This window comes from Streptomyces sp. NPDC031554 (assembly GCF_055580685.1).
On record NZ_JBVIKX010000014.1, the window covers coordinates 112,564 to 167,727 of the forward strand.

Consider the following 55,164-nt stretch of genomic DNA (forward strand, 5'->3'; position numbering starts at 1 on the left):
GGAGACCGTGCCGCCCACGGCCACGGTGGACAGGAGCTTGACGGTGTCGTCGTGACCGGCGGGGCAGTCGGCGGGCGCGGCGGACTCCGCCATGGGGCGGCTCAGTTCGAAGGTGTCGCCGCAGGTCCGGCAGCGGTACTCGTAGCGGGGCATGCGGACAGATTAATCGCTGTACGGGAGGAACCGGTTCCCCTTGTTTCGGCGTTGTTCACTTCTGTCGATTTCTTCTGTGGAGAACCTGCGAAGAGCGCTGGTAATTTGAGAGCGCCGCGATGAACCGCGAGGTTGGGGGATTCAGGGTTCGCCGACACCGTGACGGCAACCATGTCGGACCCTCGTACGTCTGTACGTCTGCCTACGCGAGCAACACCTAGTGCGGAGGGAGACATCGTGACCCAGGCGGGGCAGGGGGAGGAGCCCCCGGAGCCGGCCGACGCCACCATGCAGCTGAAGGTTCCCGCCTCTTTCAAGGCGGACGAGACCATGCAGTTGCGGGTGCCACCGGAAGGCATACCGGGCAGCGCGGACGGCCCGGACATATCCGATCCGTCCGGCACGTCCTCTCCGTCGGGAGAACGGCGGAAAGGCAGGAAAGCCCCCCGCCCCTCCGCGCGTTCCCGGTTCGCCGCCGCCGTCGGTCCCCGGCTGGCGCCCCTGGTCGCCTTCCTCGCCCCGCACGTGACGCGCCTGGCGGCCTTCCTCGCCCCGTACGCGCGCCGGATGCGCCCGCAGTACCCGCGGCCCGGCCGCACCGGCTGGCGCCGCTGGATACCCTCCTGGCGGCAGTCGCTCGCAGGCGTCCTCGCCTCCCTGGGCCTGAGCACCCTCTTCCTGGTCGTCGCCTACGCCGCCACCGACGTCCCGGACAACCTCAACACCTACGCCACCCAGCAGGACAACGTGTACTTCTGGGCCGACGGGACCCCCATGGCCCGCACCGGCTGGGTGCAGCGGCAGGCGATGCCGCTGAAGGACATCCCCGAGGACGTCCGCTGGGCGGTCCTGGCCGCGGAGAACGAGAGCTTCTACAGCGACCCCGGCATCTCCTTCAAGGGCCTCAGCCGCGCCCTGTTCCGCACCGTCGGCCAGGGCGACACCCAGGGCGGTTCCACGATCACCCAGCAGTACGTCAAGAACGTCTACCTCAACCAGGAGCAGACGGTCCGGCGCAAGTTCACCGAAGCGATGATCGCCCTCAAGCTCGACAACCAGATGAGCAAGGACGACATCCTGGAGGGCTACCTCAACACCAGCTGGTTCGGCCGCGGCACCTACGGCATCCAGCGCGCCGCCCAGGCCTACTACGGCAAGGACGTCAGCGAGCTGAACGCCAGCGAGGCGGCCTTCCTCGCCGCCCTGCTCAAGGGCGCCGGCCTCTACGACCCCACCCTGAACAGCGCCAACCGCGCCCGTGCCGTCGAGCGCTGGACGTGGACCCTGGACCGGATGGTCGCCATCGGCAAGCTCTCCGGGGCCGAGCGGGCCACGTACACGAAGTTCCCCGAGCCGCTCAAGAGCAATCCGCTCTACGACACCGGTGAACAGAGCGACTACCTCGTCGAACTCGCCTCCCAGTACGCCAAGAAGGCCGCGAGGATCGACGACAAGGACTTCGACCTGGGCGGCTACCAGATCTACACGACCTTCGAGAAGGACCGCGAGACCCAGCTCACGCAAGCCGTCACCAAGGCCCGCCAGAAGGCGCTGAAGGACGACCCGAAGAACGCCAGGACCGCCCACTACGGCGCCGCCTCGGTGGCCGCCGACGGCCGGATCCTCGCCGTCTACGGCGGCCCCGACCACCGCACCCAGGGCTACAACGAGTCCAACGCCACCACCGTCCCGGCCGGTTCCGCCTTCCTGCCCTTCGTCTACGCCGCCGGTCTGGAGCACGGCGTCCACAAGACGCGGGACGGCGAGGTCACCCCGGTCACCGGGGAGACCGTCTACGACGGCGACGACGACGTGCCGGTGACCACGCCGGAGGGGCCGTACTGGGACCGCAGCGGCAAGAAGGTCTCGGCCCGCAACGACGACGACAAGTCCTACGGGCAGATCTCCCTGCACCGGGCGCTGGCCCTGTCGGTGAACACGCCGTTCATGCAACTCGGCATGGACACCGGCCTGGACAAGGTGCGCGACACCGCGAAGGCGGCCGGACTGCTGCCCTCCAGCCTCGGTGCCCAGGTGCCCGCGTTCTCCCAGGGCAGCTCCACCCCCAGCGCCATCCGCATGGCCAGCGGCTACTCCACCTTCGCCGCGGCCGGCAAGCACACCGAGCCGTACTCCGTGCGGCAGGTCACCCACAACGGCACGAAGGTCGCGCTGACCCTCCCCAAGCCGGTCCGCGCGATCGGCGCCGACACGGCCGAGGAGGTCACCTCCGCCCTCACCGAGGCCTTCCGCACCGCCCACCCCGGCGCGGCACCCGAGAGCGCGCAGGTGGCCGGGAAGGCCGGCACCACCCAGGACGACAAGGCCGCCTGGTACGTCGGCACGCACAAGGCCGTCTCCACCGCGGTCGTCGTCTACCGCATCGACCTGGCGAAGAGTCTCGAACCGCTGCCGCTGGAGGGCATCGACGGCACGGCGGACGACCGCGTCCCCTACGGCATCTGGTCCAGAGCCATGAGCCCGCTCGGCTGACCCCAGGCCGCACCGCAGCCCCCGAACCCCTCGAGAATGAGCCGCACATGACGCCACCGTCGGGCCGCCGTCGCAAGGCCCGGGCAACGAACCGCCCCGCCGCCGCCCATCCGGGCTTCCTGAGCCTGGCGGCCTTCCTCGTGGTCGCCTCGCTGGTGGCGGGCTACCTGGTGCTGAGCCGTACGGACAACACCGCGCCGACCGCCTCCGCCGGCAAGGGGGGCAAGGCGACGGCGTCCTCGGGAGAGGAACCGGAGTGGGACGGCAAGACCGAGGTCCTGGGGGACGGATCCACCTCGTACACCGGCCCGCAGAAGGGCACTCTCCAGCCCGTGCCGCTCAAGCCCGGTGAGAAACCGCCCCAGTTCGTCGTCTTCTCCTGGGACGGCGCCCTGGCCGGCGACGACGGGCTGTTCACCCACTACCGGGAGCTGGCGCGCGAGTACGACGCGCACATGACCTTCTTCCTCACGGGCATCTACCTGCTGCCCAAGGGCAAGGCCGACCTCTACAGCCCGCCGCAGCACCCCAAGGGGTCCGCGGCGATCAGCTTCCCCACCGACGAACACGTCCGCACCACCCTGGAGGACCTCGCCGAGGCCTGGAAGGAGGGCAACGAGATAGGAACCCACTTCAACGGCCACTTCTGTGGGGCCAAGGGCGGCGGCGACTGGAGCGTCGAGGAGTGGAGGAGCGAGATCGACCAGTTCTTCGACTTCGCCGAGAAGTGGAAGACGAACACCGGCTACACCGACATGGACCCGCTGCCCTTCGACTTCAAGAAGGAGGTGGCCGGCGGCCGCGCCCCCTGCCTGGAGGGCCAGGCCAACCTGCTGAAGGCCGCCAAGGGCTACGGCTGGCGCTACGACGCCAGTTCGGCCGGCGACTTCCAGATCTGGCCCACGAAGAAGAACGGCATCTGGGACTTCCCGCTCCAGATGCTCCCGTACGAGGGCGGCAAGTACCAGGGCCTGTCCATGGACTTCAACTTCCTCTACAACCAGTCCGAGGGCGAGACCGAGGGCGATCCCGCCCAGTACCCGAAGTGGCAGCAGGAGACCCTCGACACCTACATGGCCGGCTTCAACCGCGTCTACTACGGCAGCCGGGCCCCGCTGTTCATCGGCAACCACTTCGAGGAGTGGAACGGCGGCATCTACATGAAGGCGGTCGACGAGGTCATCAAGACCGTGTGCGTGAAGAAGGACGTCAAGTGCGTGTCCTTCAAGGAGTTGGCCGACTGGATGGACGTCCAGACGCCCGCCACCCTGGAGCGGCTGCGCACCCTCGACCCCGCCCAGTCGCCGGACTGGTCGACCGTCGTCCAGTGAGCGGCCCGACACGGGACGTCGTCGCGCAGTGACGGTCCTATAACTCCCGCACCCGGACTGCCGCCCCCTCTTCACACGAGCCACACATGGCATGCGAAGATGCGCTACCCCGGCATCCAGCCGCCGGGGCAAGAGGGGAAGCATCAGTGAAGTCAAGGAAATTGAGCCGTACGCGGCGTCGCGCCGCGATACTCGGGGCGGCCGCCACCTCCGTCGTCGCGGGAGTGGCCCTGCTGCCCAACTGGAGCGCCGGCGCAGCGGTCGTCGACGACCCCAAGGTGGACGCCCGGACCAAGGCCACCTTCCAGCGCCTCGCCGACGCGGTCTTCACCGACCGCACCGAAGCCCTGGTCGACGGGAAGCGGAACAAGCACGGAAAGCCGTTGACCGACGGTTTCTCCGGTGACGTGAAGCTGTCGTCGAAGCAGAACCGCGCCCAGGACGCCGCGCTGTCCTCGCTGGACCAGCGCAAGGAGCGGCTCGCCCAGCTCGGCGAGAAGTACAGCAAGGGCAGCACCACCGTCACGCTGGACGCCACCAACGTGAAGGGCCGCAAGGCCAAGGTCGCGGTCACCGAGACCACGACCCTCACCTACGAGAAGGTCCGCGGCGACGAGCCGAAGGCCACCGGGTTCCAGGCCCACCACGAGCTGACGTTCACCGCCGACCGGCACGGCGACTGGCAGCTCACCGGCATCCGCGACACCGACGAGGGCCTCGCGGTGAACCAGACCGCCAAGCCGCCCGTCGCGCCCACGGTGGCCGCCACCACCAGCACCACGCCGTCGGCCCCCAAGGCGTCGACCTCCTACCCCGGTCCGGCGAAGGCGAAGAACTTCACCGCCAGCGGCCTCGACTACAAGGCCATGGCCGCCTACGCCAAGCAGTACTGGTCGAACTACAACCCCGCCTACCCCAACTTCAACGGGCAGGGCGCGGGCGGGGACTGCACCAACTTCGTCAGCCAGGCCCTGAAGGCGGGCGGCTGGAAGCACATCCCCGGCTACGTGTACGACTACACCAAGTGGTTCGGCAACGCCGACATCCAGTCCGACTCGTTCGTCGGCGTCAACGAGTGGTCCTGGTTCGCCCAGAACTCCCAGCGGACGACCTCCCTCGCCAACGTCTACCAGCTGGACGTCGGCGACGTCCTCCAGGTCGACTTCGACAAGGACGGTTCCAAGGACCACACCATGATCGTCACGTCCCGCAGCCAGGGCGTGCCGTACGTGACGTACCACTCCACCAACACCTACAGCAGGTCGGTGGCGAGCATCATCGCGTCGTACCCGACCGCCTCGTACTACGCCTACCGCACCTGACGGGACGCGGCACCCGGTCGATCCGGTCAGGGCCCCGGCGGGCCCTGACCGCGCCGGGACGCCCGCGGGGAGGCCTCCCCGGACGCCTCCCGGGACGTGATCCGGGGCGCCCCGGGGGACTCCCCCGGGAACTGCTCCCGCCGTTCCTGGTGACGGTCCCGTTCCTCGGCCATGTCGGGGTGACGGGCCCGCCAGTACGGGTTGTCGTGCGGCAGGGCCGAACCGACCCTGCCGTACATCCCGAACACCAGCAGCAGGATGCCGATCACGAAGCTGAGCATGCAGTTCTGGATCTCGAACGCCAGGAAGTTGTAGTCCGTCTCCAGCAGCCCCATGTTCAAAAAGCCGCTGGCCACGAAGAGCACGCCGAGGACCATGTTCAGCGTGGAGGCGAAGTTCCCGCCGATCACCATGCCGACCAGGAGCAGCAGGCCCACGGCGACCGACAGCCAGCTGAGCGCGCCGTTGGTGTTCAGGCTCCAGACGGTGTCCCCGCCGGTGTCGAAGAAGCCGATCCGGTCGATGATCCCGAAGATCCCGAAGACCAGCAGTCCGCCGCCCATCAGGCCGGCGCCGATCCGGTAGACCCTGTTCAGGCGGTGGTCGACGGGCAGGTGGTCGTCCAGCCTGATCCGTTGTCGAGTCCCCGAATGCGTGAGGTGGGTGGCCATCTCCGCCTCCCTCCGGAAGCGTCGCGCGAGCCGAGTCGTCCGCCCCTCCAATATCCGCCCGACGCGCGCCGACGGCAACGCCGGCCGCGGTGGGCGGCCCGCGCTCAGTGCCCGGCGCCGCGCTCCTCGCGGATCCGGGTCACCACGGAGGCCACGGCGTGCCGGACGGCCTCCGTCTCCGTCAGGAAGTGCCAGTAGTCCGGGTGGCGGCCCTCCAGCGTGGCGATCGCCCGCTCCAGCCGGGCCACCGCCTCGTCCAGCGGCCGCGCGTCCCGCGGGTCGGGGGTGTGGCGCCCGGCCATCGCCAGCCGCTGCGCGTCGCGGATCGCGAAGCGGGTCCGCTCGATCTCCTGCCGCGGGTCCTTCTGCACGGCGTTCAGCCTGGTCAGCCGGTCGCCGGCGGCCGAGACGGCCTCGTCGGTGGAGTTCAGCAGCGCCCGCGCCGTCGACAGCAGCGCGGTGGCGTCCGGCCAGCGCTGGGCGTCCCGCGCCCGCTGCGCCTCGGCGAGCTTCGCCTCCGCCCGCCGCACGTGCTCCACGGACCGGTCGGGGACGTGCTGGAGGTCCTGCCAGCAGGCCGCCGTGAAACGCCGGCGCAGCTCGCTCAGGATCGGCTCGACCTGCTCCGACCGGGTCGTCAGCGCCTGCGCGCGCGTGCGCAGCGACACCAGCCGGTGGTCGATCTCGGCGGCCCTCTCCGGCAGCCGCTCGGCCTCCGCCCGGACCGCCCCGGCCTCGCGGGAGACCCGCTCGGCGCGCTCCAGGGTGTCCGGTACGCCGTGCCGCCCCGCGCCCTGGTTCAGCCTGGTCAGCTCCGGGGCGAGCGCGGCCAGCCGGGCGGCGAGGTCGTCCGCCGCCAGTCCCGTCCCCCGGACGGCGTCCAGCGCGTTCGACGCGGCCAGCAGGCCCTGGCGGGCCCGCTCCACGGCGGGCGCGAGCCGGGCCAGCTGGGCCTCCGCCGTGCCCAGCAGCGGTCCGAGACCGTCGGTGAAACGGTCCAGCTCGCCCTTGACCCGGACCAGTTCGTCCTTCGCGCGGCTCAGTTCGCCGCGCGCCCGCGCGGCGACGGAGGCCTCCAGGTCGTCCCGGTCCAGGTCGTGGGCGTCGACGGCCTGGATGTACTGGTGGCTGGCCTCGTCGATGCGCCGGCCCAGCGCGTCGAAGTCGGCCACCGCGCGCCGGGCGGCCGGCGAGGCGTCGACCGCCGTGATCGTCTCGATCGAGATCCGCAGGTCCCGCTGGGCGGTGTCCAGTTCGTAGAACGCGGCCGCCGCGGCGTCCTTGGCGGCCTGGGCCTCCGCCCGCTGGCTCTCCGCCCGGCCGCCGAACCACCGGCGGGTGCCGCCCCCGGCGAACGCGGCGGGCAGCAGGAGGACGGCGGCGAGGGGGAGGACGGCGAGTGCGAGGGCGTCGCCGAGCGCCCTCGGACGCGCGTGCGGCACCGACGGCGGGTACGGCTGCGCTGGTGTCGCCGTCACATCCCTCTCCCGTGCTGTGATCCGCCCTGCCCGGAGTCATTCTCCCACCGGTTGATGACGAACACACGGGCCGGTCAGTTCGCGTTCCGCACGGTGACTTTCCCGTCGCCGCTGCGCGCGGACACCACGTGCCCGCTGGAGTCGTCGCGGGGCACGGACACGTCGACCGAACCGTCCCCGGTGCGGGCCGTCACCTTGTAGACGGCCCGCGGCAGCTCGATCGTCACCGATCCGTCGTCGGTGGCGGACTCCACCCGGTCCGGCACGGCCGCCAGGTCGAGGTGGACCGAACCGTCCTGCGTGTGCGCGCTGATCCGGCGCGAGGAGACCTGGGCCCGCACCGCCCCGTCGTCGGAACGCAGGTCCAGCGGCCCGCTGGAGTCGGTGACCCGCACCGAGCCGTCGGCCGTGCGGATGCTCAGGGCGTCGCGGAAGCCCCGCGCGCGGACGCTGCCGTCGTCCTCCTCGACCTTCACGGCGACCCCGCGCGGCACCTCGATGCGGTGCTTGGCCGAGCAGTCGGCGACCACGCCCGAGCAGTGCGTCCGCAGCACCAGTCGGTCGTCCTTCATCGACCAGGAGACCTCCGGTTCGTCGCCCACGAGGACCGAGGCGTCGAACCAGCGGGTGACCTGGACCGTGCCCCGCCGGTGCTCGTCCGAGGCGACGATCTCCAGGGCCGAGTCGTCGGAGTCCACGGTGAGGGTGGTGCCCTCCAGGGCGAAGGCCCGGTGTTCGGGATGCGCGTCGTCCCCGGCGGAGGAGCAGGCGCCGGCGGTGGCGGCGAGCGCGAGGGCGGCCCCCGCGGCGAGCGCCGTACGGATGCGGACGGTGGAACGGGCCATGATGATCTCCCCCTGCGACGGGCACCGGCCCGCGTGGACGCCACTGTTCTCGACCCGTACGACGCTAGGCGGCGGCGTTCCGCCCGGGGATCCGGCGGCCTCCCGGATCCGGGGTGGGGCTAACCCCCGGGCGCCGCCGCGCCCTTCGCCCGCACCCCTCGCCTCCCGGTACGGGTTTGCGGGGCACGGCCCCGGGCGATGTAGGCTGTCCACTCGTCCTGGGTGCGTAGCTCAGGGGTAGAGCGCCTGCCTTACAAGCAGGATGTCGGCGGTTCGAAACCGTCCGCGCCCACCAGGCAGTGCGAGAGGGCCCCCGGGATCTTCCCGGGGGCCCTCTCGCACGTCCGGGCGCGCCGCGCCCCGGCGCCGGCTCAGGCCCTTTCGTCGGGCGGCGCCTCGTGGGCGCGCTTGAGGCGTGTGCGGGCCTCCACGCGGTCGGCGGCGGTCACCTCCGCCCAGAAGCGGTGACCGGAGACGAACACGGCCAGCTCGTGCTCGCGCCGGCGCAGTTTCTCCACCTCCGCCTGTTCGTCGGCCGTCCAGCCGGGGGAGGCGGGGCGCTCCACCTTGCGCCAGCCGCTGTCGTCGCTGAAGCCGTCCAGCGGCTCGACCGACCAGGGCAGCCGCTTCAGCAGGGCCGACAGGTCGGCCCGGACCTGATGGAGCTCCTCCTGACCGGCGCGCAGGTCACTGGGAAAGTCGTAGGTCGTAGCCACGCCGCAATAGTACGCCTGTTCGAATTTGGGTCGCGAGTTTCTCAGGGGGGTTCATTCGTTCGAATGAACACGGGGGAGTGCTGTCGGACCCTGGCCCTACGGTGGCGGCATGGACGTCACCGATGTGGAGCGGGTGCGGCCGGTGCCCTGGGCGCAGGACGACTTCTGGCTGCTGGAGCGCAACAACAGCCCCGAGATGACCTGCCACTTGGGCGGTCCCGAGTCGGCTGAACAGCTGACCGCCCGTCACCGTCGCCACCTGGAACTGGACTCGGGGCGGATGTACCGGGTCGTGCTGGACGGCGGTGGGGAGACCGTCGGGTCGATCGGCTACCGGGAGCGGCTCTGGCGGGGGGAGCCGGTCCGGGAGACGGGATGGGGGGTGCTGCCCGAGTTCCAGGGGCGGGGACTCGCCGCGCGGGCGGCCCGCGCGGTCGTCGAGGTCACCCGCCGGGCCGCGCGGGACACCGGGGGGCACCGGACCCTGCACGCCTTCCCGGGCGCGGACCACCCCGCCTCCGACGGGGTGTGCCGCAGCGCGGGGTTCACCTAGCTGGGCCAGTGCCTCTTCGCGTACCCGAAGGGGCACTGGAACACGTCCGACGACTGGTGCGTCGACCTCCGTCAGTAGCCCGCTTCCCGCAACTCCCCGACCAGGCGCGCCGCCACCGGTACCGGCACCCCGTGCCGCTCGGCCGCGCGGAGCAACGCCCCGCCGATCGCGTCCAGTTCCAGGGGGCGGCCGGCTTCCGCGTCACGCTGCATGGACGACCTGGTGGCCGGCGGGAAGGCGTCGTAGCGGGCGAGTGCCGCCGCCGGGTCGGCGGGGGCGCCGCAGGCGCGGCTCACCGCGGCCGTCTCCGCGACCAGGGCGGCCAGGTCCTCGCGATGGCGCGTCCTGACCTCGCCGAGGGGCAGCGCGTGACGTGTCGTCAGAAGGGCGAGGGGGGCGAGGAACGCCATCTTCGCCCACAGCGCGGCCGTCTCGTCCGGCAGGACCCGGGTCGTCGGGCCGGCCTCCGCCAGCGCCCGCGCGAGGCCGTCGAGGCGCGGGCGGGGGACCCGGTCACCGGCGAGGTCGATCTCCGCGAAGGGACTGGTGTGCTCGATCACGCCCGGGGCGACACGCGTGGACTCGACGCGGACGACGGCCGGGGCGACGGCCTCGGGGCCGTACCGGGCGCGCAGGGACGCCGGGTGTTCGACGCCGTTCAGGAACGGCACGAGGAGGGCATCGCCGACGGCGGAGGCCGGGACGCGCTCCAACGCCGCGTCGAGGGCGGTCTGCTTGACGGTGATCAGGACGGCGTCGACGGGGGCGCGGAGCGCGGTGTCCGCCGCGACGGGGGCGGTGAAGTCGCCGAACGGCGCGCTGCGCACCCGCACGCCGTGGGTGCGCAGACGGCCGGCCGTGTCCTCGCCGGACAGGCAGACCACGCGGTGGCCGGCGCGGGACAGGAGTCCGGCGAGGAGGCCGCCGATGCCGCCGGGACCGAGGACCGCCAGGGTGAGCTTGTGCGTCATGGTGCCGCTGTTCCTCTCGTCGGTCGGCCCCGGACCGGTGGCCGCCTCGGAGGTGATCATGGCAGGGGCCGGGAAACGGGGGAAGGGGGCGACGGACCGGGCCGCGCGGGGCGAGACTGGGGGCATGTGCCGCAGCATCAAGACGCTTCGTCCGCCCGCGCTGCCCGAGGAGGCCACGGAGGACGAGATCCGGGCCGCCGCCCTCCAGTACGTGCGGAAGGTGTCCGGCTTCAGGACGCCGGCCGCGCACAACCGGGAGGTGTTCGAGCGGGCGGTGGAGGCCGTGACCGAGGCCACGGCGGAGCTGCTGGCCGGACTGGAGGTGCGCGGAGCCGCATCACGCGGAGCCGCGCCACACGGAGCCGCGCCGGGCGCGGGCTGACGCCGCGGTCCGGCCGCGCCGTCGCCGACGGGCTGCGGCCTACGGCCTGCGGGCGGCGGGCGGCGGGGCAAGGGAGTGACCGGGTGACCGGGTGGCGGGACGGCCGGGTGCGTCGAGCGGGCCGGCCGTGATGCCCCCGGGCAGGCCGTCCCGTCGGGCGGCTCACGCGGGGCCGGCGCCGCCGGGTGCCCCCGTGCGGCGCGGCTCGTCGGCCGGGAACCCGGCGCCCGCCCGTGCCGCCCTGCCGTCGGGCGGCCGCGGGAAGCCGATGCCCCCGCGGCGGCGGCAGGGCGACCCGGCCCGTCCGGCGGCAGGGCCTCTCGCGGACCGGCCGGGTGCCCGGGGCCGGGCCCCGGCGGCTACGCCGGAGACCGGCGCATCAGGTACGCCGCTCCCGAGCCCGCGGCGAACAGGGCCAGGAAGGACACCCCCGTGGCCAGCCAGGTCGCCCCGAGCCAGTGCGCGCCGAAGTAGCCGAGGGCGACGCTGTACGCGGCCCAGGAGAGGCCGGCCAGGGCGGACCAGGGCAGGAAGTCGCGGACGCGGCGCTGCGCGGCGCCCGCGATGAGCGAGACGACGGACCGGCCGGCCGGGGCGAACCGCGCCAGGACGACGAGTGCGCCGCCGCCCTCGGCGAGGGCCCGGCCGAGACGTTCCTGCGCGGTGGTCAGCCGCCGGGAACGCGAGATCGCGCGGTCCAGTCGTGCCCCGCCGCGCCGGGCGAGGCGGTAGGCGGCCAGATCGCCGAGGACGGAGGCGGTCGCCGCGGAGAGGATCAGCGCGAGGATGTCGGGCACCTCGTGCGGCAGCCGCCCGGTCGCCGCCCCCGATCCCGCCGCCGCGGCCGTCGCCGCCGTGATGACGAGCACGCCGCTGGGCAGCACCGGAAGGAACACGTCGAGGAGGACCGACAGGGCCACCAGCGCATAGATCCATGGGGCGCCGATCAACGCCCCCACACTCTCGAACACCGCGAAACTCCCCGTCGTCTCCCCCGTGCGGCCGAACCGTGCCGCTGTGTCGCGGGGGAGCGGCAGGTGCGGCCAATGACAGCCATACAGCGTACGCCCGAGGTGTGACAGGAGCTTCACGGGGGGCTCATGTGTTCACCACGGCGTGTTCACACGAGTGCGCTCCGTCCGCGCCCGCGGGCGTCCCGCGCGGTTCACGCGAAGGACGTCCGCGGGCCGGTCGCCCGCGGGATCAGGCGGCGACGGGGGCCTGCTCGGCGGCCGGCTCCCGGTCCGCGCTCGCGCGCCGGGAGAACAGCCGGTCCACGCCGAGCGCGCCGGAGCCGGTGAACACCAGGAGCAGGAAGGCCCAGCAGAACATGGCGGAGGCCTCGCCGCCGTTCTCCATCGGCCACAGCGCCACCGACTGGTGGACGTCGAAGTAGGCGTACGCCATCGAGCCCGAGGCGAGGAAGGCGGCGGCCCGGGTGCCGAGGCCGAGCAGCACCAGGCTGCCGCAGACCAGCTGGATCACGGCCGCGTACCAGCCGGGCCAGGTGCCGGCGTCGACGGTGCCGCCGTCGCTGCCGGCCGCCCCGCCGAGGACGCCGAAGAGCGAGGCGGCGCCGTGGCAGGCGAAGAGCAGGCCGACGACGATGCGGAACAGGCCGATCGCGTACGGCTGCGCGCTGTCGAGACGAGCGGACATGTGGGGGGTGCTCCTTCGGTGGGGACGTGCGGCGCGCCGTGGGGTGGGCGGGCCGCGTGGGGACGGCGGTACCGAACGAGCCACCCACGCTAGGCGGATCCCCTTAATACTTTCAAGTTCAACATTTGGCCATGGCTTGGATGCTGCGGAACGTGGCCGGCCGGCACCGTCGCACGGTGCCGGCCGGCCACGTTCCTCGTCGTTCCCCGCCGATCCTCACCGAGAGGTCAGCTCGGACTCCGTCACCAGGGCGAGCCCGCGGCCCTCACGGGCCTGTTCCAGCCGCAGCCGGGCCGAGCGGCCGCGCAGCGTCAGCGTCATCAGCTGGTTGCCGAACCAGGGGCCACCGGTTCTGCGCCAGTCCACCGGCGGCCGCGGCGAGCGCCCGTGCCGCCGGAAGCGGCGCCCCACGGCGCGGGCGAGGGCGCTCCACCCGAAGCGGAAGCCCACCCGTATCGACAGCGGGATGGAGTTGTGGACCGGGGAGCAGGTGAGCTGCAGCACCCGCGCGTCGGGCGCGTCGCCGGGCCAGCGGGTCTCGGCCACGTACGCGTGGTGCACGTCCCCGGACAGCACGAGCACGCTCGCCGGCGCCTGCGGTCCCGTCCCCACCTCGGCCAGCAGCGCCGTCAGGTCGGCGAAGGACTCCGGGAACGCCGCCCAGTGCTCCAGGTCCGCCGCCCGCCGCACCTTCTCCCCGAACCGCGCCCAGCGCGGCCCGCGTTCGCCCCGGCACAGGGCCGCGTTCCACGCCTCCGCGTCGTGCACCAGGTGCGGCAGCAGCCAGGGCAGCGAGGTGCCGACCAGGAGGTGGTCGTACGACCCCGGTGCGTCCAGGGCCTGTTCGCGCACCCAGGCCGCCTCGCCCGGGTCGAGCATCGAGCGCTCGTCCTCCTTCAGGACACGGGCGGACCGCGAGTCCACCATCAGCAGCCGCACCCGCCCGAAGTCGCGCCGGTAGCTCCAGCGCACCGAGGCGGGTTCGGCGTCGGCCCGGCGGGCGAAGTCGCGCACGAGGCCGGTGGCGTCGGAGGTCTCCCCCACGGCCGCGTAGAGCGGGTCGGCTGCCAGGTCGGCGGGGGAGAGGTTCCCGAGGTGCTGGTACACCCAGTACGACATCAGGCCGCTCAGGATCCGCTCGCGCCACCAGTCGGTGGCCCGCATGTCGGCCACCCACGCGGCGGAGGTGTTCCAGTCGTCGATGACGTCGTGGTCGTCGAAGATCATGCAGGTGGGCACGGTGGACAGCAGCCAGCGGACCTCGGGGTCGCGCCAGGACTCGTCGTACAGCCAGGTGTACTCCTCGTAGTCGGCTACCTGGCCGCCCGGCGGTTCGTCCACGTCGCGGCGGGCCGCGATGCGCTTCCCGGTGGCGTCGGAGGTCTCGTCGGCGTAGACCTGGTCGCCGAGCAGCAGCAGGACGTCGGGCCGCTCGCCCTCCGGGTCGGCGGCGATCCGCGCGGCCAGGCCGTCCAGGGCGTCGGGGCCCACCGGGTCGGGCTCGCCGCTCGGGGGCGAGGCCCACCGGCAGGACCCGAAGGCCACCCTCACGTCCGCGTCGCCGGCCGGGGTGCGGACGACCGAGGGCGGGAAGCGCGAGTCGGGCGGCGGCCACACGCGCGTGTCGTCGAGGAACACCTCGTACGGCGTGGCCGTGCCCGGCGTGAGGCCGGTGACCGGGATCAGGGCGTAGTGATGGCCCGCCACCTGGAAGGTGCCGGCCGTGCCGCCGGAGCCGTCCGCGCACCGCACCTCGGCGGAGCACGGACGGCTCGCCTCGATCCAGACCGTCGCGGACGAACCGTCGGCGTGTCTCAGCAGGGGTCCCAGCCGCAGTTCGGCCACGTGATCGCCTCCTCCGTCGTCCCGTACGGTACGGAACGACGGAGGCGGACGGGGAGATTTCCGCACGGATTTCCGGATCAGCAGCTCGCGAGGTGGTTGGTGAGGGCGCTCTTCTCGGCGGAGTCCACGGAGAGGCCGTAGTAGTACTTCACCTGGACCCAGGCGCGGACGTACGTGCAGCGGTAGGCCGTGCGCGAGGGCATCCAGGTGGCGGGGTCCTGGTCGCCCTTGGCCTGGTTGACGTTGTCGGTGACCGCGATGAGCTGCGGGCGGGTGAGGTCGTTGGCGAAGGACTGGCGGCGGGCGGTGGTCCAGCCGTCGGCGCCGGAGTCCCAGGCCTCGGCGAGCGGCACCAGGTGGTCGATGTCGAGGTCGGAGGCGGCGGTCCAGGTGGCGCCGTCGTACACCGAGTACCAGCTGCCGCTGGTGGCCGCGCAGGCGGAGTCCGTGACGACGCCGGAGCCGTCGCGCTTGAGGACGGTCTCACGGGTGTTGCAGGTGCCGGACTGGGTGATCCAGTGCGGGAACAGGTCGCGGTCGTAGCCGGTGCGGTCCTCGGCCGCCACGGTGAGCGAGGCGAGGTAGGTGCGGGCGGTGGCGGCGCTGACCGGGGTGGGGAGGGCGGCGGAGGCGCTCGGGGAGTTGAGGAGGGCGACGGAGGCTATCAGTCCGGAGAGCGCCGCGAGTATGCTGACCCGTCGACGCGCGTAGACCTTCGACATGCGAACTCCCTTGAGGGGTGGGGGTGTTGCGGTGCGAGCGAGGGAATGCTCGCGAGACCGCGTTGCGGGGAGGTGTGCGCGCGGTAAGAAGTTAGTGACGTGTACATGACATGACAAGGGGTGCGGCGGGACTTTCGGTCCGGCGGACCGGCCCCGGGGGCCGGTGCGCGGGTCGCGTACCATGGACGGCGCAGAAGGGGAGTAGCTCTTCGCCGGACCGTCGACACACTGCTCAGCTCGTCTGAGCCGGCGCCCGGAGGCGGACCGTCCCGCGGTCGGCCAGCGAGACCTTCGGCAAGCAGTGCACCTCCGTGCCGCACGGCGCGGAGCACACGTGTGCTGCCGTGCCGAGGCGTCCTGCGCGAAGGAAGCAGCACTCTCGGTGGGGCGGCCCCCGACCGATTGAGGACCCTTGATCAGCCTGACCGTGACGGCGCTCGTCTTCGGCGTCGTCTTCCTCGCCGAACTGCCGGACAAGACCGCCCTCGCCGGCCTCGTCCTCGGCACCCGCTACCGCGCCTCGTACGTCTTCGCCGGTGTCGCCGCGGCCTTCGCGGTGCACGTCACGCTCGCCGTCGCGGCCGGCAGCGTGCTGACCCTGCTGCCGCAGCAGATCGTGCACGTGGTCACCGGCGTGCTGTTCCTGGGCGGCGCGGCCGTGCTGCTGAGGAACAAGCACGAGGACGACGAGGAGATCCGCAAGCCCGAGAACCAGTCCTTCTGGAAGGTCTCGGGGGCCGGCTTCATGCTCATCCTCGTCGCCGAGTTCGGCGACCTGACGCAGATCATGACGGCCAACCTCGCCGCCCGCTACGACGACCCGCTCTCGGTCGGTCTCGGCGCCGTGCTGGCGCTGTGGTCGGTGGCCGGACTCGGCATCGTCGGCGGAAAGGCCCTGATGAAGCGGGTGCCGCTGAAGCTGATCACCAGGATCGCGGCGGCGCTGATGCTGTGCCTCGGCGTGTGGAGCCTGTGGGAGGCGGCCACCGGGTGAGCCCCGCGCGGAGCTGAACGGACGGTGAACCTTGCCGGGGGCGGCTGGCGCGATGGCCCGACTGTTTTGTACCGTGAGGAAACAAAGTGGCTCCCGTCCGTTCTCCCTGACCGGCGGACGGGGCCGCCTTGTTCCCCGCGTGCCCGCGCACGTGCCCGTCCGCACTGGGAGTCGCCGATGCCGGCCGCCGTGTCCACCACCGTCCTGACCGCCCGTGCCCTCCTCCTCGACATGGACGGCACCCTCGTGAACTCCGACGCCGTCGTGGAACGCGTCTGGCGGCGCTGGGCGGAGCGGCACGGGCTGGACGGCGACGAGGTCATGAAGGTGGTCCACGGCCGCCAGGGGTACGCGTCGATGGCCGTCCTGCTGCCCCACCGCCCCATGGAGCAGAACCACACCGACAACGCCCGGATGCTCGCGGAGGAGACCGCCGACCTGGACGGCGTCGTCCCGGTCCCCGGCGCCCCCGGGTTCCTCGCCTCCCTGCGCGGCGTCCCGCACGCCCTGGTCACCTCGGCGGACGTCCCCCTGTCGACGGCGCGCATGGCCGCGGCGGGCCTGCCCCTGCCGGAGATCCGCGTCACCGCGGAATCGGTCGGCGCGAGCAAGCCGGACCCCGAGGGCTTCCTGAAGGGCGCGGCCGAGCTGGGCGTGGACCCGGCGGAGTGCGTGGTGTTCGAGGACTCCGGGGCGGGGATCGCGGCGGGACGCGCCGCGGGCATGCGCGTGGTGGGGGTCGGGCCGCGGGCGGCCGTGCACCGGCCGGACGTGGTGGTGCGGGACCTGACGGAGGTGCGGGTGGAGGCGTCCGGGTCACAGGTGCGGATCCACGTGGGCTGAGAGGGGCGGATCCCCGCGGGGCGGTACGGCTTCGGCCCGCGCGGGAGCGCCCGCCCCGGGGCGGGCGGGACGCCGTCCCGCACCGGCCGGCGTACGGGCCCGGGACGCGGCCCCCGCCGCACCCTTGCGGACGCGTGCGGTGGTGTGTGCGACGACGTGCGTGCCGGCCGCGTGCGCCGGTGTCCGCACCGGGACCCCGCCGAGGCCCGGACGGATGAACCCGAACGGCTGAAGCCCTGACGATCGCGCGTGCACGCGCCCGCACCGACGTCCCCGCACCGACGCCCCGGCCGACACCGAACGCCGACGCCCGAGGCCGCACGGCCCGGCCCGCCCGGGGTCAGGGCTCCTTCGTCTCCGACTCCAGCCGCGCCCGGGTCGCCGCCCCGTACGTGCCCAGTTCGTCGCCCTGGACGCCCCGTGACCACTGGTAGTTGCGCAGGGCGTCCTCGACCCGGCCGTTGAACATCCCGTTCGCCTCGTCGTTGTAGAGGTACACCTGCCGCAGCCGCAGCTGGAGTTCGGTCACCTCCGGTCCCCGGTCCCCGCGGCGCAGGGCGGTCACTTCGCCGCCGCCGTCGCCGTCGGCCCCGTTCCCCGGCGCGAGGGACGGCGTGGCCCGGGTGTCCGACGCGCTCGGGCTCGGCTCGGTGGTGCGGGAGGGCGACGGGGAGGCGCTCGACTCCGCCGCGGAGGGTGACGCGCTCGCGCTCTCGGAGGGCGACGGCGACGCGCTCGACGCCGAGGGGGACGCGGAGCGGCTCGCGGACGGCGACGCCGGGGGCGCGCTGGTCGAGGTGTCGGGAACGGCCGCCCGGACCTCCTCGGAGGCGGCCCGGTCCCGGGCCGGCGCCTCGTAGGAGAACATCCCGCTCGCCAGCCCGGCCGCGGCGATCACGGCGACGACGGCGGCGGTGGACGCGATCAGCAGCGTGCGGCGCCGGCGTCCGCGCGCGGTCCCCTCGTCGTCGTACGGCCCGTCCCCGCTCCCGCCGCCCGCCTCGAACAGGCTCAGGTCGGTGTCGCTGGGCACGGAGCCGGACGGCGTGAGCGGTGCCGGCACGGGGGCCGCGGCCGACGGGGGGACGACCCGCAGGGGCATGGTCGCGTCGGACACGGCGGCCCCGTCGGGCACGGAGGCCGTCGGCAGCGGCATCGTCATGTCGTCGGCCGCCGTCTTCCCGGCCCCCGGACCGGCGTCGGACCCGGACCCGGCTCCGGATCCCTGCCCGAGTTCCACGTACGGCCGTATCCGCAGCGGATCGAAGTCCTCCGCGGCCGCCGCCTCCGCCTCGCGGGTGTCGCGCAGGGCGTCGGAGGCCTGTCGCGCGCAGGCGCAGGACGGGGTGTTGTCCGCCGCCCGGAGCGCGCCGCACCGCGGACACGGATGCCCGTGCCGCCGCGGCTGCGCCGGTTCCCCCGGCCGCCCCTGTCCGTTCGTCGGATCGTTCACCCGTTCGCCCCTCCCCATCCAAACTCCAAGGATTATGCAGATCCTCCACACAACCGGCCGCCCGCCACCCCCGGAACGAGAGGTTCCGCAAGGACTCGACAGGCCATAACGGGACACACCGATCACGATGGAAGGGTCCACGCGAGCCTCAGGAGGCATCCATGGCCTTGGACGAGCAGGCCCTGACGGGGGAGCCCCGTCAGGAGCACGTGCCCGGCAACGTCTTCGTGTCGATCGGCGCGCTGCTGCTCGGCATGCTGCTCGCCGCCCTCGACCAGACGATCGTCTCGACGGCGCTGCCCACGATCGTCAGCGACCTGGGCGGCCTGGACCACCTCTCCTGGGTGGTCACGGCCTACCTGCTGGCGTCGACCGCCGCGACCCCGCTGTGGGGCAAACTGGGCGACCAGTACGGGCGCAAGACGCTGTTCCAGCTCGCCATCGTGATCTTCCTGATCGGCTCGGCCCTGTGCGGGACGGCGCAGAACATGCCGCAGCTCATCGGCTTCCGCGCGCTGCAGGGCCTGGGCGGCGGCGGGCTGATCGTGCTGTCGATGGCGATCGTCGGCGACATCGTCCCGCCCCGCGAGCGCGGCCGCTACCAGGGCCTGTTCGGCGCCGTCTTCGGCACGACCAGCGTCCTCGGCCCCCTCCTGGGCGGCCTCTTCACCCAGCATCTGAGCTGGCGCTGGGTCTTCTACGTCAACCTCCCGCTCGGTGTCGTCGCGCTCGGCGTCATCGCGGCCGTCCTGCACATCCCGCGCAGACGGACGAAGCACGTCATCGACTACCTCGGCACCTTCCTCATCGCCTCGGTCGCCACCTGCCTGGTGCTGGTGGCCTCCCTGGGCGGCACCACCTGGGCCTGGGGCTCGCCGCGGATCGTCGGACTCGCGGTGCTGGGCGTGGTCCTGGCCGTCGTGTTCGTGGCCGTGGAACGCAGGGCCGCGGAACCCGTCCTGCCGCTCAAACTGTTCCGCATCCGCACCTTCACGCTGTCCGCGGTGATCAGCTTCATCATCGGCTTCGCGATGTTCGGCGCGATGACCTACCTGCCGACCTTCCTCCAGGTCGTCCACGGCGTCTCGCCCACCCTGTCCGGCGTGCACATGCTGCCGATGGTGGCCGGCCTGCTGCTGGCGTCGACGGCGTCGGGGCAGATCGTCAGCCGCACCGGCCGCTGGAAGGTGTTCCCGGTCGTCGGCACCGCCGTGACGACCGTCGGCCTGCTCCTGCTGCACCAGCTCGACGAGCACAGCTCCACGGCCGAGATGAGCGTCTTCTTCTTCGTCTTCGGCCTGGGGCTCGGCCTGGTGATGCAGGTCCTGGTCCTCATCGTGCAGAACGCCGTCTCCTACCAGGACCTCGGCGTGGCCACCTCCGGCGCGACCTTCTTCCGCTCCATCGGGGCCTCCTTCGGCGTCGCCATCTTCGGCACGGTCTTCACCGACCGCCTCGGCGGCAAACTCGCGGACGCCTTCCGCGGCGTCGACCTCCCGCCCGCCGTCTCCCTCGACGCGCTGGAGGCCGACCCGCGCGTCATCGGCGACCTGCCGGCCGCCCTGCGCCCGCCGGTCCTGCACGCCTACGCCTCGTCCATCACGGACGTCTTCCTGTACGCCGCCCCGGTCGCCCTCCTCGGCTTCCTCCTCGCCTGGTTCCTCAAGGAGGACCCGCTGCGCGCCTCGGTCACCGCGCCGGACGTCACGGAGACACTGGCCAGCAACCCCGTCGAGCGCTCCTCGTACGACGAGGTCTGCCGGGCCCTGTCCGTCCTCGGCACCCGCGAGGGCCGCCGCGAGATCTACCGGACGATCACCGCACGGGCCGGCTACGACCTGCTGCCCGCCGCGAGCTGGATGCTGCTGCGGATGAAGCGCCACGGCAGCGTCGAGCCCAGCAGGCTCGCCGAGCGCGGCCCCGTCCCGCTGCCCGTGATCCTGGAGGCCGCCCGGCAGATAGAGGAACGCCGGCTCGCCGTGCGCGAGGGCCTCGACCTGGTGCCGACCGACGCGGGCCGCGAGGCCGCCGAACGCCTTTCCCTGGCCCGCGAGGAGTCGCTGGCCGACCTGCTCGGCGACTGGTGGGGCCCGGACCGCCCCACCGACCTGACGCAGCTGGTGCGGGAGCTGAACGACGAACTGTGCGGGTCCGACCGCGAACAGCCGCGCGAGGAACGCCCGGTGACCCGGTTCAGCTGAGGAGCCCGGCGCCGCCGTCCGCGCCGCCGACGCCCCCGCCGGTCAGGTCCTTGGAGAACCAGTGCTCGGCGTAGGGGTCGGCGTTGTGCGGGGCGCTTTCCCGGTAGCCGCACCGGGCGTACAGGGCGCGGGCCTCGACGAGGTCGCCGCGGGTGTCGAGGACCATCCGTCGGGCGCCGAGCGCGCGGGCGGCCTCCTCGGCGGCCCCGACGAGCCGCGGCCCGCCGCCTCTGCCCCGCATCCCCGGCCGCACGAACACCCGCGTCAGCTCGGCCGTCGCCGCGTCGAGGAGCCGTACGCCCGCGCTCCCGGCCGGCTCACCGCCGTACCGGGCGACCAGCAGCCGGCCGCCGGGCGGCACCGGACCGGCCCCGGCACCGGCGGCGATCCCCCGCTCCAGCTCGGCCGGGCCGGTCCGCCGGCCCTCGTGCAGCAGGTACCAGCGGTCGCTGACCTCGGTGTAGTACTCCCGCCACAGCGCGGCGGCGACGGGGGAGTCCGCGGGTTCCGGGGCGATGGTCCAGGACGTCATGCCGCTCATTCTCGGCGGCTTCTCCGGCGGGCCCGCAACCGGATGCGCGGGACCGGACGCGCCGGCCGGGCGACGTCGCTCCCCGGCGTCCGGCGTACGTCCGGCGCGCCGGCACGGCACGGGTGCCGTTTGCCCGCCGCGGTCCGGGCAACACGAACCGTGAGCCGGCCCGAGGGGCCGAAACACCGGAAGGCAACCATGTCCACAGGCGTGATCATCGCTCTGATCGTGATCGTGGCGGCCGTCCTCGCCGTCGCGGCCGTCCTGGCCGCGCGGGCCCGAGGGGCGTCACAGGGAGGACGGGGCCTGAAGCGCCGCTTCGGACCCGAGTACGACCGGGCGGTGGCCCGGCACGGAGGGGACGTCAAGGCGGCCGAGCGGGAACTCGGCGGTCTGGTGGAGCGGCACGGCGGGCTGAAGGAACGGCCGTTGGAGCCCGCCGAGCGCGAGCGGTTCGAGACCCGCTGGGCGGCGGCGCAGGAGCGCTTCGTCGACTCCCCGCGCGAGGCGGTCGCCGAGGCGGACCGGATCCTGTCCGAGGTCGCCGGCGCCCGCGGCTACCCGGACGGCGGGGACTACGACGAGCAGGTCGCCGCGCTCGCCGTGCACCACGCCGACCACGTGCAGGGCTACCGGCACGTGCACCACGTCACCCGCTTCCACCAGGACGGCGGCGCGCGGGGCGGCGAGGCCCCCGGCACCGAGGACCTGCGGTCCGCCCTGGTCGAGGCCCGCGCCCTCTTCGAGGACCTGGTGGGCGGGGGACGCCACCACGCGCTGACGGCCCGGACCGCCGGGGACGACCGGGCCGCGCACCGCGAGGGCGGCTCGGGGTTCCATCTGCCGGGCTTCCACCGGCACCAGACCAAGGAGGGGTGAACAGGCATGTCCGACGTCACTTCCGGCGGCGAGTACCGCCGCACGGCACAGGAGCAGGAGCACGACCAGGCGCAGCCCCGGGTCGTACCGCTGGGGGAGAGCCAGGGGCACGGCCGGGAGCCGGGACCGGCGCGGGAACCCGCGCGGGGACAGGGGCTCGGGTCGCAGAGCCCGGTGGCCGCCGGTCCCGCCGGCCCGACCGTCGAACCGTCCACGGGTCCGGCGCTCGAACCGTCCGCGGACCCCGTCACCGACGGCCGCGACCGGCGTGCCGCCGCGACCGGCGGCGCCCCGGCCGGGGCCGTCGAGGACGGCACGGGCCACGACACCTCCCGGAGCACCGGCGCCGCCCCGAGCACCGGCACCTCCCGGAGCACCGGCGCCGCCCCGGTCACCCGCGACGCCGATGGCACCTCGCTGCTCCCGCACGACGAGTGCGACAAGCTCTCCGAGCGGATGCGGCACGCGGTCGCCGGCTTCGTGGACCGGCCCCGCGACGCGGTCGAGGAGGCCGACCAGGTCCTGGAGGAACTGGCCGCCCGCTTCACCGACGCCGTGAACAGCCGCCGCCGCACCCTGCGCGGCTCCTGGCAGCTCGCCGACGGCAAGAAGGGCGAGGTCGCCGGGACCGCCGACACCGAGCAGCTCCGGCTGGCCCTGCGGGACTACCGGGAGCTGACGGACCGGCTGATACACCTGTAACGGCCCCGTCCGGGAGAAAGACCTTGGTGCCGCGACGGGCGACGTCCGCCCCGTCGCGACGCCCGGCACGCACTCTCGCCGCACCGGCCGAAGTCCCGGGTACGTCCAGTACGAGGGACTCCGGCCGGCACGCCGAGAGCACGCACCGGACGCCGCTCCTTCACGGGCGAACGTCGCCCGCCACGGCACTAGCCCTTCCCGGCCGCCCGGCGCTCCCGCCACTGCCGTACGACCTCTTCGACGTCGTAGGGCTTCATGCCCAGCGGGGGGCCGGGCGGCGGCTTGAACATCATGTCGCGGAGCTTGACGTTGACGTCCGTGAGGATCTTCCGGACGGTCCGCTCCGACGGTGCCGCGTACGCCGCGGCGAGGGCGTCCTCCGCCTCCTTGCGCAGGGCCAGCGCGGGAGGCAGGACCGAGAGCCCCTCGCGTGCCATCTTGCGCCTGACCCACCACAGTTCGTCGTAGGGACTCTCGATCTCCGGGTCCAACGGCCTTCCCGCGCCCGCGAGATGATCGAACTCCCCGCGCCGCTCCGCGTCCTGGATCTGCTTGTCGACCCAGGACTCGAACGGGACACCGGGTGGCTTTCGCTCGGTCATGCGTCCATTGTGCCGGACGCGGCGGGGCCGGGCGATTTAGTATGCGGCGGCTGTGCACGCACAGTTCGGACACCGTCGGACAGACATCTCTCGAGGAGCGCACGTGCTCGAACTCACCATGGCCACCGTCTCCGGAGCGGAAGAGGGTGCCACGGCCGGCATGCTCATGGCCGACGCGCCCAGCGAGCCGGGCGCCGTGCTGCGGGTGGGCCGGGACAAGTCCGTGTGCCGCCTCGTCACGCCCGAGGAGTGGCTGTTCGTCTCCCGGGTCCACCTGGAGTTCCGGTGCGGTCCCGAGGGCGTCTGGCAGGTCAGCTGGCTGCGCGGCTCCCAGCCGGACCCGTCCTCCGAGGTCCGCCTGGTGGTCGGCGAGTACGCCCAGACCATCGCCTACGGCGGGACCGTGCAGCTCCCGCGGGGCGGCAACGGCGAGATCGTCGTCGTGGACCGCACCGGCCCACGCAGCGTCAACGTGGGCTTCTACCACGAGGCCTGAGGACGGGACGGGGTCCTGCCGGTCCGCGGGGCCGGGGCCCCGGGAGACCGCAGGCCCCGGGCCCCCGGCCCCGGTGGTCCGGGGTCAGGCCAGCACGCGCGCCAGGGCGAAGCCGTCGTGGCCCTTGGCGCCCACCGTCTGGATCGCCGTGCCGCTCAGCCTGGGGTGCGCGGCGATGAGCTCGATCGCCTCGCGGGCGCCCCGTACGTCCTCCTCGCCGCTGTCCGCGTCCGCCACTCGGCCGCCCCGCACGACGTTGTCGACGACGATCAGGCTGCCGGCGCGGGTGAGCCGCAGCGCCCACTCCACGTAGCGGGCGCTGTTGACCTTGTCGGCGTCGATGAAGACCAGGTCGAAGGGGGGCGGGTTCTCGTCCGCCAGCAGCGGCAGCGAGTCCAGGGCCGCGCCCACCCGCACCTCGACCCGCTGGTCGAGGCCCGCCCGCGCGATGTTGCGGACGGCGACCTCCGCGTGCTTCGGGCTGTACTCCAGGGAGACGAGCCGGCCGTCGGCCGGGAGCGCCCTGGCCAGCCAGATGGTGCTGTAGCCGCCGAGTGTGCCGATCTCCAGGACGGTGCGGGCGCCCTGGATCTCCGCGAGGAGCCGGAGCAGCTTGCCCTGGTTCGCCGTGACGCCGATCGCCGGCAGTCCGGCCGCCTCGCTGTCGCGCAGCGCGGCCGCGGTGACCTCGTCGTCCGGGGCGAGACGGGCGGTGAGGTAGGCGTCGACGGTGTCCCAGATCCGTGATTCGCTCATGCGTCCGCCTCCCGGTCGGCCCCGGCACCTCTGCCGGAAACACTGGCCGATTCGTCAACGCCGCGCAACGCGCCCGAGTTCCCGTCCGCCCGGACCGTCCGGGACCGGCACCGGCGGGAACCGGCCGGTCAGCGCCCCCGTAGGCCCCCCTCGTCCGTCCGGCCCGGCGGATCACCGCGCGTCCGGCGGAACCGCCCACGGCCCCGCGCACTATCGTCTTCCGGACAAAAGGAGAACGGACGTCAGGTGAGGGCAGGGCGGCCTGCGTCCTTGTCGGGGGGTGCCACGAGCCTCCCGAGGCTGACGGAGAGGGCTCGTGGAGCGACCCCATGAGGGAACGCGTGGGACCTACGGGGCGGGAGGCCTACGAGGCGTGGCGAATGCGGAGCACAGCGGGCGGCCGGCGGAACCCTTCGGAGCGGGCGCGGCCGACACGGCGGGAGCACGCCTGCGCGTGGCCCGCCTCGGCCTCTGGCTGGTCGCCGCCGTCCTCGCCGTCCGGCAGGTGGCCGTCGTCCTCGGCACCCCGCGCGGAGAGCGGCTGACGGACCTGGAGACCTGGGTCGGACCCGACGGCGTCCTGCACGTCAACGGTTCGCTCTACGACTCGACGCGCTTCACCGGCACCCCCTTCGGGGGACTCGTCCTCAAGCCCCTCACCCGGGCGGCCGAACAGGCCCTCGGCTGGGGCTGGACCTTCGGGACGCTGCTGCTGGTCGTCGCGCTCGGCCTGGTCGTCGCGCGGGCCCTGCCGCAGCCGGTGGGCGGACGCACCTCGCTGCTGGCCGCGCCCGTCGCGATCAGCCTGCTGATGCTGTCCCTGCCCGTCCGCAACACCCTCTGGCTCGGCCAGACCAGCATCATCCCCGTCCTGCTCGTCCTGCTCGGCTGCTTCGTCGTGCGCGGGCGGCACGCGGGCGGTGCGCTGATCGGCCTGGCGGCGGCCCTCCAGCCGGCCGTCCTGCTGTTCGCCGCGCTGCTGTGGTTCACCGGCCGGCGCCGGGCCGCCGCGACCGCGGGCGTGTCGTTCCTGGCCTGCACGCTGCTCGCCTGGGCGGCGATGCCGCACGACTCGTACACCTACTGGGTCCACCACATGGCCGGCGCGGGCCTCGGCGGCGAGGCGGACGCCCTCGGCAACCAGTCCCTGCACGGCGCCCTGCTGCGCCTCGGCCTGTCCGGTCCGCCGGAGATCGCCCTGTTCCTGACGCTGGGCGCGGCCGTGGCCGTCCTCGGCGTCCGCCGGGCGGTGCGGTACGCCCGCGACGGCCAGCTCCTGCTCGCGGTGTCGATCACCGGCTGCGCCGCCATCGCCGTGTCCCCGACGACCTGGCAGCACCAGCTCCTGTGGCTCCTGCCGGCGGTGGTCGGCCGGGTCGGCGAGCGGGCCTCGGACCGTTACGTCTGGCCGGTCACCGTCGTCCTGGTCATGACCCTCCCGGCGACGATGATGCTGCCGGACATGGCGGCCCTGTACCCCCTGCGCGACAACGTCGTGCTGCTGGCCGCGCTGGCCGCCGCGACGGTCGTGCCCTTCCTGCCCCGCACCTCCCCGTACCACCGCACCCCGGTCCCGACGGAGTACGCCGACCCCGTCCCGGCCCGCTTGAGGCGCGTCCCGCCGCTGCCGTTCGCGCGCCGGGTCCTCACCCGCCCCAACCTCCTCCTGGAGCTGCTGCTGCTCCGCGTCACCTACGCGGCGTACCAGCAGGTCCGGCTGGCGGCGACGGGCGGGACGATCTCGGGGGGACGCCGGCGCGCGGAGGCCCACGGCCGCGAGATCCTCGACATCGAGCGCTTCCTCCACATCGACATCGAGCGCTGGGCCAACCACGCGGTCGTCGAGGCCGGCCGGCTCCGCGACTTCTTCGACTTCTACTACACGTCGTTCCACTTCGTGGTCCCGCTGTCGGTGCTGGCCGTCCTCTACTGGCGCCGCCCCGTGGACTACCGCTGGGCCCGCGCCTCCCTCGGCTTCGCGACCCTGCTCGCCCTCGTCGGCTTCTGGCTCTACCCGCTGGCCCCGCCGCGCCTGATGCCCGGCCTGGGCATCGTCGACACCGTCCACGGCGCGCAGGACTTCACCCAGCCCGACTACGGCACGCTGACGGCCCTGACCAACCAGTACGCGGCGATGCCCTCCCTGCACTTCGGCTGGTCCCTGTGGTGCGGCACGGTGATCGCGATCGTCGCCCCGCGGTGGTGGATGAAGGCCCTGGGCCTCCTGCACCCCCTCCTCACGGTCTCCGCGATCGTGGCCACCGGCAACCACTGGGTCCTCGACGCGGTGGGCGGCGCGGCGGTCGTCCTCGCCGGCTTCGGGCTGGCGTACCTGCTGCAGGGGCCGCGGGCGCGGCCGGTGACGGCGGCGCCCCCGGGGGAGGGGCGCCGGGCGGAGCCGGAGAGGGAACGGACGGCACGCAGCTGAACCGGGGCGGCTCGGTACCTGAACCGGGGCGGACCGTGCGGGCTACCGTCCGCCCACCTCGGCGGGCGGGCGGACGGAGGACGCGGCGGGGCGGCCCACGCGGCCCCTCAGCCACCGTTCGGCCGGGTGCTCCAGCCAGTGGTACGCGGCGCCCGCGGCGGCCTGGCTGACCAGGAGGACGCCGGCCCAGAAGAGGAGGGTGGCGGCGCCGGGGGCGGGCCTGCCCCAGTGGAAGAGGGCCGCGCGCAGGACGATCTCGTGGAGGAGGTACCAGGCGAACGACCAGTGGCCGAGCCGGATCGTCCAGGGGCCGCCCAGTCCGGTGCGGCGGCCGTCCAGGTCGGCCCGGGCGGCGGCGCAGATGAGGGCCGCGAAGACCGGTGCCGAGAGCCACTGGGAGGCCGTGTACGGGCTGTACCACAGGGCGTCGGGCACGGCGTGGTGCCAGGGGATCAGCGCGAGGTGCCAGGCGACGACGAGGCCGGCGGCCACGGGCAGCGACACGGGCGGGCGCCAGCCGCGCTTCAGCGCGAGCCCCGCCACCACGCCCAGCACGAACTGCAGGCCCCGCGTCAGCGGCAGGTAGTCGAGCGCCCACGCGCGCGTGACCGGCGACAGACCCGACAGCGCCGGCCACAGGGCGAGGGTGGCGACGACGACGGCGGCGGCGGTCCACGCCCAGATCCTCGCCCTGCGGCCCGCCAGCAGGGCCAGCAGTGCCGGGAAGACCAGGTAGAACCAGGCCTCGTCACTGAGCGACCAGGCCGCGGGGTTGCCGCCCTTGAAGATGACCGGCTCGGGGAACCAGGCGTGCACCAGCAGCAGGTTCGCGACCACCGCCCGCACGGACACGACCCGGCCCATCAGGAGGTGGACGGCGACCGACGCCGCCACGGCGAAGGCGAGCAGCGGCCAGACGCGGGCGAACCGGCGCCACAGGAAGATCCGTACGGGCACCCGCAGGCCGTCGTACGTCCAGGCCAGGACGGCCCCCGACAGCACGAAGAAGAACGTCACCCCGCTCCGGCCGTACCAGACCGCCTCGCTGAGTCCCGGCACGGTGCCCGCCTGCCGGGACAGGTGGTACAGGACGACCAGCAGCGCCGCCCAGAAGCGGAGCCCGGTCAGCGAGGGCAGCCGATCGCGGCCGGGCGCCGGTACAGAGGTCACGAACGGGTTCCTTCGGGGATCGGGGCGGCGGGGCGGTGCACTCCGCCCGAACGAAGGAGCGAGGATATCGCCCCGCCGGACCGGCACCGGGACCGGCGCGGGAGGGCGGGGAGACCGGGGGAGACCGGCGCGGGAAAGGCGTGAGGCGGCGGCCCCCGGGGATCGGGGGGCCGCCGCCTCACGCGTGCGGGGTCGGCGTGGCTCAGTACCAGCCGTTGGCCTGCCAGAAGGACCAGGCGTCGGCGGGGCTGCCGTAGCGGGAGTTCATGTAGTCGAGACCCCACGCGATCTGGGTCTTGGCGTTGGTCTTCCAGTCGGAGCCGGCCGAGGCCATCTTGTTGCCCGGCAGCGCCTGGACCAGGCCGTAGGCGCCGGACGAGGAGTTGGTGGCGTTGACGTTCCAGTTGCTCTCGTGCTGCACGATCTTGCTGAACGCGTCGAACTGCGCGGCGTCCGGGATCATCTGGTGCGCGATCGTCCTGGCCTGGGAGGCGGAGGTCACGGTCGAGGCCTGGGCGGGAGCCGCGGACAGCGCCATGCCGGCGGTCGCGGCGGCCAGGGCGGCGGCGGTGAGGGCCTTCTTCGGGGAGGCGATGCGGCGGATGACGGAGACGGTCACGGAGAACCTTTTTCTTCGGGGACAGGTGCGTCGCGGAGCACGCGGAGTCACGCGGTGCGTGGCCGCACCGCGTGATGTGCGGCGGGGGGCTGCATGCGTCGGCGCCGGGGGCCCGGGGGCTCGTCGGCGCCGTGCGACGTCATCCAGAGAAGCAGGACCGGCAGGGGTCCGCAATGACCCCTTTTACTAGTCGTGGCCGCATTCGGGGTGCGGGCCGCTCGTGTGACCTGGCTCTCGACGTGCAGGTCAGGGCGGTGATTCTCATGGACATGGCGTCCGAAAAGTCCCACTAGGGAGGATCGTAGGTGAGGTGGGTCATGTGGGGTGCTTCACCGGACGGCGGTCCTCCGGCGCGGCTTCGGGGCCCTCGAATGTGACCGCGGTCTCGAAGGCCGCGCGCCGGGTCGCCCTGCGGAGCGCCCTGAGCACGGCCGGCCCCAGCGTCAGGGTCAGCACGACGGTGACGACGGCCCGGCCCAGGTCCCAGCCCAGCGAGGTGGCCGCGCAGTACGCGAGGAAGCGGGCCAGGTTCTCCGGCACGGTCGCGTCCGGGTCGAAGGCGATGCGCGAGGCCAGCTCGCCCAGGAAGGGCCAGCCCGCCATGTTCATCGCCGTGCCGTAGGCGAAGGCGGCCAGGAAGCCGTAGACCGCGAGCAGTGCCGATTCGCCCCGGCCGCGCAGCCGGTCCGGACCCGGCAGCAGGCCGGCGCCCATCGTGAACCAGCCCATGGACAGCATCTGGAACGGCATCCACGGGCCCACCCCGCCCGTGAGCAGGGCGGACGCGAACATCGTGACCGAGCCCAGCACGAAGCCGAAGCCGGGACCGAGGACCCGGCCGCTGAGCACCATCAGGAAGAACATCGGCTCGATGCCCGCCGTACCGGCCCCGATCGGACGCAGGGCGGCGCCGGTCGCCGCCAGCACGCCGAGCATCGCGACCGCCTTCGCGCCGAGCCCCGACTCCGAGATCGTCGCCGCCACCACCGCGACCAGCAGGACCAGCAGCCCCGCGAACAGCCAGGGGGCGTCCTGCGCGTGCGCGTTCAGCGCCGAGTCGGGCGGGGCCAGGAACGGCCAGGCGAAGGCGACCACCCCGACCGCGCTGACGAGCCCGAGCGCCGCCACGGAACGGGGACCGAGACGGACCGCCCGGGTGCGCCCGGCCGGCGCCGGTCCGGGCCGGTGGGCCGCGGTCACCGCAGGGCCTCCCGCACCTGGGCGACGGTCAGCCACTCCTGCGGGGCCAGGATCTTCGTCACCTGCGGGGCGAAGGACGGTGAGGAGACGATCACCTCGGCCGTCGGACCGTCCGCGATCACCTCGCCCTCGGCCAGCAGCACGACCCGGTGGGCCAGCTCCGCCGCCAGCTCCACGTCGTGCGTGGCCAGCACGATCGCGTGCCCGGCGGCGGCCAGCCCGCGCAACAGGCCGACCAGGCGGGTCTTCGCCGCGTAGTCCAGACCGCGGGTCGGTTCGTCCAGCAGGAGCAGCGGCGGGCGGGCGGCCAGGACGATCGCCAGCGCCAGCGTCAGGCGCTGGCCCTCGGACAGGTCACGGGGGTGGGTGCCGTCGGCGATGCCGGGGAGCAGGTCGCGGACGAGGGCGCGGCAGGTGCCGGGGGCGGCCTGCGCGTCCCGGTCCGCGGCCGCGCACTCGGCGGCGACCGTGTCGGCGTACAGCAGGTCGCGGGGCTCCTGCGGGACGAGGCCGACCCGGCGCACGAGGTCGCGGGGCGCGGTGCGGTGGGGGAGCGCGCCGCCCGCCCGGACCGTGCCCGAGGACGGCTCGACCAGGCCCACGAGTGTGTTGAGCAGGGTGGACTTGCCGGCGCCGTTGCGGCCCATGAGGGCGACGGTCTCGCCGGGGGACACCGTGAGGTCGACGTCGCGCAGCGCCCGCACCCCGGCCCGGCGCACGGAGAGGGAACGGACCTGCGCCGGGGGCGCGGACGCGGCCGGGGCGGGAGCGGAGCGCCGGCGCCACCGGGGCGGTGCCGGACGCGGCGGCGCCGGCGGCGGCCCGGCGACGGCGGGCGGGCGGTGCCCGGGCGCCCGTCCGGCCAGCCGTTCGCGCAGGTCACCCGCCCGGCGCCGGGCGTCGCGGACGGTCAGCGGCAACGGGGACCAGCCCGCCAGCCGGCCCAGCTCCACCACCGGCGGGCACACCGGCGACACGGCCATGATCTCGGCCGGGGTGCCCAGCACCGGGGCGGCACCGGGCGCGGGCAGCAGGGCGACCCGGTCGGCGTACTGCAGGACGCGTTCCAGACGGTGTTCCGCGAGCAGGACGGTCGTCCCGAGGTCGTGCACCAGGCGGAGCAGGACGGCGAGGACCTCCTCCGCGGCGGCCGGGTCGAGCGCGGAGGTCGGCTCGTCCAGGACCAGGACGCGGGGGTGCGGGGTGAGGACCGAGCCGATCGCGACGCGCTGCCGCTGGCCCCCGGAGAGCGTGGCGATCGGACGGTCGCGCAGGCCGGCCAGGCCGAGCAGGTCGAGGGTCTCCTCCACCCGGCGGCGCATCACCGCCGGGGGCAGGCCCAACGACTCCATGCCGTAGGCGAGTTCCTCCTCCACGGTGTCCGTGACGAAGTGCGACAGCGGATCCTGGCCCACCGTCCCCACCACGTCGGCGAGTTCACGCGGTTTGTGGGTGCGGGTGTCGCGGCCGGCGACCGTCACCCGGCCGCGCAGGGTGCCGCCCGTGAAGTGCGGCACGAGACCGCCGACCGTGCCCAGCAGCGTCGACTTGCCGACCCCGGACGGGCCGGCGAGCAGCACCAGTTCCCCTTCCGGTATCTCGAAGTCGACGTCCCGCACGGTGGCTTCGGGACAGCCGTCGTAGGTCACGGAGACGTTCTCGAAGCGGATCACGACGACGGCTCCTTCGGGAGCGGGGCGGACAGCAGGGCGGGCAGCAGGCCGACGAGCACGGCCGCGGCGGGCCACAGGGGGAGCGTGGGCGCCGTGAGCGGGATCACGCCGGGGTGCAGGGCCTGCGGGTCGGCGGAGGCGGCGAGCGTCAGCAGCGCGGCGACCGCCACGCCGGACCCGGCGACCAGGCAGGCCCGCGGGGTCCAGCGGTCCGGGCGGTAGCGGGTGCGCGGCGAGCGGCGCCCGCCCAGTTTCAGACCGGCGAGCGCGGCGGCGGCGCCGGCGGCGAGCACCGGCAGCCCGTACGTGCCGCCCGCCGCGGTGAGCAGGCCGTACGTCCCCGCGCAGACGCCGAGCAGACCGCCCAGGGTGAGGACGGCCGTGGTGCGGCGGACGCGGGGCGGGACGTCGGCGGTACGGCCGTAGCCGCGGGCGTCCATGGCGGCGGCGAGGGCGACGGAGCGCTCCAGGGCTCCCTCCAGGACCGGCAGCGCCACCTGGAACAGACCGCGCAGGCCCCGGTCCGGGCGGCCGCGCAGCCGGCGGGCGGCCCGCAGCCGCTGGACGTCGGCGATGAGGTACGGCGCGAAGGTGAGCGCCACCACGACGGCGACCCCCGCCTCGTACAGGGCGCCGGGCAGGGCCTTCAGGAGACGGGAGGGGCTCGCCAGGGCGTTCGCGGCACCGACGCAGACGAGGAGGGTGGCCAGGCGCAGACCGTCGTACAGCGCGAACACGACGCCCTCGGCGGTCACCCTGCCGCCCAGCCGGATGCCCTGCGCCCAGTCCGGGAGCGGGACTTCGGGGAGGGTCGCGATCACGTGGGTGCCGGGGACGGGGGAGCCGAGGAACACGACGAAGAAGAGGCGGACCGCGAGGACGGCCAGGGCGAGGTGGAGGAAGGCGGAGTAGGACCGGGACCAGGGGGTGCGGGGACGGCAGGTGAGGACGACGTGTGCGGAGACGGTGAGGAGGAGGGCCAGCAGGAGCGGGTTGGTGGTGCGGGTCGCGGCCGTGCCCAGTCCCAGGGCCCACAGCCACCAGGCGCCGGGGTGGAGCCGGGGGACGGCCCGTCCCGCCGGCGTCCGCCGGGCGCGGTCCCCGGCGGGGCGGGCGCGCACCCCGGCCCCGGTGGCGCGGGTGCCGGTGGTACCGGAGGTGCCGGGGCGGGAGCCCTCAGTCATTCCGGCGCCGCCGGGCCTGCCACACCGCCGCCGCGGCCAGGGCGGCGATCAGCGCGCCGCCCGCGTAGACGCCCACGGACGGACCGCCGTCCCGCGCGGAGGACGCCGAGGCGTCCGAGGGAGCGGAGGAGTCCGGCGAAGCCGAGGACCCGTCCCCCCGCCCGTCCCCGTCCGTCGACACCTGGTCCCCGCAGCCCTTCTGCGGGTAGCCCGCGATCGCGCACAGCAGCGCGTTCGCGTCGTAGCGCAGGGGTTTCGCGGTGGCGGCGAGAGCCTCCGCCGTGGTCGCGTCGTCCGGTACGCGGGCGCAGGCCGTGCGGGCGGCGGGCGGCCGCTCGCCGGACGGCGCGTCCGCGGCGGTGCCGAAGTCGACGACCAGGGCGACGCGCTTCATGCCGTCCCGCTCCGGGGTCCGCGCGCAGACCGACGCGAACGAGGCCGTGCCGCGCGGCCGCGACGCGTCCTGCGAGTCCTCGCTGACCGCGAAACGGAAGCCCTGCACGGCGCCGTCGGAGGGACGGGCCGTGGCGGGGCCCTCGGTGGCGTAGACCCAGCGGTCGCCGTCGCGGTCCCAGAACGACCAGTAGCGGTAACCGGCCGCCCGGGCCGGGCCGGTGCCGGCCAGGGCCAGGAACAGCGCGGCGGCGAACAGGGCGACGGCACGGCGTGTCACGGCTGCTGCTTCCTGCGGCCGCTGACCAGGAAGCCGATGCCGATGCCGGCGACGAGGAAGACGCCGACGGTCCACCAGACGCCGAAGCCGTCCTCGGAGTCCTGCCCCGCCTCGTCCGCGTCGTCCGCGCCGTCGTTCTTCGCGGAGCCGGCGGCCTGCGGGGCCGGGCCCGTCGCGTTCAGGGCGGCGACCAGGTCGGTGCCGCCGAACGCGCGCGGGTCGGTGCCCGTCGCGTGGGCGGCGAGGACCAGCTGGGCCCAGGCGGCGGGGCCGCTCTGCTTCGCCCAGGAGGCGGCGTTGCTCCGGAGCCAGGCCAGCGGCTTGCCCGCCTGCGCGGCGCCGCCCTGCGCGGCGAGCGCGACCACGGCGTCGGCGGTGTTGCCGTAGTCGGGCTGGTTCTCGGCGCCGGGGAGCACCGAGGTCAGGTAGCCGTCCTTCGCGACGGCCTTCGCCAGGTAGGCGGCGCCGTTGGCGGCGGCCTGCCGCGGGGTGGCGGGGGCGGCGCAGGCGGTCTCGTCCGCCTTCTTCCCGGCGCCGGCCGCCAGGCCCTCACCGAGCGAGCCGAGGACGCCCGCGGCCGTCGCGTCGGCGTTGGCCGTCAACGCGCCCTGCTTGTCGGGCTGGTAGGCGAAGGCGCCGCCGTCGGCACAGGGCAGCGCGAGCCGGACCAGGGCGTCGTACGGCGACTTCCCGCCCTTGACGACCTCCGCGGGCTTCTCCCCGGCCGCGGCCAGGGCGCCGACGACGACGGCCGTCGAGTTGGTGTCGCTGGCGCCGCCGGGGGCGTACCCCCAGCCGCCGTCCGCGTTCTGCACGGACTTCAGCCAGCCGACGGCCTTCTCCGCCGCGGCCTCGTGACCGCCGAGGGCCGCGAGGGCCTGCACGGCGGCGGCCGTGCTGTTGGTGTCGACCATCAGCTTCGCGTCGCAGGCCGTGGCGGGGGCGGCGCGGAACGCGGCGAAGGAGCCGTTCGCGCACTGCTGGCCGGTCAGCCAGGCCACGGCCTTCTCCGCCGGCCTCACCCCGACGGTGTCCTGGGCGAGCAGCGCGAGCGACTGGCGCCAGACCCCGTCGTACGTCGGGTCGGCGGTGCCGTACAGACCGGACGGGATCGCCACGGACGGGGCCGGCGACGGGGACGCGGCCACGGCGGGCGTGGCGACGCCGATCACTGCGGTGGCGGCCAGGACGGCGGCGCTGCGGCGGACGTTCATGATCGGCGGGTGCCTCTCCCTGTCAGGGAGCCGGGCGGCGCGGGACACCCCGGCGGCTCGGCTCCGCGTACCTCGACGGTGTCCGTGCGGCGGCGGCGCCGGCGCACGGGAGCCGGTCACGGTCCCGTCCGGGGCGGTCCGGCCGGCCACGGGTGGTTCTGCATGGCTCACGGACAGGGGTCTCCCCGGGACGAGCGGAGTCGAGACCTGGGAAAGGGCCGGCGCCGGAATCGCGCCGGCTTTCCCCCGTACGGGTGTGATGACGACCGGGCCACTGTACTCGGCCGTAGGAAAGGCCCCGAGGGCCGCCCGCGGGCACGGGCGGGCGGCGGGCGCGGTGGTGGGTCGCGGGGGAGCGCTACTCCCGCGCCCCCGGATCCGGCGCGTCGATCAGGCGGCAGGCCGTCTCGATGTCGACGCGGACCTGGGCGATGGAGGCGCGGCCCGAGAGCCAGGTGATCAGGGCCGAGTGCCAGGTGTGTTCGATGACGCGGACCGCGCAGAGCTGCTGCGGGGTGGGGTCCGCGAGGCCCGTCGCGTCGAGGATGATCGCGGTGGTCTGGCGGGAGACCTGGTCGACCTCGGGCGAGACGCTGCGGTCGGCGAAGGTGAGGGCGCGCACCATCGCGTCGGCGAGGTGGGGCTCGCGCTGGAGGGCCAGGAAGGCGCGCATCAGGGTCTCCGCGACGCGGGCGGCCGGGGTGTCGCCCTGCGGGGGCTTCCTCCGCAGCGTGCCGTGCAGGCGCTCCAACTGGTCCTGCATGGTGGCGACCAGCAGGTGCACCTTGGACGGGAAGTAGCGGTAGAGCGTGCCCAGGGCCACCTGGGAGGACTCGGCGACCTCCCGCATCTGCACCGCGTCGAACCCGCCCCGGCCCGCCAGGCGCGCGCTCGCGTGCAGGATGCGGCGGCGACGGGCCTCCTGCCGCTCGGTGAGGGGGGCGGTGGAGGGGCGCCGGACGCCGGCGTCCACCTTGTCCCTCTTGGCTTGCACAGGCATGGGTCCCGTTCCGTGACGGTCGGTGAGGACCGGGGATCGCTCGGCGGACACAGGACGCCGGGTCGTGGCGTGAATCACCTGATCCACTGCTCACAGCGTCCTTACCTGCCGGTAGATTCGGAGCCTCCCGGACGATCAAGTCTGAAACTTGTTCTAGATTAGCGTCCCGTCGTAGTCTCGCGGGACAGTGCAGGCAGAAGGGGGCCCGGAGTGACCGCTGAGGCCAGTCAGGCGGGGTCCCAGGACCTCGCCGCGGACGGCGGGCGACCGCTCGACATCGCGCTCCTCACCTACAAGGGGAACCCGTTCTGCGGCGGCCAGGGCGTCTACGTCCGCCACCTCTCGCGCGAACTGGCCCGGCTCGGCCACCGCGTCGAGGTCATCGGCTCCCAGCCCTACCCCGTCCTCGACGAGGGCCACGACGACCGGCTCTCCCTCACCGAGCTGCCCAGTCTGGACCTCTACCGCCAGCCCGACCCCTTCCGCACCCCGAAGCGCGACGAGTACCGCGACTGGGTCGACGCCCTCGAAGTGGCGACGATGTGGACCGGCGGCTTCCCCGAACCGCTGACCTTCTCCCTGCGCGCCCGCCGCCATCTGCGCGCCCGCCGCGGCGAGTTCGACGTCGTGCACGACAACCAGACCCTCGGCTACGGCCTGCTGGGCGACATCGGCGCCCCCCTGGTCACCACCATCCACCACCCCATCACCGTCGACCGGCAGCTGGAGCTGGACGCCGCCGAGGGCTGGAAGCGGCGCGCCTCGGTGCGCCGCTGGTACGCCTTCACCCGCATGCAGAAGCGCGTCGCCCGCCGCCTGCCGTCCGTGCTCACCGTCTCCGGGACCTCCCGCCAGGAGATCGTCGACCACCTCGGGGTCCGCGACGACCGCATCCGCGTCGTCCACATCGGCGCCGACACCGACCTGTTCGCGCCCGATCCGTCGGTGCCCGTCGTGCCGGGCCGCATCGTCACGACGTCCAGCGCCGACGTGCCGCTCAAGGGCCTGGTCTTCCTCGTCGAGGCGCTGGCCAAGGTCCGTACCGAGCACCCGGACGCCCACCTCGTCGTCGTCGGCAAGCGCCCGCAGGAGGGCCCCGTCGCCGCCGCGGTGGAGCGCTACGGCCTCGAGGGCGCCATCGAGTTCGTCAAGGGCATCTCCGACGCCGAACTCGTCGACCTGGTCCGCTCGGCGGAGGTCGCCTGCGTGCCCTCCCTCTACGAGGGCTTCTCGCTGCCGGCCGCGGAGGCCATGGCGACCGGCACCCCGCTCGTGGCCACCACCGGCGGCGCCACCCCCGAGGTCGCGGGCCCCGACGGGGAGACCTGCCTGGCCGTGCCGCCGGGCGACGCGGGAGCGCTGGCCGCCGCGCTGGGCCGGCTGCTCGGCGACCCGCGGCTGCGGGCCCGGCTGGGCGCGGCCGGACGCCGACGGGTGCTGGAGCGGTTCACCTGGGCGCGCGCCGCCGAAGGCACCGTCGAGCGGTACCGCGAGGCCGTCGAGCGCGCCGCCGGCGGACGCCCTTCCGGCGCACGGCCGGCGGCCCCCCGTACCTCCGCCCCCGTCTCCCCACCCGCGGACGTCGTCCCCGACGCCGGCGCCGCATCCGATCGCGAAAGCAGGGCCACGTGCTGACCGTCGACTTCTCCCGGTTCCCGCTCGCCCCGGGCGACCGCGTCCTGGACCTCGGCTGCGGGGCGGGACGCCACGCCTTCGAGTGTTACCGGCGCGGCGCCCAGGTCGTGGCGCTGGACCGGAACGGCGAGGAGATCCGCGAGGTCGCCAAGTGGTTCGCGGCGATGAAGGAGGCGGGCGAGGCCCCCGAGGGCGCCACCGCGACCGCCATGGAGGGCGACGCCCTCGCGCTGCCCTTCCCCGACGAGTCCTTCGACGTCGTCATCATCTCCGAGGTGATGGAGCACATCCCCGACGACAAGGGCGTCCTCGCCGAGATGGTGCGGGTCCTCAGGCCCGGCGGCCGCATCGCGATCACCGTCCCGCGCTACGGACCCGAGAAGGTCTGCTGGACCCTGTCCGACGCCTACCACGAGGTCGAGGGCGGCCACATCCGCATCTACAAGGCGGACGAACTGCTCGCCAGGATCCGCGAGGCCGGCCTGCGGCCGTACGGCAGCCACCACGCCCACGCGCTGCACTCGCCGTACTGGTGGCTGAAGTGCGCGTTCGGCGTCGACAACGACAAGGCGCTGCCGGTGCGGGCGTACCACAAGCTGCTGGTCTGGGACATCATGAAGAAGCCGCTGGCGACCCGGGTCGCCGAGCAGGCGCTGAACCCGCTGATCGGCAAGAGCTTCGTGGCGTACGCGACCAAGCCCCACCTGCCCCGGGTGGACGCCAAGTGACCACTCCCCGGACGGAACACCTGGTCCTGCCCGGGGTCCTCACCGCCGAGCAGGCCGTCGAGACCGTCCGCGGCATCCTGGCCGAGCAGCGGGAGGACGGCGCCATCCCGTGGTTCCGCGGGCACCACCTCGACCCGTGGGACCACACCGAGGCCGCGATGGCGCTGGACGCGGCGGGCGAGCACGAGGCCGCCGAGCGGGCCTACGCATGGCTCGCCCGGCACCAGAACGAGGACGGCTCCTGGTACGCCGCCTACGCCGACGGCGACTTCGCCGACGTCACCGACCGCGGCCGGGAGACCAACTTCGTCGCCTACGTCGCCGTCGGCGTCTGGCACCACTACCTGTCCACCGGCGACGACACCTTCCTGGACCGCATGTGGCCGGTCGTCCACGCGGCGGTCGAGTACGTGCTGCGGCTCCAGCAGAGCGGCGGGCAGATCGGCTGGCGCCGCGACGACGACGGCACGCCCACCGCGGACGCGCTGCTGACCGGCTCCTCCTCCGTCCACCACGCGCTGCGCTGCGCCCTGGCCGTCGCCGAGCAGCGCGAGGAACCGCAGCCGGACTGGGAGCTGGCGGCGGGCGCGCTCAGGCACGCCGTCCGCCGGCACCCGGAGCGGTTCCTGGACAAGTCCCGCTACTCCATGGACTGGTACTACCCGGTCCTCGGCGGCGCGCTCACCGGCGTGGAGGCCAAGGCCCGCATCGAGGAGATGTGGGACCGGTTCGTCGTGCCGGGGCTCGGCGTGCGCTGTGTCGTGCCCAACCCGTGGGTGACCGGCGGGGAGTCGGCCGAACTCGCCCTGGCGCTCTGGGCGGTGGGCGAGTCCGACCGGGCGCTGGAGATCCTCCAGTGGATCCAGCGGCTGCGCGACCCGGAGTCCGGGCTGTACTGGACGGGGTACGTCTTCGACGACGCGGCCCTGTGGCCGCAGGAGCTGACGACGTGGACCGCCGGGTCGCTGCTGCTCGCGGTCGCCGCGCTGGGCGGACACGAGGCGACCTGCGCGGTGTTCGGCGGCGACCGCCTGCCGACGGGACTGGATCCCGACTGCTGCGACTGAGACGGTCGCCGGCGGGGACGCCCCCGCCGGGTGAGAGGGACGCCCCGCCCGGCTAGGAGGCGCCCCCTTCGGGCGAGAGGGGCGCCCCGCCGGCCGAAGCGGCGCCGGACCCCGCGTCCGCGGTGTGGTCCGCCGGACGGACGCCGGGCCCGCCGCGGGTCAGTGGCGGACCCGGTTCGCGATCGCGTGTCCGACGAACAGGTACACGACCGCCGCCAGGCCGTAGCCCGCCACGACCCTCGCCCACGCCTCGTCGAACGTGAACAGGTCGTACGACCAGCCCGCCAGCCAGCGGGCGACGTCGTGCACGAACTGCACGAGTTCGTTGCCGCGGTTGGCGTCCAGGAGATACATGACGATCCAGAGGCCCAGGATGAAGGCCATCACGTCGGCGACGACGGCGATGACCGTGCCTGCCGAATGCGCACCGTTACGGTATCGAGGGGACATGAGGAGCGGCTTGCCGCTCGTGACGGGATGAAACACGGCCGGTCCACGACTTCTCCATTCTCCTTGCGCCGGCTTGGAGTTGTGCCTTCCGGAAGACGGTGTCCGAGGGGTCCCCGATGATCCCGCCCCCTTGAGTGGCAGGAGGGCCGTTGTCACACTCCGCAACGCCGGCGATCGACGAGCCGAGACTCGGCACGCGCCGGGTCGGCCGTCGCCGGGTGCCCCGCCACGTCGTCGTCGCCCCGCCGCGCATGGCCGGAGCCCGCCGGGAGGTCGCCGGGGAACGCGTCACCGCCCACCTCCGGCAGAACACCCCGATCACGGTGATCCGGCTGCTGACGGACACCATGCGCAAGGAGGACGTCGTCGTGGAGACCGGCCTCACCACCGGCGTCGCCACCCCGGACCGCGCGCTCGCCGACACCCTCGCCGACCGGGGCGGCGACCGCGGCGTGCCGCTGACGGCCGTCGGCGTCGGCTCGGCGTTCGTCCCGGTCACCGGCCTGTTCACCGCCCGCCGCGCCTCCGACGGCGACATCGTGCTGTCCGCCCGGTACGGCACCGCGGATCCGGCCGCGCGGGTACGGATCACCTGCGAGGCGGCCGGGGTCCGCGAGGGCTTCCAGAACGCCGAGTACGTCACCGGGCAGTTCCAGGCCCGCTGCCTCGGCAGGGTGCCGACCTGGAACCGCGAGCGCGGCGGACTGACGCTGAACCCGATCGCGGTCCTCCTCTGAGGACCTCCTCCCCTCCGGAGGCCTCCGCCTTTCCGGAGGCCTCCGCCCCGAAGAAGTCCCCTGCCCCGAAGAAGTCCCCTGCCCCGCAAAGGAGTCGGGTCCGGCCGGGACGCCTGGCCCGGGGAACGGGCGACGGCACGGCGACGGCCCCCCGCCCGCAGGGGCAGGGGGCCGTGAGGCGCGAGGGGGCAGGGGGCGAGGACTCAGCCGCGCTGGATGCCGGAGGTGTCGCGCAGCACGCCGCGCCGGCCGTCCTGGGTCTGCGCCACCAGACCCTGGGCGCCCTGCTCGACGGCCAGGTACCAGGTGCCGGGCGCCAGTTCGGCGATCGGCATGGGCGCGCCGTCCTCCGCGTACAGCGGACGCGGCACCGGCACGGCGAACCAGAACGGCGAGAAGTCGGCGGCCGGCGGCTGAGCCGGAGCCGGCTGACCGCCCGCGAACGGCGGCTGGCCCGGCTGCTGGCCCTGCTGCGGCTGCCCGCCGAACGACGGCTGCTGCGCGCCCGGGTAGCCGTAGCCACCGGGCGGCTGCGCGCCGTAGGGCAGCGGCGCCGGCGGCTTCGGGGCCGGGATCAGCGCGGCCTGCAGCGCCGGGACCACGGCGGTGGCGACGGCGCCGCCGGCCAGCACGAGCGTCGCGATGAAGCCGAGGATGAGACCGGCCCCCCGCTCCACGTCCGCGCTGCCGAAGGTGTCGCTGAACGCGCCCAGCGGGTCGATGATCGACCAGAAGGCCGTCCACGCGGCGAACACCGTCAGCGCGACCCCGAGCTGCCCGAGGTCCAGGCCGACGATCCTGCGCGGCTGCGGCAGCGCGCGGGCGAGGACGATCAGGGCCGCACCGATGATGCCGCCGACGTACATGCTCATCAGCAGACCGAGGTTGTCCCAGGCGGTGGGGACGTCGCTGCCGGAGCCGTCGAACGTGTCCAGGAACGACGCGATGAACAGCAATACCGCTGCTCCGATCACCACGCCGTCGCCTCGAGTGAGGGAGCGGATATTCACTTCAGGTCCTTCGTCAGTCGTCTCGTCGTCGATACACGCATCGGTAGAGGCGTCGCTGTCACCATGGCGCCGTCGGGCCCGGGTGGGAAGCGCGGGGGCGGCCCCTCATCGCGGGGACGACACTATCGTCCACACGATCGGACTGTCCCCGGGGATCCGCGCGTCGGTCACCGTCCGCGCAGGAAACTCACGATTCCCTCAGAGATCCCCCGGGCCGCCTCCTGCCGCCAGGCGCCGCTGGTGAGCAGTGCCGCGTCCTTGCCGTCACGCATGTTCCCGCACTCGACGAACACCTTGGGAACCGTTGACAGATTGAGACCGCCCAGGTCCTCACGCGTGACGAGACCGGTGCCGTCCCCGACGTAGTTCGAGGGCGAGGTGTCCGTGGCGGCCGCGAAACCGGTGGCGATCAGTTCTCCGAGTTCCCGTGAAGGGGCCACGATCGCACGGGTGTCGGCGGCGCCCGAGTGCACCGCGCCCGGCAGGATCACGTGGAAGCCGCGCTGCCCGGCGCCCGCTCCGTCGGCGTGCACCGACACGACGGCGTCCGCACGGGCCGCGTTGCCGATCCGGGCCCGCTCGTCGATACAGGGCCCGTAGGGCCGGTCGGCGTCCTGCGTCAACTTCACGGTGGCGCCCTGCCGTTCCAGCAGGGTGCGCAGCCGGTGCGCCACGTCGAGGGTGAACGCGGCCTCGCTGTAACCGGAGTCGGTGGCGGTGCCGGTGGTGTCGCACTCCTTCTCGTGGGTGCCGATGTCCACCTGCCGGTTGATCTCGGCCGTGTGCGCGGAGTTGGCGGGGTTGTGTCCCGGGTCGATGACGACGACCCTGCCCGCGAGGGACCCGGCGCCGCCGGACGCGGACGCCGTCGGGGACTGCGCGGCCGAGGCGCCCGGGCCGTCGCCGGCCGGGGGCGTCCCTCCGGCGCGGGAGGCCGCCCCCGCGGCCCTGCCGGGCCCGCTCTCCTGCGACCCGCCCAGCGCCTCCCACGCCAGCCAGCCGAGCAGCGCGCCCGGCACGAGGACGGCGAGCAGCACGGTGAGCGTGCGCCGCAGCGGAGAGCGGCGAGGACGCGGGGGATCGAAGTCAGGACCTACGTACGACACGCCTGCCACCCTAGGGCCTGGCGTCACCTTCCCGCCCGCCCGCGCCTCCCGGGCCGGAGCGGCCGTCCGCGCTCCTGTTCCCCAAGAGAAGGTCAAGATTTCGTTAGTGTGCCGAAGCATCGGAATAGTTGCTCATGCATACGAGGTTCAGGTGACACGTACCCGCACGGTTCAGCCGTCCGCCCGTCCACCCCTCAGGCCTGGAGGCCTCGCTTCATGACGCACACGTCGACCGACCGGCCCGGACGCAGAGCGGGCGGTGCCGTCGTCCCGGTGCTCGCCTTCGCGGGCATCGTGGTCGCGGTGATGCAGACCCTGCTGGTACCGGTCATCAAGGACCTGCCGCAGCTGCTGGACACCGCCCCCAGCAACGCCACCTGGGTCCTCACCTCGACCCTGCTGTCCGGCGCCGTCGCCACGCCGATCATGGGCCGCCTCGGCGACCTGTACGGCAAGCGGCGCACCCTGATCCTCAGCCTCGCCGTGATGGTCGTCGGCGCCCTGGTCAGCGCCCTCACCAGCGACCTGCTCACCATGATCGTCGGCCGTACCCTCCAGGGCTTCGCGATGGGCGCGATACCGCTCGGCATCGGCCTGATGCGCGACATGCTGCCCCGCGAGAAGCTCGGCTCGGCGATGGCCCTGATGAGCTCCTCCATCGGCGTCGGCGGCGGCCTCGCCCTGCCCGCCGCGGCCCTCGTCGCCCAGCACGCCGACTGGCACGCCCTCTTCTACGGCGCCGCCGGCCTCGGCGTCCTCGCCATCGTCCTCACCCTGCTCGTCGTCCCCGAGTCCCCGGCCCGCGCCGAGGGCTCCTTCGACCTGCCGGGCGCACTCGGCCTCTCCGCCGGCCTGGTGCTGTTCCTGCTGCCGATCACCAAGGGCAGCGACTGGGGCTGGTCCTCGGGCACCACGCTCGGTCTGTTCGCCGCCTCCGTCGTCGTGCTCCTGCTGTGGGGGCTGATGGAGCTGCGCGTCAAGGCACCGCTGGTCGACCTGCGCACCAGCGCCCGCCCGGCGGTCCTGTTCACCAACCTCGCCTCGATCATGGTCGGCGTCTCCTTCTACGTCGTCTCCCTCGTCCTGCCCCAGCTCCTCCAGCTGCCGAGGAGCACCGGCTACGGCCTCGGCCAGTCGATGGTCAGCGCCGGTCTCCTGGTGGCCCCGCTCGGACTGACGATGATGATCACCGCGCCGGTCTACGCCCGCCTCTCCGCCAAGTACGGCCCCAAGACCACCCTGATCCTCGGCCTGCTGATCATCGCGATCGGCTACGGCGCCGGCCTCGGCCTGATGGGCGCCGCCTGGCAGAGCCTCGTCATCGCGGTCGTCCTGGGCGCGGGCATCGGCCTCGCCTACTCCTCGCTCCCCGCGCTGATCGTCGGCGCCGTCCCGGCCTCGGAGACGGGCGCCGCCAACGGCCTCAACACCCTCATGCGGTCCATCGGCACGTCGGTCTCCAGCGCCGTCATCGGCATGGTGCTGGCCGACACCGCGAACGACGTCGGCGGCGTGGCCGTCCCGACCATGCACGGCTTCCGGGTCTCCTTCCTGATCGCCACCGCGGCCGTCGCCGTGGGCCTGGTCCTCGCCCTGTTCCTGCCCCGCCGCACCCCCGCGGCGACGCCGCAGCTGCGTGCCAGCAGCGAGGAGGACGCCAACCTGGCCCGCGCCGAGGCGGTCCTGAGGGGCTTCCGGGGCCGGGTCCTGGACGCCGGCGGCGCCCCCGTCGCCCACGCCAAGGTCACCCTCATCGACCACCGCGGCCGCCAGGCCGGCGCCACCCTGTCGCAGGCGGACGGCAGTTACGCCGTCGCCGTCCCGGCCCGTGGCTCCTACGTCCTCGCCGCCAGGGCCACCGGCCACGGCCCCCTCGCGTCCGCCGCGACCCACGCCGGCGGCGAGCACCCGGTCGACCTGGACCTGGCCCTGCCGGGTGACACGGTCACCGCCTGACCGGCACGGCCACCGCGCGCCCCGCGCGCCCCGCACCCCCCGTCGCTCCTTCGGCGGGGGGTGCGGCACCATGGGCGGGCGCAGACGCACGTACGACCGGAAGGACCCCCATGCCCGCGGCACCCGAGCCCGAGATCCTGGCCGCGTTCGAGGCCGCGAAGGGGTTCATGCCCCTCGACGAGGGACTCGCGCTGTACGCCGCCGCCGTGGAGGCGGCCGGTCTGGGGCTGCCGCTCCTGGAGGTCGGCACCTACTGCGGCCGTTCGACGATCCTGCTCGCGGACGCCGCCCGGCGGGCCGGGGTCACCGCGCTCACCCTCGACCACCACCGGGGCAGCGAGGAGCAGCAGCCCGGCTGGGAGTACCACGACCCGGAGACCGTCGACCCCGAGATCGGCCTGATGGACACCCTGCCCGCCTTCCGCCGCACCCTGCACCGGGCCGGCCTCGAGGAGCACGTGGTGGCGCTGGTCGGCCGGTCCCCGCAGATCGCCGCCTTCTGGAACTCGCCCCTCGGCCTGGTCTTCGTCGACGGCGGCCACACCGACGAGCACGCCGGCTCCGACTACGAGGGCTGGGCCCCGCACGTCGCCGAGGGCGGCCTGCTCGTCATCCACGACGTCTTCCCGGACCCGGCCGACGAGTTCACCGGCCAGGCCCCCTACCGCGTCTACCTGCGCGCCCTGGAGTCCGGCGCCTTCACGGAGGTCTCGGACACCGGCTCCCTGCGCGTCCTGCGCCGCACGGGCCCCGGCCTCTAGAACCGCGCCCGGCGGTCAGGGCCGCGCCGCGGTCCCCTGCCCCTGCCCTTGCCCCTGTCTGTACCTCTGTCCGTGTCCGCCGCGGCGTGCGGGCATCGCGCCGACCGGGTGCGCGCCGCTCACAGCCAGCCCTGGTGGAGCGCCACGCGCGTCGCCTCCGCACGGTTGCGGGTGCCCGTCTTGCCGATGGCCGCGGAGAGGTAGTTGCGGACCGTCGACTCCGACAGGTGCAGCGTCGCGGCGACGTCGGCGACCGTCGCGCCGTCGGCGGACGCCCTGAGGACCTCGCACTCGCGGGCCGTCAGCGGGCTGGGCCCCACGCTGAGCGCGGCGGCCGCCAGGGCCGGATCGACCACCGTCTCCCCGGTCAGCACCCGGCGGATCGCGACCGCCAGTTCCTCCACCGGCCCGTCCTTCACCAGGAACCCGGCGGCCCCGGCCTCCATGGCCCGCCGCAGATAGCCCGGCCGGCCGAAGGTGGTGAGGATCAGCACCCGGCAGTCGGGCGCCTGCGCGCGCAGCTCGGCGGCGGCGTCCAGGCCGCTCATGCCGGGCAGTTCGATGTCGAGGAGGGCGATGTCCGGGCGGTGCAGGAGGACGGCGTCCACGATCGCGTCCCCGGTGCCCACCTGCGCCACCACCTCGATGTCCGGCTCCAGCCCCAGCAGCAGGGCCAGCGCCCCGCGCATCATGCCCTGGTCCTCCGCGAGCAGGACCCTGACGGACGGGGCGGGACGATGGTCACGGGGCATCTCGTTCACGGCCTCAGGGTAGGTCCGGCGGGCCCGGACGGCACCGCCCCGGCCACCGGCTCCACCGCGGAGGAGGCAGGACCCGCCCCGCTCCGGTACGGCCGCGGCCCGCCGCCGGCTCCCGTCGCCCCGTCGTCCCGGCGGGCCCGACCCCGGTCCGACGCCCCACGGGGCTGCCCGGCCCCGCCGTGCCCCGCCGTCCCGTGAGCCTGCCGCGCCGCCCCGGCCTCCTCCGCTCCGTGCGCCTGCGGCGCGTCGGCCGGGAGTTCCGCCGTGACCGTGAAGCCGCCGTCCGGACCCGGGCCCGCCGTCAGGAAGCCGCCCGCCGCCGCGAGGCGCTCGCGCAGACCGGTCAGCCCGGTGCCCCAACCGATCGCGCGCGAGGGGGCACCCGTGACGGAACCGTCCGTGCCGGAGCCGTCCGGGCCGAGAACGTCCGTGCCGGGGCCGCCCTCCCCGCCGGATCCGCCCGTACCTCTGCCGTCGTCGGTGACCGTCAGCCGCGCTCGCCCGGCCGTGCCCGACACGGTGATCTCGCAGCGTCCGGCTCCGCTGTGGCGGACCACGTTGGTGACCGCCTCGCGCACCACCCAGCCCAGCAGGGCCGCCGTCCGCGGGGCGTGCGCCGGGCCCGACCGGCCGACCACGGGCTCGACACCCGCCGCCGCCAGGACCGAACGGGCCCGGTCCAGTTCGCCGGCGAGACTGCCCTCGCGGTACCCGGTGACCGCCTCGCGGATCTCCGTCAGCGCCTGGCGGCCCACCGCCTCTATGTCCATGACCTGGGCGAGGGCCGCGTCGAGATCGCGCTCCGCGAGCCGCCGGACCGCCTCCGACTTCACCACGATCACCGACAGGGTGTGCCCGAGCAGGTCGTGCAGGTCGCGGGAGAACCGCAGCCGCTCCTCCTCGACCGCACGCCGGGCCAACTCCTCACGGGCGGCCCGCAACTGCCGTACCGCCTCGGTCAGGGACAGGATCGCGGCCGTCACCATCGTCGACAGGAAGGTGCCGTACGCGATGTTCACCGCGTCGCTCCAGCCGTTGCGGTACATGGCGGCGGCCCCGGCGACCAGCGCCAGTCCGATGCCGGCCGGCACCAGCCGGCGTCCTCGCGTGTTCGCGCCGACGGCCAGTCCCAGCAGGGGGAAGAAGCTCAGCCAGCTGCCGCCGTAGCCGAGTGCCAGGGCGCAGGTGACGAGCGCCATGAGCACCAGGGCCAGCCGTGTCGGGAGAGCCTCGCGCTTCTCCCGGACGAAGCTGCGGAACACGACGTAGATGTACAGGGAGTTGAAGGTCAGCACTCCGAGGCCGCCGATCCAGGGGTTGGCCTCGCCCTGGAGGAGGTTCGAGAAGGCCCCCATGCCGAGCAGCAGCCACGGCAGCAGGGAGTAGCCGGACGGTGCCGGGCCCGGGTGCTCCGGCGCCTCACCCGTCCTGCGCCACTCCCGCATCGCGTCCCGGTCGCGGGCCCGCTCGGCCTTGTGCCGCACGTGCGCCTGCCACCGGCAGGCCACCCACTGCTTCCCGCGCATCACGGTCCCCCTTCGCCGTCCCGCCGTGGGCCCTCGCCCACCACTTCGACGCTACGCACCCGCCCCGGCCCTCGGGCAGATGCGGCTGTACGGACCCGGGCAGGACAAATGTCACGGGTGACGGCCTCCAGGCGTCGCGACACGTCGTGCCGACGGCCCGTCAGGAGCCTTCACAGGAGCCGGGCGCCGGGCTGTACAAGGGGCGGGGGTCCGGCTGCACGGAGGGCGCCGTGGAGCGGGGCGACGTGCCCGTGCTCGCCGACACGATCGTCGAACGCACCTGAGCATGTCGAAAAGTGTCAACACGCCCGAACTCGCCTGAGCGTGCCCGAAGGCCTCCGAAGCGGCCGGGAGCGGCCGGGGGAACAGCCGTGGGCCCGGTCCGCCGGAGTGGCGGACCGGGCCCACGGACATGACCGTCAGACAGCGGCGCCGGCCTTCTCCTCGGCCGGCTTGCGGTGCCGGCCGAGGGGAGCGGACTCGCCGTCGTGGGACGAGACCGGGCCCCGGTGCCGGCCGTGACCGGTGTCCTCCTGCGTGTCGGTGGACCGCGGCTGCATCGTGCTTGTGTCGCTCATCGGAAGTGTTCACCCCGTCAACATGATCTTTTTCAGCCGGGAGAGTTTATCCGGCGGACCTCGGGGTGGATCCAGGCGGCCGCGCCGACCGCCGCTACTTCGTTACCAACCCTGCCAGGGGCGCCTGTTGGAGCGGCACGGGCCGGGAGGCGACAGGTTCCGGAGGTTCCGGTTCCAGGCCTTCGGCGGCGGCGTGCGGGACGTCCTCGGCGGTGCCGCCCGGCCACCGCTCCGCACGCGCGAACGGCACGGTCGCCCCCTGCTCCGCACGCGCGGCCGGCACGGTCACTCCTCCCTGCTCCCCCGGCTCCGCACGCGCGCCCGGCACCACCACCCGCGCGACCCCGCAGGGCTCCGCCTCCGTCGCGTACGGCAGCCGCAGCACCCCGTCCTCCGTCCACAGGCCGCTGCCCACCAGCCAGCCCCGCGGCGCCGCGACCTCGCGCAACCGCCGGTCCGCCGGACGCCACACCCCGACCCGGCTCCCGAACGGACCGTCGACGCGGAGGGCCACCGCACAGCTCTCCGGCGCCAGCACCTGGCCCGGCTGGACCGCGAACGGCGTCAGCACGTGACCGGCGAGCCGCAGCGACCGGGGGAAATGCACCGGCAGGGTGCTGCCCAGCACCCCCCAGCCGAGCCGGGGCTCACCGGGCGACGGCGCGTCCGAGCTGATCAGGACCAGTCCGCTGTCCGGGGCGGCCAGCAGCAGCCGGTCGTCGCTGCCGGCGGTGATCTGCAGCAGCGGGGACACCTCGCCGCCCCGCTCCAGGTCCACCACGACCGTCTTGGTGCGGCCGTCCGCCTCACGGTCCAGGGCCAGCATGCGGCCGGTCCGGTCCAGCCACACCCCGCCCGAGCAGCGGCCCGGGATCTCGGCGAGGTGCTCGGGCCCGAAGGCGCCGCCCGCCACCAGCCACAGCGCCGTCGAGCGCCGGCCCACGGCGACGGCGTACGCCCGCCGCCCGCAGGGTGCCGGGGGCAGCAGCCGCAGGACGGTCTCCGCGTCCGGGCACTCGACCGCGCCCAGCGGCAGCTCACCCGTGCCGGGGCCGGTCGGGTACAGCAGGGAGAAGGCGTGCCGCCCCTGCGAGAACCGGCGGATCAGGACCCGCCCGTCGGCCATCGGCTGCACCTCCGTGCCGGGCTCCTCCGGCTGGTGGGCGGGCAGCGGCACGGCGTACGGCTCGGGGCCGTCCAGCGTCCAGCGCTCCGGGAACCAGGACTCGCCGTCGCGGGCGAGACGCGCGGCGTACGTGCCGTCCGCAGTGATCGCGCAGGGCGCGTGCGGCGTCCGGTCGTCGTCCCCGGTCTCCGCGGTGGGTTCGATCGCACAGGCCGTCATCGTTCGGTCACCTCCGGCGACGAAGCTAGTTTTCGTACGCACGGGCGGGGCGTCGGCGAGCGGGGACTTCGCTCGTACGAGTGGCGCAGAAGCGATTCTGCGCCGGGCGTTGTGAGAGGTGTGCATGGGCTTGGGGCGGTGTGTCCCCCCGTCCCTCCGCCGACCGGCGGCGGTACGGGGGCGCGGGGCGGCCAGGTAGCCTTTTCCCCGTGCCCCGTCTGTCTGAAGTCATCGCCGCGCTGGAGAACCTGTGGCCCGCCGAGCGGGCCGAGTCCTGGGACGCGGTCGGCACCGTCGTGGGTGAACCCGGCCAGGACGTCGAGCGGGTCCTCTTCGCCGTCGACCCCGTCCAGGAGATCGTCGACGAGGCGGTGAAGCTGGGCGCCGACCTGATCGTCACCCACCACCCGCTCTATCTCCGGGGGACGACGACCGTCGCGGCCTCCACCTTCAAGGGCCGTGTCGTGCACACCCTGATCAAGCACGACATCGCCCTGCACGTGGCCCACACCAACGCCGACACCGCCGACCCCGGCGTCAGCGACGCCCTCGCCGGCGCCCTCGGCCTGCGCGTCGTGGGGCCCCTCGTGCCCGACCCGGGCGACCCCGACGGACGCCGCGGCCTCGGCCGCGTCTGCGAACTCGACCACCCGCTCACGGTCCGCGAGTTCGCCGCCCGCGCCGCCGAGCGGCTGCCCGCCACCGTGCAGGGCGTCCGGGTGGCGGGCGACCCGGACGCGACCGTACGGACCGTCGCGGTCAGCGGCGGCTCCGGCGACAGCCTCTTCGACCACGTCCGCGCCGCGGGCGTCGACGCCTTCCTCACCGCGGACCTGCGCCACCACCCGGTGTCCGAGGCCCGCGAGCACGGCGCCCACGGCGCCCACGCACCTCTCGCGCTGCTCGACGCGGCGCACTGGGCCACCGAGTGGCCCTGGTGCGAGCTGGCCGCAGCCCAGCTCGACGAGATCTCCGACCGCCACGGCTGGGGTCTGCGGGTCCACGTCTCGAAGACGGTCACCGACCCCTGGACCAGCCGATTCCCTTCACCTGGAGCCCCCAACTGAACGCCGCGCCCGCCGACCAGATCCGACTCCTCGACGTCCAGGACCTCGACGTCCGCCTCCAGCAGCTCGCGCACAAGCGCCGCTCGCTGCCCGAGCACGCCGAGATCGAGTCGCTGACCAAGGACCTCACGCAGCTGCGCGACCTCCTGGTGGCCGCGCAGACGGAGGAGAGCGACACCGCCCGCGAGCAGACCAAGGCCGAGCAGGACGTCGACCAGGTCCGCCAGCGCGCCGCCCGCGACCAGCAGCGCCTCGACTCCGGCGCCGTCACCTCCCCGAAGGACCTGGAGAACCTCCAGCGCGAGATCGTCTCCCTCGCCAAGCGCCAGGGCGACCTCGAGGACGTCGTCCTGGAGGTCATGGAGCGCCGCGAGGCCGCCCAGGAGCGGGCCGCCGAGCTGACCGAGCGCGTCGGCTCCGTCCAGGGCCGCATCGACGACGCGACCGCCCGCCGCGACGCCGCGTTCGAGACGATCGACGGCGAGGTCGCCTCCGTGACCAAGGAGCGCGAGGTGATCGCCGCCACCGTCCCCGCCGACCTGCTCAAGCTCTACGACAAGCTGCGCGAGCAGCAGGGCGGCGTCGGCGCGGCCAAGCTCTACCAGCGCACCTGCCAGGGCTGCCGCCAGGAGCTGGCGATCACCGACATCAACGACATCCGCAAGGCCGCCCCCGACACCGTCGTACGGTGCGAGAACTGCCGCCGGATCCTGGTGCGGACCTCCGAGTCCGGCCTGTAGGGGCGATCGGGGTGCGGGAGTTCATCGTCGAGGCCGACGGGGGGTCCCGGGGCAACCCGGGGCCCGCGGGCTACGGCAGCGTGGTCGTCGACGCGGCGACGGGGGAGACCCTCGTCGAACGGGCCGAGTACATCGGCGTCGCCACCAACAACGTCGCCGAGTACCGGGGGCTGCTGGCCGGCCTGCGCGCCGCCCGCGAGCTGGACCCCGCCGCCCCGGTGCGCGTCCGCATGGACTCCAAGCTCGTCGTCGAGCAGATGTCGGGCCGCTGGAAGATCAAGCACCCCGACATGAAGCCCCTGGCGACGGAGGCCGCCCGGATCTACCCGCCGGGCCAGGTCACCTACGAGTGGATCCCCCGGGAACGCAACAAGCACGCCGACCGTCTGGCCAACGAGGCGATGGACGCCGGCAAGCGGGGCGAGCGGTGGGAGGCCGGGGCGTCCACGGCGGCGCTCGCCACCACGGCCGAGCGGTCCCCGGCCGGCCCCGCCGACCTCCCGCCCCCGGGCCCGCCCGGGGACGCGGCCGCCGGCGCGGCCAGGGCCCGCGAGGCCCTGGCCGGAAGGCGCGGGGCCGCTGCCGCGGACGGCACCGCGACGGCTCCCCCCGCGCACTCCGGCGACGTGGCACCGGATTCCGCCCCGCCCACCGGTCCCGGCACGGCAGCCGGCGCCCACGGCGCGACCGACACGGCCTCGCGCGGCGCGCCCGACACGGCCGCGGGGACGCCCGACGCGGCCGCGGGGACGCCCGGCGCGGCCGCCCCCGCCGCCGGCTCCTCCGGCACCGGCACCGTCGCCCCCGCCGCAGGCTCCTCCGGCACCGGCACCGCCGCCCCCGCCGCCGGTCCTTCCGCCGCGGACCGCCGCGCCGCCCGCACCCTCGCCTCCGCCACGGCCTCCGCCCCGGACCCGGCCGGGCGGGCGCGGCCCTCCGTCGGCTGGGGTTCCGCCCCCGACCTCGGGGCGCCCGCCGCCTTCGTCCTGCTCCGGCACGGCGAGACACCGCTCACGCCCGAGAAACGGTTCTCCGGGAGCGGGGGGAGCGATCCCGCGCTCTCGGCCGCCGGACGGGAGCAGGCCGAGCGGGTCGCGGCGGCGCTGGCCCGGCGGGGCACCGTCCAGCACATCGTCGCCTCGCCGCTCGCGCGGACGCGGGAGACCGCCGCCACCGTCGCGGCCCGGCTGGGGCTGGAGGTCACCGTCGACGACGGACTGCGCGAGACGGACTTCGGCGCCTGGGAGGGGCTCACCTTCGGCGAGGTCCGCGAGCGCCACCCGGAGGACCTGAACGCCTGGCTGGCCGACCCGGAGGCCGAACCCACCGGCGGCGGCGAGAGCTTCGCGGCGACGGCGACCCGGATCGCCGCCACCCGCGACCGGCTGGTCGCGGCGTACGCGGGGCGCACGGTCCTGCTGGTCACCCACGTGACCCCGATCAAGACCCTGGTCCGGCTCGCCCTGGGCGCCCCGCCGGAGTCACTGTTCCGGATGGAACTGTCGGCGGCCTCGCTGTCGGTCGTGGCGTACTACGCGGACGGCAACGCCAGCGTGCGCCTCCTCAACGACACGGCCCACCTGCGCGGGTGAGCCGCGAGGCGGCCCGCGCCAGCTCCGTCACCCGCGTCCAGTCCCGTGCCGCCACCGCGTCCGCGGGCACCATCCAACTGCCGCCGACACAGCCGACGTTGGGCAGGGACAGGTACTCCGCCGCGTTGTCGGGGCCGATGCCGCCGGTCGGGCAGAAGCGGGCCTGCGGCAGCGGGCCGGCCAGCGACCGCAGGTAGGGCGCACCGCCCGCCGGCTGCGCGGGGAAGAACTTCATCTCCCGCACCCCGCGTTCCAGCAGCGCCACGACCTCCGAGGTGGTCGACACCCCGGGCAGGAAGGGCAGCCCGGACGCCCGCATCGCCGTCAGCAGCGCCTCCGTCCAGCCGGGGCTCACGAGGAACCGCGCCCCGGCCGCCCGGCAGTCCGCCACCTGCTCCGGCGTGAGCACCGTCCCGGCCCCCACCACCGCGTCCGGCACCGCGCCGGCGATCTCGCGGATCGCGTCGAGGGCGGCCGGGGTGCGCAGGGTCACCTCGATCGCCGGCAGTCCGCCCGCGACCAGCGCGCGCGCCAGCGGCACCGCGTCGACGGCGTCCGCCACGACCACCACGGGCACGACGGGGGCCAGCTCCAGTACCGAGGCAGCCGAAGAGGAGGGCAGGGGTGAGGTCATGCGCCTCATCCTGCCCGCGCGATGCGCCGTGCGCAAAGGTCGTTGCGTATGATGCAACGCGGCCGGTCGTCGTCAGTGGACCTCGTCCACCAGCACGTCCAGCGTCCAGGCCGCCCCCGCTCGCGCGGGCGCCCGCTCCTCCACCGTGTGGCCGAGGTCCCGCAGCGCCGTCACCAGGGCGGCCGGGTCCTTTGGGGCGATGCCGGCCGTCAGCAGGCTCCGCACGATCCGGCCCTTCGTCGCCTTGTTGAAGTGACTGACCACCTTCCGGGTCGGCGCGTGCAGCACCCGCACGCTCGCCGTCCGCGCGGCGACCTCGCCCTTCGGCTTCCACGCCGTCGCGTACGCCGCCGACCGCAGGTCCAGCACCAGCCCGTCCCCGGCCGCCTCGGGCAGCACCCGGGCCATCGGCGCCCGCCAGTACGCGCCCAGCGCCCCCAGCCCCGGCAGCCGCACCCCCATCGAGCAGCGGTACGACGGGATGCGGTCCGTCACCCGTACGGCACCCCACAGCCCCGAGAACACCAGCAGCGAGTCGGCCGCCCGCCGCCGGGCGTCCGCGTCGAGCGACGCCAGGTCCAGGGCGTCGTACAGCACGCCCGTGTAGACCTCCCCGGCCGGCCGTGTGCCCGCGGTGCGCAGCCCGGCGTTCTTCGCGACCTCGCCGCGCAGCCCCTCGCTCAGCCCGAGCACCTCGCGCGCCTTCTCCTCGTCCCCGGCGCACAGCTCGACCAGCTCGTCCAGGACGGCCTCGCGCGCGCCGGCGAGCCCCGGCAGCGACAACGACTCCGGCTTCAGCGGGGCGCCACGGCCGGGAGCGGCCTTTCCTTCGGACGGGGGCAGCAGGACCAGCACGCGCTTTTCTCCTTCGGGCGGAACTCCACGCCAGCGTACGGGGTGCCGCCGCGCGTCCCGGCGGGGCCGGGCGGGCGGAGTACCGGCCGGGACGGCGCTCGTGTGCCACGATCGGGAGAACGGTTCCCGATCCCACGGACAGGTGATCCACCGATGCCCCAGTCCGGCGAGCGACCGAAGGAGGGGCGTGACGTGACCGCCATGGCCCATGAGCCGCTCACGCAGGACGAGGTCCTGCTGGAGGGCTTCCTCGCCCTGGACACCCCGGAAGGCTTCCGGGCGGAGCTCGTCGAGGGGGAGATCGTGGTGACACCGCCGCCGGACGGGGATCACGAGAAGTACATCAGCCGGATCGTCAGGCAGGTGATCAGGCGGTCCCGGACCGACATGGACTTCTCCGGGAACAAGGGACTGAAGCTGAGGAGCGGAGGCGCGTGCCCGAAGAACCACGTGGTCCCTGACGCCACCTTCGCGCCCCTCGATCTCGACGTCTTCGGGGACGCGGGCCCCTGGATGCCCTGTGAGGGCATCGCCATGGTGCTGGAGGTGACGTCCACGAAGCCGACCGCGGACCGCGAGGCCAAGCGCCACTGCCACGCCCGCGCGGGCATCCCCCTTCACCTCCTCGTCGACCGCGACACCTCCCAGGTCACACTCTTCGGCGATCCGAGGCGCGACGACTACCGGGAGCACGCCACGCTCCCCTTCGGCAAGCCCCTCACCCTCCCCGAGCCCTTCGCCTTCGACCTGGAGACCGCGGACTTCCTCTGAGCCGTCGCCCGGTACCATGGTCAGCACGGCAGACGAGCCGGGCGGACGGCCGCGTGAAGCCCCCAGGGGCCTCCCGAGGAACGTC

At 74.2% G+C, this 55,164-nt stretch carries 54 protein-coding genes, 1 tRNA gene and 1 other RNA gene (2 of these 56 cut by a window edge); 25 read left to right on the forward strand and 31 right to left on the reverse strand.

The genetic code is table 11. The features are described 5' to 3' along the window. Positions 1 to 153 carry the 5' portion of an FmdB family zinc ribbon protein gene (locus ACZ5FU_RS29915; RefSeq protein ID WP_356559505.1) on the reverse strand. 60 nt of this gene lie to the left of the window's left edge, so the window shows 153 of its 213 coding nt (coding positions 1-153); the start codon lies at positions 151 to 153; the stop codon falls past the left edge of the window. A gap of 288 nt (positions 154 to 441) precedes the next feature. Here ACZ5FU_RS29915 and ACZ5FU_RS29920 point away from each other — a divergent pair, with 288 nt between their 5' ends. From ACZ5FU_RS29920 to ACZ5FU_RS29930, 3 genes are all read left to right on the forward strand, one after another. Next, on the forward strand, positions 442 to 2,646 hold the full coding sequence (locus tag ACZ5FU_RS29920; RefSeq protein WP_451529742.1) for a transglycosylase domain-containing protein: 2,205 nt from the start codon (positions 442 to 444) through the stop codon (positions 2,644 to 2,646). 47 nt (positions 2,647 to 2,693) lie between these two features. Then, on the forward strand, positions 2,694 to 3,977 hold the full coding sequence (locus tag ACZ5FU_RS29925; protein ID WP_451529685.1) for a polysaccharide deacetylase family protein: 1,284 nt from the start codon (positions 2,694 to 2,696) through the stop codon (positions 3,975 to 3,977). 146 nt (positions 3,978 to 4,123) lie between these two features. After that, positions 4,124 to 5,299 carry an amidase domain-containing protein gene (locus ACZ5FU_RS29930; protein WP_451529684.1) on the forward strand — a complete coding sequence of 392 codons (1,176 nt, stop codon included), beginning with the start codon at positions 4,124 to 4,126 and terminating at the stop codon, positions 5,297 to 5,299. Positions 5,300 to 5,325: 26 nt separating this feature from the next. On the opposite strand, the gene ACZ5FU_RS29935 is transcribed toward ACZ5FU_RS29930, so the two are convergent. From ACZ5FU_RS29935 to ACZ5FU_RS29945, 3 genes are all read right to left on the reverse strand, one after another. After that, on the reverse strand, positions 5,326 to 5,970 hold the full coding sequence (locus ACZ5FU_RS29935; protein ID WP_451529683.1) for a DUF4383 domain-containing protein: 645 nt from the start codon (positions 5,968 to 5,970) through the stop codon (positions 5,326 to 5,328). Positions 5,971 to 6,074: 104 nt separating this feature from the next. Further along, entirely contained in the window at positions 6,075 to 7,448 is a 1,374-nt protein-coding gene (locus ACZ5FU_RS29940) for a hypothetical protein (RefSeq protein WP_469047449.1), read from the reverse strand. Positions 7,449 to 7,522: 74 nt separating this feature from the next. After that, positions 7,523 to 8,293 carry a DUF4097 family beta strand repeat-containing protein gene (locus ACZ5FU_RS29945; protein ID WP_468642678.1) on the reverse strand — a complete coding sequence of 257 codons (771 nt, stop codon included), beginning with the start codon at positions 8,291 to 8,293 and terminating at the stop codon, positions 7,523 to 7,525. A gap of 220 nt (positions 8,294 to 8,513) precedes the next feature. Between ACZ5FU_RS29945 and ACZ5FU_RS29950 the strand changes: the two genes are divergently transcribed. Continuing rightward, positions 8,514 to 8,588, forward strand: a tRNA-Val gene (locus ACZ5FU_RS29950). 76 nt (positions 8,589 to 8,664) lie between these two features. On the opposite strand, the gene ACZ5FU_RS29955 is transcribed toward ACZ5FU_RS29950, so the two are convergent. Next, entirely contained in the window at positions 8,665 to 9,009 is a 345-nt protein-coding gene (locus tag ACZ5FU_RS29955) for a hypothetical protein (protein WP_451529680.1), read from the reverse strand. Between the two features lie 109 nt (positions 9,010 to 9,118). Here ACZ5FU_RS29955 and ACZ5FU_RS29960 point away from each other — a divergent pair, with 109 nt between their 5' ends. Next, a complete protein-coding gene (locus tag ACZ5FU_RS29960; RefSeq protein WP_469047451.1) occupies positions 9,119 to 9,562 on the forward strand; it encodes a GNAT family N-acetyltransferase in 444 nt (147 codons plus the stop codon). Positions 9,563 to 9,633: 71 nt separating this feature from the next. Here ACZ5FU_RS29960 and ACZ5FU_RS29965 read toward each other — a convergent pair whose 3' ends face one another. Beyond that, positions 9,634 to 10,533, reverse strand: a complete 900-nt coding sequence (locus ACZ5FU_RS29965) for a ketopantoate reductase family protein (RefSeq protein WP_469047469.1) — start codon at positions 10,531 to 10,533, stop codon at positions 9,634 to 9,636. 124 nt (positions 10,534 to 10,657) lie between these two features. Between ACZ5FU_RS29965 and ACZ5FU_RS29970 the strand changes: the two genes are divergently transcribed. Then, positions 10,658 to 10,915: a DUF2277 domain-containing protein gene (locus ACZ5FU_RS29970; RefSeq protein WP_451529678.1), complete on the forward strand. Its 258-nt coding sequence runs from the start codon at positions 10,658 to 10,660 to the stop codon at positions 10,913 to 10,915. A 359-nt stretch (positions 10,916 to 11,274) separates the two neighbouring features. On the opposite strand, the gene ACZ5FU_RS29975 is transcribed toward ACZ5FU_RS29970, so the two are convergent. The 4 genes from ACZ5FU_RS29975 to ACZ5FU_RS29990 all read right to left on the reverse strand — a co-directional run bounded on the left by ACZ5FU_RS29975 (position 11,275) and on the right by ACZ5FU_RS29990 (position 15,141). Beyond that, positions 11,275 to 11,886, reverse strand: coding sequence for a DedA family protein (locus ACZ5FU_RS29975; RefSeq protein WP_451529677.1), 612 nt, complete (start codon positions 11,884 to 11,886; stop codon positions 11,275 to 11,277). 232 nt (positions 11,887 to 12,118) lie between these two features. After that, a complete protein-coding gene (locus tag ACZ5FU_RS29980) occupies positions 12,119 to 12,574 on the reverse strand; it encodes a DoxX family protein (RefSeq protein WP_451776366.1) in 456 nt (151 codons plus the stop codon). Between the two features lie 216 nt (positions 12,575 to 12,790). Continuing rightward, positions 12,791 to 14,419 (reverse strand): alkaline phosphatase D family protein, encoded by a 1,629-nt coding sequence (locus tag ACZ5FU_RS29985; protein ID WP_469047452.1) that lies wholly within the window; start codon positions 14,417 to 14,419, stop codon positions 12,791 to 12,793. 77 nt (positions 14,420 to 14,496) lie between these two features. Continuing rightward, positions 14,497 to 15,141, reverse strand: coding sequence for an HNH endonuclease family protein (locus ACZ5FU_RS29990; RefSeq protein WP_451526560.1), 645 nt, complete (start codon positions 15,139 to 15,141; stop codon positions 14,497 to 14,499). A 412-nt stretch (positions 15,142 to 15,553) separates the two neighbouring features. Here ACZ5FU_RS29990 and ACZ5FU_RS29995 point away from each other — a divergent pair, with 412 nt between their 5' ends. Both ACZ5FU_RS29995 and ACZ5FU_RS30000 read left to right on the forward strand, forming a co-directional pair. Further along, positions 15,554 to 16,135, forward strand: coding sequence for a TMEM165/GDT1 family protein (locus ACZ5FU_RS29995; RefSeq protein WP_451526559.1), 582 nt, complete (start codon positions 15,554 to 15,556; stop codon positions 16,133 to 16,135). Positions 16,136 to 16,312: 177 nt separating this feature from the next. After that, complete coding sequence (locus ACZ5FU_RS30000; protein ID WP_451526558.1) at positions 16,313 to 16,978, forward strand: HAD-IA family hydrolase; 666 nt, start codon at positions 16,313 to 16,315, stop codon at positions 16,976 to 16,978. A gap of 340 nt (positions 16,979 to 17,318) precedes the next feature. Here ACZ5FU_RS30000 and ACZ5FU_RS30005 read toward each other — a convergent pair whose 3' ends face one another. After that, positions 17,319 to 18,431, reverse strand: a complete 1,113-nt coding sequence (locus ACZ5FU_RS30005; RefSeq protein ID WP_468643507.1) for a peptidoglycan-binding domain-containing protein — start codon at positions 18,429 to 18,431, stop codon at positions 17,319 to 17,321. 161 nt (positions 18,432 to 18,592) lie between these two features. Between ACZ5FU_RS30005 and ACZ5FU_RS30010 the strand changes: the two genes are divergently transcribed. After that, positions 18,593 to 20,632, forward strand: coding sequence for a DHA2 family efflux MFS transporter permease subunit (locus ACZ5FU_RS30010; protein WP_451526556.1), 2,040 nt, complete (start codon positions 18,593 to 18,595; stop codon positions 20,630 to 20,632). Here the strand turns inward: ACZ5FU_RS30010 and ACZ5FU_RS30015 are convergent. Continuing rightward, positions 20,625 to 21,173 carry a GNAT family N-acetyltransferase gene (locus ACZ5FU_RS30015; RefSeq protein WP_451526555.1) on the reverse strand — a complete coding sequence of 183 codons (549 nt, stop codon included), beginning with the start codon at positions 21,171 to 21,173 and terminating at the stop codon, positions 20,625 to 20,627. The two genes, ACZ5FU_RS30010 and ACZ5FU_RS30015, sit on opposite strands and share 8 nt — an antisense overlap. 189 nt (positions 21,174 to 21,362) lie before the next feature. Between ACZ5FU_RS30015 and ACZ5FU_RS30020 the strand changes: the two genes are divergently transcribed. Further along, positions 21,363 to 22,043: a hypothetical protein gene (locus tag ACZ5FU_RS30020; RefSeq protein WP_451526554.1), complete on the forward strand. Its 681-nt coding sequence runs from the start codon at positions 21,363 to 21,365 to the stop codon at positions 22,041 to 22,043. A gap of 6 nt (positions 22,044 to 22,049) precedes the next feature. Continuing rightward, positions 22,050 to 22,745, forward strand: a complete 696-nt coding sequence (locus ACZ5FU_RS30025; RefSeq protein ID WP_469047453.1) for a hypothetical protein — start codon at positions 22,050 to 22,052, stop codon at positions 22,743 to 22,745. A gap of 188 nt (positions 22,746 to 22,933) precedes the next feature. On the opposite strand, the gene ACZ5FU_RS30030 is transcribed toward ACZ5FU_RS30025, so the two are convergent. Continuing rightward, positions 22,934 to 23,347: a DnaJ family domain-containing protein gene (locus ACZ5FU_RS30030; protein WP_451526552.1), complete on the reverse strand. Its 414-nt coding sequence runs from the start codon at positions 23,345 to 23,347 to the stop codon at positions 22,934 to 22,936. 103 nt (positions 23,348 to 23,450) lie between these two features. On the opposite strand from ACZ5FU_RS30030, the gene ACZ5FU_RS30035 reads away from it, so the two are divergent. Then, positions 23,451 to 23,843, forward strand: a complete 393-nt coding sequence (locus ACZ5FU_RS30035; protein WP_451526551.1) for an FHA domain-containing protein — start codon at positions 23,451 to 23,453, stop codon at positions 23,841 to 23,843. Positions 23,844 to 23,927: 84 nt separating this feature from the next. Here ACZ5FU_RS30035 and ACZ5FU_RS30040 read toward each other — a convergent pair whose 3' ends face one another. Further along, positions 23,928 to 24,599: an O-methyltransferase gene (locus tag ACZ5FU_RS30040; protein ID WP_451526550.1), complete on the reverse strand. Its 672-nt coding sequence runs from the start codon at positions 24,597 to 24,599 to the stop codon at positions 23,928 to 23,930. 373 nt (positions 24,600 to 24,972) lie between these two features. On the opposite strand from ACZ5FU_RS30040, the gene ACZ5FU_RS30045 reads away from it, so the two are divergent. Beyond that, positions 24,973 to 27,027 (forward strand): bifunctional glycosyltransferase 87/phosphatase PAP2 family protein, encoded by a 2,055-nt coding sequence (locus ACZ5FU_RS30045; RefSeq protein WP_469047455.1) that lies wholly within the window; start codon positions 24,973 to 24,975, stop codon positions 27,025 to 27,027. A 42-nt stretch (positions 27,028 to 27,069) separates the two neighbouring features. Here ACZ5FU_RS30045 and ACZ5FU_RS30050 read toward each other — a convergent pair whose 3' ends face one another. The 8 genes from ACZ5FU_RS30050 to ACZ5FU_RS30085 form a co-directional block, all read right to left on the reverse strand. Continuing rightward, positions 27,070 to 28,197, reverse strand: coding sequence for an acyltransferase family protein (locus ACZ5FU_RS30050; protein ID WP_469047456.1), 1,128 nt, complete (start codon positions 28,195 to 28,197; stop codon positions 27,070 to 27,072). Positions 28,198 to 28,399: 202 nt separating this feature from the next. Continuing rightward, positions 28,400 to 28,816: an aggregation-promoting factor C-terminal-like domain-containing protein gene (locus ACZ5FU_RS30055; protein ID WP_451526547.1), complete on the reverse strand. Its 417-nt coding sequence runs from the start codon at positions 28,814 to 28,816 to the stop codon at positions 28,400 to 28,402. A gap of 315 nt (positions 28,817 to 29,131) precedes the next feature. After that, positions 29,132 to 30,016, reverse strand: coding sequence for an ECF transporter S component (locus ACZ5FU_RS30060; protein ID WP_451776377.1), 885 nt, complete (start codon positions 30,014 to 30,016; stop codon positions 29,132 to 29,134). Continuing rightward, on the reverse strand, positions 30,013 to 31,689 hold the full coding sequence (locus ACZ5FU_RS30065; protein WP_451526545.1) for an ABC transporter ATP-binding protein: 1,677 nt from the start codon (positions 31,687 to 31,689) through the stop codon (positions 30,013 to 30,015). The genes ACZ5FU_RS30060 and ACZ5FU_RS30065 overlap by 4 nt, the downstream gene beginning before the upstream one ends. Further along, a complete protein-coding gene (locus tag ACZ5FU_RS30070) occupies positions 31,686 to 32,873 on the reverse strand; it encodes an energy-coupling factor transporter transmembrane component T (RefSeq protein ID WP_468643522.1) in 1,188 nt (395 codons plus the stop codon). The genes ACZ5FU_RS30065 and ACZ5FU_RS30070 overlap by 4 nt, the downstream gene beginning before the upstream one ends. Continuing rightward, positions 32,866 to 33,546, reverse strand: a complete 681-nt coding sequence (locus tag ACZ5FU_RS30075) for an SCO2322 family protein (RefSeq protein ID WP_451776382.1) — start codon at positions 33,544 to 33,546, stop codon at positions 32,866 to 32,868. Before ACZ5FU_RS30075 ends, ACZ5FU_RS30070 begins: the two co-directional genes overlap by 8 nt. Next, positions 33,543 to 34,760 (reverse strand): prenyltransferase/squalene oxidase repeat-containing protein, encoded by a 1,218-nt coding sequence (locus tag ACZ5FU_RS30080; protein ID WP_451526542.1) that lies wholly within the window; start codon positions 34,758 to 34,760, stop codon positions 33,543 to 33,545. The genes ACZ5FU_RS30075 and ACZ5FU_RS30080 overlap by 4 nt, the downstream gene beginning before the upstream one ends. A gap of 358 nt (positions 34,761 to 35,118) precedes the next feature. Next, the gene (locus tag ACZ5FU_RS30085; RefSeq protein WP_451526541.1) at positions 35,119 to 35,760 is read right to left on the reverse strand and encodes a TetR family transcriptional regulator; all 642 of its coding nucleotides are present in this window, start codon (positions 35,758 to 35,760) and stop codon (positions 35,119 to 35,121) included. Between the two features lie 210 nt (positions 35,761 to 35,970). On the opposite strand from ACZ5FU_RS30085, the gene ACZ5FU_RS30090 reads away from it, so the two are divergent. From ACZ5FU_RS30090 to ACZ5FU_RS30100, 3 genes are read left to right on the forward strand one after another with little or no spacing between them, the layout of a single operon-like run. Next, complete coding sequence (locus ACZ5FU_RS30090) at positions 35,971 to 37,395, forward strand: glycosyltransferase family 4 protein (RefSeq protein ID WP_451526540.1); 1,425 nt, start codon at positions 35,971 to 35,973, stop codon at positions 37,393 to 37,395. Further along, positions 37,389 to 38,123: a class I SAM-dependent methyltransferase gene (locus tag ACZ5FU_RS30095; RefSeq protein WP_451526539.1), complete on the forward strand. Its 735-nt coding sequence runs from the start codon at positions 37,389 to 37,391 to the stop codon at positions 38,121 to 38,123. Before ACZ5FU_RS30090 ends, ACZ5FU_RS30095 begins: the two co-directional genes overlap by 7 nt. Beyond that, on the forward strand, positions 38,120 to 39,190 hold the full coding sequence (locus ACZ5FU_RS30100; protein WP_451526538.1) for a prenyltransferase: 1,071 nt from the start codon (positions 38,120 to 38,122) through the stop codon (positions 39,188 to 39,190). The genes ACZ5FU_RS30095 and ACZ5FU_RS30100 overlap by 4 nt, the downstream gene beginning before the upstream one ends. 159 nt (positions 39,191 to 39,349) lie before the next feature. Here the strand turns inward: ACZ5FU_RS30100 and ACZ5FU_RS30105 are convergent, their stop codons facing one another. Further along, entirely contained in the window at positions 39,350 to 39,640 is a 291-nt protein-coding gene (locus tag ACZ5FU_RS30105) for a hypothetical protein (protein ID WP_366060135.1), read from the reverse strand. Positions 39,641 to 39,789: 149 nt separating this feature from the next. Here ACZ5FU_RS30105 and ACZ5FU_RS30110 point away from each other — a divergent pair, with 149 nt between their 5' ends. Further along, positions 39,790 to 40,377, forward strand: coding sequence for a hypothetical protein (locus tag ACZ5FU_RS30110; RefSeq protein ID WP_469047458.1), 588 nt, complete (start codon positions 39,790 to 39,792; stop codon positions 40,375 to 40,377). A gap of 203 nt (positions 40,378 to 40,580) precedes the next feature. Here the strand turns inward: ACZ5FU_RS30110 and ACZ5FU_RS30115 are convergent, their stop codons facing one another. Both ACZ5FU_RS30115 and ACZ5FU_RS30120 read right to left on the reverse strand, forming a co-directional pair. Next, the gene (locus ACZ5FU_RS30115; protein ID WP_451526536.1) at positions 40,581 to 41,387 is read right to left on the reverse strand and encodes a hypothetical protein; all 807 of its coding nucleotides are present in this window, start codon (positions 41,385 to 41,387) and stop codon (positions 40,581 to 40,583) included. Positions 41,388 to 41,554: 167 nt separating this feature from the next. Then, positions 41,555 to 42,493, reverse strand: coding sequence for an N-acetylmuramoyl-L-alanine amidase (locus ACZ5FU_RS30120; protein ID WP_469047459.1), 939 nt, complete (start codon positions 42,491 to 42,493; stop codon positions 41,555 to 41,557). Between the two features lie 216 nt (positions 42,494 to 42,709). Between ACZ5FU_RS30120 and ACZ5FU_RS30125 the strand changes: the two genes are divergently transcribed. Both ACZ5FU_RS30125 and ACZ5FU_RS30130 read left to right on the forward strand, forming a co-directional pair. Further along, entirely contained in the window at positions 42,710 to 44,449 is a 1,740-nt protein-coding gene (locus tag ACZ5FU_RS30125) for an MFS transporter (RefSeq protein WP_451526534.1), read from the forward strand. Positions 44,450 to 44,559: 110 nt separating this feature from the next. Beyond that, positions 44,560 to 45,210 carry a class I SAM-dependent methyltransferase gene (locus ACZ5FU_RS30130; RefSeq protein WP_401478669.1) on the forward strand — a complete coding sequence of 217 codons (651 nt, stop codon included), beginning with the start codon at positions 44,560 to 44,562 and terminating at the stop codon, positions 45,208 to 45,210. A gap of 119 nt (positions 45,211 to 45,329) precedes the next feature. Here the strand turns inward: ACZ5FU_RS30130 and ACZ5FU_RS30135 are convergent, their stop codons facing one another. Both ACZ5FU_RS30135 and ACZ5FU_RS30140 read right to left on the reverse strand, forming a co-directional pair. After that, the gene (locus ACZ5FU_RS30135) at positions 45,330 to 45,962 is read right to left on the reverse strand and encodes a response regulator (RefSeq protein WP_451526570.1); all 633 of its coding nucleotides are present in this window, start codon (positions 45,960 to 45,962) and stop codon (positions 45,330 to 45,332) included. 5 nt (positions 45,963 to 45,967) lie between these two features. Continuing rightward, positions 45,968 to 47,497 carry a sensor histidine kinase gene (locus ACZ5FU_RS30140; protein WP_468837077.1) on the reverse strand — a complete coding sequence of 510 codons (1,530 nt, stop codon included), beginning with the start codon at positions 47,495 to 47,497 and terminating at the stop codon, positions 45,968 to 45,970. Positions 47,498 to 47,643: 146 nt separating this feature from the next. On the opposite strand from ACZ5FU_RS30140, the gene ACZ5FU_RS30145 reads away from it, so the two are divergent. Continuing rightward, positions 47,644 to 47,781, forward strand: a complete 138-nt coding sequence (locus ACZ5FU_RS30145) for a hypothetical protein (protein ID WP_468837080.1) — start codon at positions 47,644 to 47,646, stop codon at positions 47,779 to 47,781. 135 nt (positions 47,782 to 47,916) lie between these two features. On the opposite strand, the gene ACZ5FU_RS30150 is transcribed toward ACZ5FU_RS30145, so the two are convergent. Together ACZ5FU_RS30150 and ACZ5FU_RS30155 are read right to left on the reverse strand one after the other, a co-directional pair. Then, positions 47,917 to 48,075 (reverse strand): hypothetical protein, encoded by a 159-nt coding sequence (locus tag ACZ5FU_RS30150; protein WP_451776398.1) that lies wholly within the window; start codon positions 48,073 to 48,075, stop codon positions 47,917 to 47,919. Between the two features lie 94 nt (positions 48,076 to 48,169). Then, positions 48,170 to 49,420 carry a hypothetical protein gene (locus ACZ5FU_RS30155; RefSeq protein WP_468837083.1) on the reverse strand — a complete coding sequence of 417 codons (1,251 nt, stop codon included), beginning with the start codon at positions 49,418 to 49,420 and terminating at the stop codon, positions 48,170 to 48,172. Between the two features lie 209 nt (positions 49,421 to 49,629). On the opposite strand from ACZ5FU_RS30155, the gene ACZ5FU_RS30160 reads away from it, so the two are divergent. The 3 genes from ACZ5FU_RS30160 to ACZ5FU_RS30170 are packed head-to-tail and all read left to right on the forward strand — an operon-like array spanning position 49,630 to position 52,819. Then, on the forward strand, positions 49,630 to 50,487 hold the full coding sequence (locus tag ACZ5FU_RS30160) for a Nif3-like dinuclear metal center hexameric protein (RefSeq protein ID WP_451526530.1): 858 nt from the start codon (positions 49,630 to 49,632) through the stop codon (positions 50,485 to 50,487). Next, positions 50,484 to 51,227, forward strand: a complete 744-nt coding sequence (locus tag ACZ5FU_RS30165; protein WP_451526569.1) for a zinc ribbon domain-containing protein — start codon at positions 50,484 to 50,486, stop codon at positions 51,225 to 51,227. The genes ACZ5FU_RS30160 and ACZ5FU_RS30165 overlap by 4 nt, the downstream gene beginning before the upstream one ends. 11 nt (positions 51,228 to 51,238) lie before the next feature. Beyond that, complete coding sequence (locus ACZ5FU_RS30170; RefSeq protein ID WP_468837087.1) at positions 51,239 to 52,819, forward strand: bifunctional RNase H/acid phosphatase; 1,581 nt, start codon at positions 51,239 to 51,241, stop codon at positions 52,817 to 52,819. Here the strand turns inward: ACZ5FU_RS30170 and eda are convergent. Both eda and yaaA read right to left on the reverse strand, forming a co-directional pair. After that, positions 52,791 to 53,453, reverse strand: a complete 663-nt coding sequence (gene eda / locus ACZ5FU_RS30175) for a bifunctional 4-hydroxy-2-oxoglutarate aldolase/2-dehydro-3-deoxy-phosphogluconate aldolase (RefSeq protein WP_451526528.1) — start codon at positions 53,451 to 53,453, stop codon at positions 52,791 to 52,793. The two genes, ACZ5FU_RS30170 and eda, sit on opposite strands and share 29 nt — an antisense overlap. A 72-nt stretch (positions 53,454 to 53,525) precedes the next feature. Next, positions 53,526 to 54,308, reverse strand: a complete 783-nt coding sequence (gene yaaA / locus ACZ5FU_RS30180) for a peroxide stress protein YaaA (protein ID WP_468837091.1) — start codon at positions 54,306 to 54,308, stop codon at positions 53,526 to 53,528. Between the two features lie 201 nt (positions 54,309 to 54,509). Between yaaA and ACZ5FU_RS30185 the strand changes: the two genes are divergently transcribed. Both ACZ5FU_RS30185 and rnpB read left to right on the forward strand, forming a co-directional pair. Beyond that, positions 54,510 to 55,079 carry a Uma2 family endonuclease gene (locus ACZ5FU_RS30185; protein WP_468837276.1) on the forward strand — a complete coding sequence of 190 codons (570 nt, stop codon included), beginning with the start codon at positions 54,510 to 54,512 and terminating at the stop codon, positions 55,077 to 55,079. 33 nt (positions 55,080 to 55,112) lie between these two features. Beyond that, positions 55,113 to 55,164: RNase P RNA component class A (rnpB, locus tag ACZ5FU_RS30190), an RNA gene on the forward strand; it runs 350 nt beyond the window's last position.

Coding starts and splice junctions, on each gene's coding strand:
- ACZ5FU_RS29920 (WP_451529742.1), top strand. CDS start 442: ATGCAGCTGAAGGTTCCCGCCTCTTTCAAGGCGGACGAGACCATGCAG.
- ACZ5FU_RS29925 (WP_451529685.1), top strand. CDS start 2,694: ATGACGCCACCGTCGGGCCGCCGTCGCAAGGCCCGGGCAACGAACCGC.
- ACZ5FU_RS29935 (WP_451529683.1), bottom strand. CDS start 5,970: ATGGCCACCCACCTCACGCATTCGGGGACTCGACAACGGATCAGGCTG.
- ACZ5FU_RS29945 (WP_468642678.1), bottom strand. CDS start 8,293: ATGGCCCGTTCCACCGTCCGCATCCGTACGGCGCTCGCCGCGGGGGCC.
- ACZ5FU_RS29960 (WP_469047451.1), top strand. CDS start 9,119: ATGGACGTCACCGATGTGGAGCGGGTGCGGCCGGTGCCCTGGGCGCAG.
- ACZ5FU_RS29965 (WP_469047469.1), bottom strand. CDS start 10,533: ATGACGCACAAGCTCACCCTGGCGGTCCTCGGTCCCGGCGGCATCGGC.
- ACZ5FU_RS29970 (WP_451529678.1), top strand. CDS start 10,658: ATGTGCCGCAGCATCAAGACGCTTCGTCCGCCCGCGCTGCCCGAGGAG.
- ACZ5FU_RS29980 (WP_451776366.1), bottom strand. CDS start 12,574: ATGTCCGCTCGTCTCGACAGCGCGCAGCCGTACGCGATCGGCCTGTTC.
- ACZ5FU_RS29990 (WP_451526560.1), bottom strand. CDS start 15,141: ATGTCGAAGGTCTACGCGCGTCGACGGGTCAGCATACTCGCGGCGCTC.
- ACZ5FU_RS30000 (WP_451526558.1), top strand. CDS start 16,313: ATGCCGGCCGCCGTGTCCACCACCGTCCTGACCGCCCGTGCCCTCCTC.
- ACZ5FU_RS30010 (WP_451526556.1), top strand. CDS start 18,593: ATGGCCTTGGACGAGCAGGCCCTGACGGGGGAGCCCCGTCAGGAGCAC.
- ACZ5FU_RS30015 (WP_451526555.1), bottom strand. CDS start 21,173: ATGAGCGGCATGACGTCCTGGACCATCGCCCCGGAACCCGCGGACTCC.
- ACZ5FU_RS30020 (WP_451526554.1), top strand. CDS start 21,363: ATGTCCACAGGCGTGATCATCGCTCTGATCGTGATCGTGGCGGCCGTC.
- ACZ5FU_RS30025 (WP_469047453.1), top strand. CDS start 22,050: ATGTCCGACGTCACTTCCGGCGGCGAGTACCGCCGCACGGCACAGGAG.
- ACZ5FU_RS30030 (WP_451526552.1), bottom strand. CDS start 23,347: ATGACCGAGCGAAAGCCACCCGGTGTCCCGTTCGAGTCCTGGGTCGAC.
- ACZ5FU_RS30040 (WP_451526550.1), bottom strand. CDS start 24,599: ATGAGCGAATCACGGATCTGGGACACCGTCGACGCCTACCTCACCGCC.
- ACZ5FU_RS30070 (WP_468643522.1), bottom strand. CDS start 32,873: ATGACTGAGGGCTCCCGCCCCGGCACCTCCGGTACCACCGGCACCCGC.
- ACZ5FU_RS30080 (WP_451526542.1), bottom strand. CDS start 34,760: ATGAACGTCCGCCGCAGCGCCGCCGTCCTGGCCGCCACCGCAGTGATC.
- ACZ5FU_RS30085 (WP_451526541.1), bottom strand. CDS start 35,760: ATGCCTGTGCAAGCCAAGAGGGACAAGGTGGACGCCGGCGTCCGGCGC.
- ACZ5FU_RS30105 (WP_366060135.1), bottom strand. CDS start 39,640: ATGTCCCCTCGATACCGTAACGGTGCGCATTCGGCAGGCACGGTCATC.
- ACZ5FU_RS30125 (WP_451526534.1), top strand. CDS start 42,710: ATGACGCACACGTCGACCGACCGGCCCGGACGCAGAGCGGGCGGTGCC.
- ACZ5FU_RS30130 (WP_401478669.1), top strand. CDS start 44,560: ATGCCCGCGGCACCCGAGCCCGAGATCCTGGCCGCGTTCGAGGCCGCG.
- ACZ5FU_RS30135 (WP_451526570.1), bottom strand. CDS start 45,962: ATGCCCCGTGACCATCGTCCCGCCCCGTCCGTCAGGGTCCTGCTCGCG.
- ACZ5FU_RS30140 (WP_468837077.1), bottom strand. CDS start 47,497: ATGCGCGGGAAGCAGTGGGTGGCCTGCCGGTGGCAGGCGCACGTGCGG.
- ACZ5FU_RS30150 (WP_451776398.1), bottom strand. CDS start 48,075: ATGAGCGACACAAGCACGATGCAGCCGCGGTCCACCGACACGCAGGAG.
- ACZ5FU_RS30155 (WP_468837083.1), bottom strand. CDS start 49,420: ATGACGGCCTGTGCGATCGAACCCACCGCGGAGACCGGGGACGACGAC.
- eda (WP_451526528.1), bottom strand. CDS start 53,453: ATGACCTCACCCCTGCCCTCCTCTTCGGCTGCCTCGGTACTGGAGCTG.
- ACZ5FU_RS30185 (WP_468837276.1), top strand. CDS start 54,510: ATGGCCCATGAGCCGCTCACGCAGGACGAGGTCCTGCTGGAGGGCTTC.